Source organism: Streptomyces sp. NPDC102402, from assembly GCF_044765765.1.
In the GTDB taxonomy this organism is placed as follows: domain Bacteria; phylum Actinomycetota; class Actinomycetes; order Streptomycetales; family Streptomycetaceae; genus Streptomyces.
This window is the reverse complement of record NZ_JBIWKR010000004.1, coordinates 1-56,174: the sequence shown is the minus strand read 5'-3', so window position 1 is coordinate 56,174 and position 56,174 is coordinate 1. Positions and strand designations below refer to the sequence as shown.

49 protein-coding genes and 8 pseudogenes (1 of these 57 running past the window's edge) are annotated in these 56,174 nt (G+C 68.7%); 32 read left to right on the top strand and 25 right to left on the bottom strand.

The features are described from left to right. Positions 1-342, bottom strand: the 5' portion of a protein-coding gene (locus ACIRJR_RS14055; RefSeq protein ID WP_403778884.1) for an isochorismatase family protein. It extends 186 nt beyond the left edge of the window; only the first 342 of its 528 coding nucleotides appear in the window; the start codon lies at positions 340-342; the stop codon falls past the left edge of the window. Positions 343-409: 67 nt separating this feature from the next. Between ACIRJR_RS14055 and ACIRJR_RS14050 the strand changes: the two genes are divergently transcribed. Further along, positions 410-862 (top strand): MarR family winged helix-turn-helix transcriptional regulator, encoded by a 453-nt coding sequence (locus ACIRJR_RS14050; RefSeq protein ID WP_403778881.1) that lies wholly within the window; start codon positions 410-412, stop codon positions 860-862. Positions 863-1,179: 317 nt separating this feature from the next. Beyond that, positions 1,180-1,689 (top strand): hypothetical protein, encoded by a 510-nt coding sequence (locus ACIRJR_RS14045; RefSeq protein WP_403778878.1) that lies wholly within the window; start codon positions 1,180-1,182, stop codon positions 1,687-1,689. 558 nt (positions 1,690-2,247) lie between these two features. On the opposite strand, the gene ACIRJR_RS14040 is transcribed toward ACIRJR_RS14045, so the two are convergent. From ACIRJR_RS14040 to ACIRJR_RS14025, 4 genes are all read right to left on the bottom strand, one after another. Beyond that, on the bottom strand, positions 2,248-2,601 hold the full coding sequence (locus tag ACIRJR_RS14040) for an STAS domain-containing protein (protein WP_403778875.1): 354 nt from the start codon (positions 2,599-2,601) through the stop codon (positions 2,248-2,250). Then, on the bottom strand, positions 2,598-3,905 hold the full coding sequence (locus tag ACIRJR_RS14035) for a PP2C family protein-serine/threonine phosphatase (protein ID WP_403780301.1): 1,308 nt from the start codon (positions 3,903-3,905) through the stop codon (positions 2,598-2,600). Before ACIRJR_RS14035 ends, ACIRJR_RS14040 begins: the two co-directional genes overlap by 4 nt. A gap of 2 nt (positions 3,906-3,907) precedes the next feature. Next, positions 3,908-4,708 carry an alpha/beta fold hydrolase gene (locus ACIRJR_RS14030; RefSeq protein ID WP_403778872.1) on the bottom strand — a complete coding sequence of 267 codons (801 nt, stop codon included), beginning with the start codon at positions 4,706-4,708 and terminating at the stop codon, positions 3,908-3,910. 341 nt (positions 4,709-5,049) lie between these two features. Continuing rightward, on the bottom strand, positions 5,050-5,439 hold the full coding sequence (locus tag ACIRJR_RS14025) for an ATP-binding protein (RefSeq protein ID WP_403778869.1): 390 nt from the start codon (positions 5,437-5,439) through the stop codon (positions 5,050-5,052). Positions 5,440-6,268: 829 nt separating this feature from the next. Here ACIRJR_RS14025 and ACIRJR_RS14020 point away from each other — a divergent pair. From ACIRJR_RS14020 to ACIRJR_RS14000, 5 genes are all read left to right on the top strand, one after another. After that, positions 6,269-6,607, top strand: coding sequence for a MerR family transcriptional regulator (locus tag ACIRJR_RS14020; RefSeq protein WP_403778866.1), 339 nt, complete (start codon positions 6,269-6,271; stop codon positions 6,605-6,607). A 773-nt stretch (positions 6,608-7,380) separates the two neighbouring features. Then, positions 7,381-7,584 carry a cold-shock protein gene (locus ACIRJR_RS14015; RefSeq protein WP_056786685.1) on the top strand — a complete coding sequence of 68 codons (204 nt, stop codon included), beginning with the start codon at positions 7,381-7,383 and terminating at the stop codon, positions 7,582-7,584. 323 nt (positions 7,585-7,907) lie between these two features. Beyond that, complete coding sequence (locus ACIRJR_RS14010; protein ID WP_403778862.1) at positions 7,908-9,413, top strand: DEAD/DEAH box helicase; 1,506 nt, start codon at positions 7,908-7,910, stop codon at positions 9,411-9,413. Between the two features lie 46 nt (positions 9,414-9,459). Next, entirely contained in the window at positions 9,460-9,864 is a 405-nt protein-coding gene (locus ACIRJR_RS14005; RefSeq protein ID WP_403778859.1) for a CBS domain-containing protein, read from the top strand. A 57-nt stretch (positions 9,865-9,921) separates the two neighbouring features. After that, on the top strand, positions 9,922-10,233 hold the full coding sequence (locus ACIRJR_RS14000; RefSeq protein WP_403778856.1) for an SCO5918 family protein: 312 nt from the start codon (positions 9,922-9,924) through the stop codon (positions 10,231-10,233). Between the two features lie 104 nt (positions 10,234-10,337). Here ACIRJR_RS14000 and ACIRJR_RS13995 read toward each other — a convergent pair whose 3' ends face one another. Then, on the bottom strand, positions 10,338-10,697 hold the full coding sequence (locus ACIRJR_RS13995; RefSeq protein ID WP_403778853.1) for a hypothetical protein: 360 nt from the start codon (positions 10,695-10,697) through the stop codon (positions 10,338-10,340). 445 nt (positions 10,698-11,142) lie between these two features. Here ACIRJR_RS13995 and mihF point away from each other — a divergent pair, with 445 nt between their 5' ends. After that, positions 11,143-11,343: an integration host factor, actinobacterial type gene (gene mihF, locus ACIRJR_RS13990; RefSeq protein WP_403780298.1), complete on the top strand. Its 201-nt coding sequence runs from the start codon at positions 11,143-11,145 to the stop codon at positions 11,341-11,343. Positions 11,344-12,047: 704 nt separating this feature from the next. Here mihF and ACIRJR_RS13985 read toward each other — a convergent pair. The 5 genes and pseudogenes from ACIRJR_RS13985 to ACIRJR_RS13965 all read right to left on the bottom strand — a co-directional run bounded on the left by ACIRJR_RS13985 (position 12,048) and on the right by ACIRJR_RS13965 (position 16,870). Then, positions 12,048-13,274, bottom strand: coding sequence for a PP2C family protein-serine/threonine phosphatase (locus tag ACIRJR_RS13985; protein ID WP_403778850.1), 1,227 nt, complete (start codon positions 13,272-13,274; stop codon positions 12,048-12,050). A gap of 608 nt (positions 13,275-13,882) precedes the next feature. After that, a pseudogene (locus ACIRJR_RS13980) lies at positions 13,883-14,302 on the bottom strand (transposase family protein); the annotation flags it as partial. 188 nt (positions 14,303-14,490) lie between these two features. Further along, positions 14,491-14,955 (bottom strand): Ig-like domain repeat protein, encoded by a 465-nt coding sequence (locus ACIRJR_RS13975; protein WP_403778847.1) that lies wholly within the window; start codon positions 14,953-14,955, stop codon positions 14,491-14,493. A gap of 214 nt (positions 14,956-15,169) precedes the next feature. Beyond that, complete coding sequence (locus ACIRJR_RS13970) at positions 15,170-15,928, bottom strand: IPT/TIG domain-containing protein (RefSeq protein ID WP_403778844.1); 759 nt, start codon at positions 15,926-15,928, stop codon at positions 15,170-15,172. A gap of 162 nt (positions 15,929-16,090) precedes the next feature. After that, positions 16,091-16,870 carry an IPT/TIG domain-containing protein gene (locus ACIRJR_RS13965; protein ID WP_403780295.1) on the bottom strand — a complete coding sequence of 260 codons (780 nt, stop codon included), beginning with the start codon at positions 16,868-16,870 and terminating at the stop codon, positions 16,091-16,093. Between the two features lie 1,461 nt (positions 16,871-18,331). On the opposite strand from ACIRJR_RS13965, the gene ACIRJR_RS13960 reads away from it, so the two are divergent. Beyond that, positions 18,332-19,255 carry an alpha/beta fold hydrolase gene (locus ACIRJR_RS13960; protein ID WP_403778841.1) on the top strand — a complete coding sequence of 308 codons (924 nt, stop codon included), beginning with the start codon at positions 18,332-18,334 and terminating at the stop codon, positions 19,253-19,255. 204 nt (positions 19,256-19,459) lie between these two features. On the opposite strand, the gene ACIRJR_RS13955 is transcribed toward ACIRJR_RS13960, so the two are convergent. The 3 genes and pseudogenes from ACIRJR_RS13955 to ACIRJR_RS13945 all read right to left on the bottom strand — a co-directional run bounded on the left by ACIRJR_RS13955 (position 19,460) and on the right by ACIRJR_RS13945 (position 23,345). Continuing rightward, positions 19,460-20,863 carry a cytochrome P450 gene (locus ACIRJR_RS13955; RefSeq protein WP_403780292.1) on the bottom strand — a complete coding sequence of 468 codons (1,404 nt, stop codon included), beginning with the start codon at positions 20,861-20,863 and terminating at the stop codon, positions 19,460-19,462. Between the two features lie 303 nt (positions 20,864-21,166). Further along, positions 21,167-21,790 (bottom strand): annotated as a pseudogene (locus ACIRJR_RS13950) (ABC transporter ATP-binding protein); the annotation flags it as partial. A gap of 607 nt (positions 21,791-22,397) precedes the next feature. Next, the gene (locus ACIRJR_RS13945; RefSeq protein ID WP_403778838.1) at positions 22,398-23,345 is read right to left on the bottom strand and encodes a hypothetical protein; all 948 of its coding nucleotides are present in this window, start codon (positions 23,343-23,345) and stop codon (positions 22,398-22,400) included. 1,764 nt (positions 23,346-25,109) lie between these two features. On the opposite strand from ACIRJR_RS13945, the gene ACIRJR_RS13940 reads away from it, so the two are divergent. Then, positions 25,110-25,430, top strand: coding sequence for a hypothetical protein (locus ACIRJR_RS13940; protein ID WP_403780379.1), 321 nt, complete (start codon positions 25,110-25,112; stop codon positions 25,428-25,430). 141 nt (positions 25,431-25,571) lie between these two features. Here the strand turns inward: ACIRJR_RS13940 and ACIRJR_RS13935 are convergent, their stop codons facing one another. Further along, on the bottom strand, positions 25,572-26,024 hold the full coding sequence (locus tag ACIRJR_RS13935) for an iron chaperone (protein ID WP_403778836.1): 453 nt from the start codon (positions 26,022-26,024) through the stop codon (positions 25,572-25,574). 162 nt (positions 26,025-26,186) lie between these two features. Between ACIRJR_RS13935 and ACIRJR_RS13930 the strand changes: the two genes are divergently transcribed. From ACIRJR_RS13930 to ACIRJR_RS13920, 3 genes are all read left to right on the top strand, one after another. Continuing rightward, positions 26,187-26,777 carry a TetR/AcrR family transcriptional regulator gene (locus ACIRJR_RS13930; RefSeq protein WP_403778833.1) on the top strand — a complete coding sequence of 197 codons (591 nt, stop codon included), beginning with the start codon at positions 26,187-26,189 and terminating at the stop codon, positions 26,775-26,777. Between the two features lie 327 nt (positions 26,778-27,104). After that, positions 27,105-28,208 carry a phage tail sheath family protein gene (locus tag ACIRJR_RS13925; protein ID WP_403778830.1) on the top strand — a complete coding sequence of 368 codons (1,104 nt, stop codon included), beginning with the start codon at positions 27,105-27,107 and terminating at the stop codon, positions 28,206-28,208. A gap of 1,348 nt (positions 28,209-29,556) precedes the next feature. Then, positions 29,557-31,347, top strand: a complete 1,791-nt coding sequence (locus tag ACIRJR_RS13920) for a beta-propeller fold lactonase family protein (protein WP_403778827.1) — start codon at positions 29,557-29,559, stop codon at positions 31,345-31,347. A 343-nt stretch (positions 31,348-31,690) separates the two neighbouring features. Here the strand turns inward: ACIRJR_RS13920 and ACIRJR_RS13915 are convergent, their stop codons facing one another. After that, entirely contained in the window at positions 31,691-31,948 is a 258-nt protein-coding gene (locus ACIRJR_RS13915) for a DUF6221 family protein (protein WP_403778824.1), read from the bottom strand. Here ACIRJR_RS13915 and ACIRJR_RS13910 point away from each other — a divergent pair. Continuing rightward, positions 31,911-32,423 (top strand): transposase, encoded by a 513-nt coding sequence (locus tag ACIRJR_RS13910; protein WP_403778821.1) that lies wholly within the window; start codon positions 31,911-31,913, stop codon positions 32,421-32,423. The two genes, ACIRJR_RS13915 and ACIRJR_RS13910, sit on opposite strands and share 38 nt — an antisense overlap. Positions 32,424-32,827: 404 nt before the next feature. Here ACIRJR_RS13910 and ACIRJR_RS13905 read toward each other — a convergent pair whose 3' ends face one another. After that, positions 32,828-33,511 carry a TetR/AcrR family transcriptional regulator C-terminal domain-containing protein gene (locus tag ACIRJR_RS13905; protein ID WP_403778818.1) on the bottom strand — a complete coding sequence of 228 codons (684 nt, stop codon included), beginning with the start codon at positions 33,509-33,511 and terminating at the stop codon, positions 32,828-32,830. A 116-nt stretch (positions 33,512-33,627) separates the two neighbouring features. Here ACIRJR_RS13905 and ACIRJR_RS13900 point away from each other — a divergent pair, with 116 nt between their 5' ends. Then, a complete protein-coding gene (locus tag ACIRJR_RS13900; protein ID WP_403778815.1) occupies positions 33,628-34,284 on the top strand; it encodes a DUF4386 domain-containing protein in 657 nt (218 codons plus the stop codon). A 160-nt stretch (positions 34,285-34,444) separates the two neighbouring features. Further along, on the top strand, positions 34,445-35,131 hold the full coding sequence (locus ACIRJR_RS13895) for a DNA polymerase beta superfamily protein (RefSeq protein WP_403778812.1): 687 nt from the start codon (positions 34,445-34,447) through the stop codon (positions 35,129-35,131). Between the two features lie 69 nt (positions 35,132-35,200). Here ACIRJR_RS13895 and ACIRJR_RS13890 read toward each other — a convergent pair whose 3' ends face one another. Next, the gene (locus ACIRJR_RS13890; protein ID WP_403778809.1) at positions 35,201-35,446 is read right to left on the bottom strand and encodes a hypothetical protein; all 246 of its coding nucleotides are present in this window, start codon (positions 35,444-35,446) and stop codon (positions 35,201-35,203) included. 134 nt (positions 35,447-35,580) lie between these two features. On the opposite strand from ACIRJR_RS13890, the gene ACIRJR_RS13885 reads away from it, so the two are divergent. Then, positions 35,581-35,880: a hypothetical protein gene (locus ACIRJR_RS13885; protein WP_403778806.1), complete on the top strand. Its 300-nt coding sequence runs from the start codon at positions 35,581-35,583 to the stop codon at positions 35,878-35,880. Positions 35,881-36,449: 569 nt separating this feature from the next. Here the strand turns inward: ACIRJR_RS13885 and ACIRJR_RS13880 are convergent. After that, positions 36,450-37,097, bottom strand: coding sequence for a winged helix-turn-helix transcriptional regulator (locus ACIRJR_RS13880; RefSeq protein WP_403778803.1), 648 nt, complete (start codon positions 37,095-37,097; stop codon positions 36,450-36,452). 113 nt (positions 37,098-37,210) lie between these two features. Here ACIRJR_RS13880 and ACIRJR_RS13875 point away from each other — a divergent pair, with 113 nt between their 5' ends. The 4 genes and pseudogenes from ACIRJR_RS13875 (at position 37,211) to ACIRJR_RS13860 (ending at position 40,034) form a co-directional block, all read left to right on the top strand. Then, positions 37,211-37,771, top strand: a complete 561-nt coding sequence (locus ACIRJR_RS13875; RefSeq protein WP_403778800.1) for a dihydrofolate reductase family protein — start codon at positions 37,211-37,213, stop codon at positions 37,769-37,771. Positions 37,772-37,817: 46 nt separating this feature from the next. Then, entirely contained in the window at positions 37,818-38,471 is a 654-nt protein-coding gene (locus ACIRJR_RS13870) for a DUF998 domain-containing protein (RefSeq protein ID WP_403778797.1), read from the top strand. 158 nt (positions 38,472-38,629) lie between these two features. Beyond that, positions 38,630-38,782 (top strand): annotated as a pseudogene (locus tag ACIRJR_RS13865) (transposase); the annotation flags it as partial. A gap of 361 nt (positions 38,783-39,143) precedes the next feature. After that, complete coding sequence (locus ACIRJR_RS13860; protein WP_403778794.1) at positions 39,144-40,034, top strand: GNAT family N-acetyltransferase; 891 nt, start codon at positions 39,144-39,146, stop codon at positions 40,032-40,034. Positions 40,035-40,265: 231 nt separating this feature from the next. On the opposite strand, the pseudogene ACIRJR_RS13855 reads toward ACIRJR_RS13860, so the two are convergent. After that, positions 40,266-40,703, bottom strand: a pseudogene (locus ACIRJR_RS13855) (SAM-dependent methyltransferase); the annotation flags it as partial. An 811-nt stretch (positions 40,704-41,514) separates the two neighbouring features. Further along, positions 41,515-41,754 (bottom strand): hypothetical protein, encoded by a 240-nt coding sequence (locus tag ACIRJR_RS13850; protein WP_403778791.1) that lies wholly within the window; start codon positions 41,752-41,754, stop codon positions 41,515-41,517. Between the two features lie 2 nt (positions 41,755-41,756). Here ACIRJR_RS13850 and ACIRJR_RS13845 point away from each other — a divergent pair. Beyond that, a pseudogene (locus ACIRJR_RS13845) lies at positions 41,757-42,091 on the top strand (NADP-dependent oxidoreductase); the annotation flags it as partial. A 92-nt stretch (positions 42,092-42,183) separates the two neighbouring features. Here ACIRJR_RS13845 and ACIRJR_RS13840 read toward each other — a convergent pair. Continuing rightward, positions 42,184-42,774, bottom strand: a complete 591-nt coding sequence (locus ACIRJR_RS13840) for a helix-turn-helix domain-containing protein (protein ID WP_403778788.1) — start codon at positions 42,772-42,774, stop codon at positions 42,184-42,186. A 139-nt stretch (positions 42,775-42,913) separates the two neighbouring features. Here ACIRJR_RS13840 and ACIRJR_RS13835 point away from each other — a divergent pair, with 139 nt between their 5' ends. Next, positions 42,914-43,819 (top strand): alpha/beta hydrolase family protein, encoded by a 906-nt coding sequence (locus ACIRJR_RS13835; RefSeq protein WP_403778785.1) that lies wholly within the window; start codon positions 42,914-42,916, stop codon positions 43,817-43,819. A gap of 306 nt (positions 43,820-44,125) precedes the next feature. After that, positions 44,126-44,296, top strand: a pseudogene (locus ACIRJR_RS13830) (IS30 family transposase); the annotation flags it as partial. Between the two features lie 597 nt (positions 44,297-44,893). Here the strand turns inward: ACIRJR_RS13830 and ACIRJR_RS13825 are convergent. After that, the gene (locus ACIRJR_RS13825; RefSeq protein ID WP_403778782.1) at positions 44,894-46,057 is read right to left on the bottom strand and encodes a serine hydrolase domain-containing protein; all 1,164 of its coding nucleotides are present in this window, start codon (positions 46,055-46,057) and stop codon (positions 44,894-44,896) included. A gap of 219 nt (positions 46,058-46,276) precedes the next feature. Between ACIRJR_RS13825 and ACIRJR_RS13820 the strand changes: the two genes are divergently transcribed. Further along, positions 46,277-47,053, top strand: coding sequence for a MerR family transcriptional regulator (locus ACIRJR_RS13820; protein ID WP_403778779.1), 777 nt, complete (start codon positions 46,277-46,279; stop codon positions 47,051-47,053). Between the two features lie 272 nt (positions 47,054-47,325). Here ACIRJR_RS13820 and ACIRJR_RS13815 read toward each other — a convergent pair whose 3' ends face one another. Beyond that, positions 47,326-47,895: a hypothetical protein gene (locus tag ACIRJR_RS13815; RefSeq protein ID WP_403778776.1), complete on the bottom strand. Its 570-nt coding sequence runs from the start codon at positions 47,893-47,895 to the stop codon at positions 47,326-47,328. Positions 47,896-48,234: 339 nt separating this feature from the next. On the opposite strand from ACIRJR_RS13815, the pseudogene ACIRJR_RS13810 reads away from it, so the two are divergent. From ACIRJR_RS13810 to ACIRJR_RS13785, 6 genes and pseudogenes are all read left to right on the top strand, one after another. After that, positions 48,235-48,633 (top strand): annotated as a pseudogene (locus ACIRJR_RS13810) (HNH endonuclease); the annotation flags it as partial. A gap of 159 nt (positions 48,634-48,792) precedes the next feature. After that, positions 48,793-49,932 carry a tyrosine-type recombinase/integrase gene (locus ACIRJR_RS13805; protein ID WP_403778773.1) on the top strand — a complete coding sequence of 380 codons (1,140 nt, stop codon included), beginning with the start codon at positions 48,793-48,795 and terminating at the stop codon, positions 49,930-49,932. Continuing rightward, entirely contained in the window at positions 49,929-50,264 is a 336-nt protein-coding gene (locus ACIRJR_RS13800) for a helix-turn-helix domain-containing protein (RefSeq protein ID WP_403778770.1), read from the top strand. The genes ACIRJR_RS13805 and ACIRJR_RS13800 overlap by 4 nt, the downstream gene beginning before the upstream one ends. 1,257 nt (positions 50,265-51,521) lie before the next feature. Further along, on the top strand, positions 51,522-52,325 hold the full coding sequence (locus ACIRJR_RS13795; RefSeq protein WP_403778767.1) for a hypothetical protein: 804 nt from the start codon (positions 51,522-51,524) through the stop codon (positions 52,323-52,325). 9 nt (positions 52,326-52,334) lie between these two features. Next, entirely contained in the window at positions 52,335-53,756 is a 1,422-nt protein-coding gene (locus ACIRJR_RS13790) for a hypothetical protein (protein WP_403778764.1), read from the top strand. A 15-nt stretch (positions 53,757-53,771) separates the two neighbouring features. Continuing rightward, positions 53,772-54,059 (top strand): annotated as a pseudogene (locus ACIRJR_RS13785) (HNH endonuclease); the annotation flags it as partial. A gap of 25 nt (positions 54,060-54,084) precedes the next feature. Here ACIRJR_RS13785 and ACIRJR_RS13780 read toward each other — a convergent pair. Beyond that, complete coding sequence (locus tag ACIRJR_RS13780) at positions 54,085-54,411, bottom strand: hypothetical protein (RefSeq protein WP_403778761.1); 327 nt, start codon at positions 54,409-54,411, stop codon at positions 54,085-54,087. A gap of 102 nt (positions 54,412-54,513) precedes the next feature. On the opposite strand from ACIRJR_RS13780, the gene ACIRJR_RS13775 reads away from it, so the two are divergent. Beyond that, the gene (locus ACIRJR_RS13775) at positions 54,514-54,900 is read left to right on the top strand and encodes a hypothetical protein (protein WP_403778758.1); all 387 of its coding nucleotides are present in this window, start codon (positions 54,514-54,516) and stop codon (positions 54,898-54,900) included. Positions 54,901-56,174: the final 1,274 nt, after the last annotated feature.

The following is a 56,174-nucleotide window of genomic DNA, read 5'->3' as shown; positions in this document are numbered from 1 at the left end:
GTCGTAGCCGGCGGCCAGGGCGTCGAGTGCGGTGTGAAGGACCACGATCTCTGAGGTCACGCCGCAGATGACCAGCGTTCTGCGAGCGTGGGCGGCGATTGCCGCGCACCATGGCTGGTCATCCCAGCAGCATGGTCCGTCACGCACGAAGGCAGATGCGTCGGGAAGCTCGGCGATGACGCCGGGCCCGCCTGGGCGGGGTGCGACCGACACGGTGAACGGGATGTTCAGGGTCTGCGTGACCTGGCCGAGCACTCCGCTCGAGCGCCTGATGGTCGCGGGGCTGTTCGTGCCGCTCAGCGCCACGATGCTGTCCTGCAGGTCGGCGAAGACTATCTGCACAGTGCGATGATCAATCATGATTCTCGCCTCAAATCATTCAGTACGTGAATGGTTTGAGGAAGGTAGCATGCGATGTGTGAACCAAGTCAAGTGGACCGAGACCCTCAGCTTCCGGCTCGGCACCCTGGGCGCACTGGTCGCCGATCAATACGCCGAGGCACTGGACGCCCACGACCTGAAGCCCAAGCACGTCGGCCTCCTGGGAGTCCTCGACTCGGGACTGGCCGCCTCCCAGCTCGAGGTCGCGAAGCTGATGCGAGTGGCGCCCAGCCTCGTGGTGTCCCTTGCCGACCGCCTCGAGTCCATGGGTGCCATTGAGCGACTCCGCGACCCGACCGACCGCCGGCGCCAGATACTGAGCCTCACCGACAAGGGACGCGAACTCCTCGCGGACTGCACCGACAAAGCGCTCGTCCTCGACGCGAAACTCGCCGCCGAACTGAGCCCGCCCCAACAGGCCGCGCTCAGTGAGGCGCTCGGCCACTTGGCGGCGTCCTACGGGCTGCCCGTACGCGGATAGTCCCGGTCCGGCAACAGCGGCGCCAGTGCGCCCGGTCAACGCACAGTCCGCATGACCGCGGCGGAGCCACCGTTCCCCGCAGCCCCAAACCCTGCTCCTGAGCCACTCCGGCACCACCGGTCCCCTACGCCTGGCGGGGACGACCGCCCGCTGAAACCCAGCCCCGGGACCTCACCGCCCACCTCACCGTCGTCGCCGAGTATCGGGGGCGCCGCATCCACTGACAGCCGGAGCCGGGCGCGGCATAATCTGCTGTGCGGCAGACCGGTGGGGAGGCGGGTGTGCCGTGCCGGATTCGTCTCCCCGATGGAGGCCCCGTGCGACGCGTATTCCTTGCCGCAGCCGTTCTCGTTACCCTGGCGCTCGGGACGGCGCCCGCGTCCGCGTCGTCCGTGCCCGGCGGGTGGGAACCGGCCCCGACGCCCCCGTACGACGTGCCGGCCGGGGCCCGTTGCGACGTCCCGGTCCATACCGAGCCCGTGGTGGACGAGGTGGTGCAGCGGGTCCTGGAGCGGCGGCCGGACGGCTCTCCCTCCCGGGTCGCCTACCGTGGTGACCTCGTCGTCCGGGTCACCAACACGGACTCCGGCGCCTTCTACGACGCCGATGTCAGCGGCAGCGCGATCGTCGACCACCACGCGGACGGTTCGCAGAAGTGGTACGTCGTCGGCCCGGTGCTGGCGGGCGTCGGTGAGAACGCCGGCAACCTGGCACGTGGCCTGTACGTGCTCGACGGCGTGTACACCATGGACATCAGTGCCACCGGCTACAAGTCGGTGCACCTGGTCCGCGGGTCCGCCGACGACGTGTGCGCGCGGATCGGCTGACTGCGGACCACCGGCTGGTGGGCCGTTGGGAATGGTCGAGGTCTGGGCATCTCGGTGTCGGCCTCAGGACCCTGACCGCACCCTGTGAACTCTGCCCCTCTCAGCACTTCTGCTGGAGCACGGGCCACGATCGGGCTGGAAGCGGGTTGGGGGAGTGGGGGGTGCAGAGTTGCGGTCACAGCGCCCAAGCATCGCTCACAACTGACGAGCACAAAGGACGAACTGGCCTTTCCCATGATTCCTCTGAACGCAACACGGCGTCCCCCTGCCCCGGCAGCTCTTCGCTGCGGAGGCATCCACCGGCGGCCGTGTATCGGAGCTCTCTGGTACCACTCGGGCGGGGCGCAGGACTACGTCACCGCACGTGCGTCCAAGCGCCTGCTTCTTGAGTGAATCGGAGCCTTGCTGTTCGCCTGTCGAGGCACGGCCGGCCGCTCAGAGCACCGACCTCGCCTCCTGTCCCTCCGGCAGGCTGCTCCGGGTCCCCGTGGACGCTGCGCCCGGACGCGCACTCAGGCTCCTGATATTCCAGGAACCTGACCATCCGGGATGACAGGGTCAGCTGGCGGCGGAGCTGCGGGCGATGGCTGTTGTGGCGTCCGGGTGGATGGTGAGGACCTGGTCCAGGCCGGTGATGCGCAGGATGCGGGCGGTGTGGGAGGGGACGGCGGCCAGGGCGATGGTGCCGCCTTGTTCGCCGGCCAGGTTTCGGGCCGTCAGCAGAGCGCTGATTCCGCTGGAGTCGCAGAAGTCCAGGCCGGCCAGATCCAGGACCAGCAGGCGTCCTGTGGCTACGGTCAGGCCGTCCATGGCCTCGCGCAGTTCAGGCGCGGTCTCATGGTCGAGGTCGCCGGAGATCTTCAGGACGGGGCCGGTGGCGGCGTCTCGGACGGTGATCGTCAGTGGGCTCATGTCAGGTTGTCACTCGCGGTGGTGGGAAGCGGGGCGGGCACGCCGAGGGCGAGCAGCGCTGTGTCGTCGTCGAGTCCGTCGCCGAAGGAGGCGAGCAGCCCGCTCAGAGCGGCGATCAGGGCCTGCGGGCCCGCCGGCGGCTGAGCCGCGGCAAAAGAATGCAGGGCCTCCTCGCCGTACAGTGCGCGGTCTGGCCCGGTGCGTGCCTCGGTCAGACCGTCGGTGTAGAGGAGGAGGGTGTCGCCCGGCAGCAGCCGGGTGTGGGCGGCGGTGAAGGGGGCCTGCGGCAGGACGCCGATGAGCAACCCGCCGGGGGTGGGGAGGTAGTCGGCGTTGCCGTCGGCGCGCTGGATCAGCGCGGAGGGGTGGCCGCCGGAGGCCATGTGCACCCTGACGTGGCCGTCGTCGAGTTCCAGGACGCCGAAGATGGCGGTGCAGTAGCGGCCCTCGCCGCTGGAGTATCGGTCGTGCAGGACCGTGTTCAACGTGGTCAGCACGGTGACGGGGTCGGCGTCGTGCAGGGCGGCGGCGCGCAGGGTGTAGCGGGTCAGGGAGGTGACGGCGGCGGCTTGGGGGCCCTTGCCGCACACATCGCCGAGGAAGAATGCCCACCGGCCGGCGCCCAGGGGGAACAGGTCGTAGAAGTCTCCGCCCAGCAGGTCCGGGGAGGCCGTGTGGTAGTAGGAGGCGGCCTCCAGTCCTGGAACCGCGGGCAGCTGCGAGGGCAGCAGGCTCTGCTGGAGGACGGCGAGCGCCTCCTGGAGCCGGGCCCGGTCAGCCTCCGCGCGCTGGTGGGCCGCTTCAGCCTGCCGGTGGGCTTCCTCCGCCGCCTTGCGGCCTCGCAGCAGCTCCGCCTCGTAGACGCGGCGCTCGCGGGCGTCGAATACCGTGGTGCGGACCAGCAGCGGCTCGTCGTTTTCGCTGGTCTTCACCTTTGAGGTGACCAGTACCGGCATTCGCTGCTTTCCGGCGGCCTTGAGGTCCAGGGCGATGCCGTTGACCTCGCCTTTCATCTGCAGCAGCGGCGCGAAGTGCGTCTCGTGGTACAGCTTGCCGCCCACGGTGAGCAGGTCGGTGAACCGCATCCGCCCCACCACCCGGGACCGGTCCAGGCCCAGCCAGTCCAACAGGGTGGTGTTGATCTTCGCGATGGTGCCGTCCATCAGTGTCGACAGATAGCCGCACGGGGCCTGCTCGTAGAGCTCCTCGGCACTGTCCTCCAGCAGCGACGTGAACGCCGCGTCCGTGGCGTCCACGTCCTGCTCCTCACCCGGCTCGGGCACCGGCTGGTCGGTGCGGCACATCATTAGGCCGCTCCGAGGAAGTCGGTGATCGCCTCAGCGGTGGCTTGCGGAGCACTCAGCTGCGGGCAGTGCCCCGTCGCCCTCAGGGTCATCAGGCGGCTGCCGGGGATCGCCGCGTGGACGTAGGCGCCGACCTCGCGGGGAGCGATCACGTCCTGCGTGCATTCCAGGATCAGCGTCGCCGCCGTGACCGTCTCGAGGTCAGCGCGGCTGTCGGAGAGGAACGTCGTGCGGGCGAAGACGCGGGCCATGTCCGGGTCGGTCGCGCAGAACGAGGTCGCCAGCTCCTGTCCGAGTTCCGGCCGGTCCGCGTTGCCCATGATGACCGGGGCCATTGCCGCAGACCAGCCCAGATAGTTCGACTCCAGCGATTCCAGCAGCTCGTCGATGTCCTCGGCGCTGAATCCGCCCCGGTAGCCGTCGTCGTCGATGTAGCAGGGCGAGGGCGCGACCATCACCAGACGGGAAATGTGCTGCGGCGCCTTCGCCGCCGCGAGCACCCCGACCATCGCGCTGACCGAGTGCCCCACGAACGTCACATCCCGCAGGTCCAGCTCCCCACAGACCTCCAGCACATCCTGGGCGTAGCCCTCCAGCGAGCTGTAGCGCTCCTCATCCCAGGCCGACGGGTCTGCCCGGCCCGAGCCGACGTAGTCGAAGAGCACCACCCGGTAGCTCTCAGCCAGCGCGGGAACCACCAGGCGCCACATGTTCTGGTCACAGCCGAACCCATGCGCCAACAGGAGCACCGGCCCGTCCGTACGGCCGGTGACGGTGACGTTGTTCCTGCGACGGATATCCATACCCGTCAGTTTCGCACCACCCCACCCACCCGACGCAGGGGCCTGACACCCGGAGGCTCCCCAGGGCTATGACTGCCTCTCGGCCGGCCACGGTCTGCAATGCGGCTTTGTTCGCCTCTTGCGCTACGTCAGCGGGCTGCTGGGCGGCCGAGGGTTGGGCGGCTGGGTGGTCTGGGCGGCTTTGAACGCCGCTGATGGTGGCCCGTTGCTGTGGTGGGACCGGAGACAGCCCTTGGCTGAGCATCACCCGTTGTCTCGCCCGGAGCCCCACCTCCGGGGAGCTGTGCGCTGAGCATCTTCCAGCAAAGCGCCAAGCTCGGGCCGGCCTTGCCGGGCCTGCCTTATCGGGCGATGAGAGTGGTGAGGGTCTTGCCGCCGGACGGCCGACGGGTGACCGCTGTGGTGCGGGCGAGGCGGTTGACCATAGGCCAGCCGAAGCCTCCGGTGGCGCCGTCCACATCGGGGGCGCGCATGCGGGGGCTCTGAGGGCTGCGGTCGTGCACGGCCACCTCGATGTCGGCCGGGTGCGCGTTCAGGTCCAGTGTGAAGGTGCCGCCGCCGTGGCGCAGGGCGTTGGTGACGAGCTCCGAGACGACCAGGATCACGCTGTCGGCGGTCTCTGACGGGATCGGACGCAGGAGTCGCTGGAGGAAGGTCCGGGTGCTGTCGCGTGCTTCGGCGACGGATGCCGCTGCGTGGGCGGGTGTGACGGTGAGGCTCATCGCGCTCATCAGGCCACAGGCTCTCTGCTTCGGCGTAGTTGGTTCGGCCTGGACAGTGCTTCTGCCCAGCCCCTGGTCCGGCGAACGCTGCGGCGTCACTGGCCAAGGTCGGTTTCCTCCTTGCCGAGCACGCGAAAATCTATGACGGTCAGGGTAGACATTGGGTGGTGGTGTGGTTATGGTTTCTCTTGTAGCCAGAGGGACAGCAGAGCCGGGCAGGGAGGAACTGCCTGGCAGCAGCGCAGGTAGTTGCAGTTCGCAGGACGGTGCGGTGGCGGAGTTTCGAGGCCGGAGTTTGTGCAGGACGGCGACGGGACTGGCGACCGGACCGGGCGGTCCGCAGTGATCAGGGGCCGCCGTGAGCAGGACCGCGGTTAACGCAGTAGCAGTGCAGTACGTGAGTGGTACCTCGGTGAAGGCGTCGGCTGCGGGCGCGCGCATCGAGAGGTTCGGCAGTGGGGTTCCAAGCCAGAGCAGACGAAGGACGGGCAACGGGGCTGGCTGCCGGAGAATGCGGCGCTGTCGCAGGCCACTGAGTAGCGGGCATCACAGTTCGCAGTACCGGTAGTGATCCCAGAGGGATGAACGGAGGAACCAGGCGCCATCAGGATCGCCCGGACGCCACGCCGGTCCGGGTACCGCAGGACATCGATAGTGAGGTGGTCTCCGGTCAAGCAACCGCGATCCCCGCACCCCCGGCCACAGCGTTCAGGTCGGGTTCGCGGAAACAGAAGGCCGGCGCAGGACCAGAGCCGGCAGATGGTGTAGCAGTTCCTTCGGGGCCCCGGTGCCACTTGGCACCGGGGCCCCTCCAGCGTGTTCCACAAGAGAGGTGCAAGTGACAGCAGACGACTCCTTCAGCCGTCTCGACGACGACGACTACCCCGCCTACACCATGGGCCGGGCCGCCGACATGCTCCACACCACCCAAGGCTTCCTCCGCGCCATCGGCGAGGCCCGCCTCATCACACCCCTGCGTTCGCCGGGGGGCCACCGCCGCTACTCCCGCTACCAGCTGCGCATCGCCGCCCGCGCCCGCGAACTCGTCGACGCCGGGTCTCCGATCGAGGCGGCCTGCCGCATCGTCATCCTCGAAGACCAGCTCGAGGAAGCCCAGCGCATCAACGCCGAACACCACCGAGGGACCAAGCCGCCCGGCACGCCGACCTCGGCCTGAAGTCCTGCCCGTCCATCGGGAAACCGGCAGGTGTCGAACCTGCCTGCCGGAAGTGCCCTCGATGGTCGTTCCCCTGCCGTTGCCGTGCCCGGAAGGGCGCCCTCGTCCTCGGCGTGAGTACTCTGTCGTGCCGCAGCCTCTCCAGGCAAGAAGTCCATCGGTTGGCCGGGGCGGCGTCCGCGGGGAGGCTTCAACACAGTGAGGGCTTCGCCTGCAGAGCCAAGGGCAGCTTCCCGGACGCGTACCGCCCAGCTCGTGATGTGCCCTTCGGGCCACCGTGAGCTCCAGCCTGGTCAGGCCGTGCTGTGTGCCGAGATCGCGGGCCGCGCAGCCCCAGCCCACGACCGTCGGCCGTGCCACTGGGCTGTTGGGCAACAGGTGCGCCTTCCCTGACTCCCCGTTCTGACGGGCGGACCTGCATCCGTGGGGTCGGTATCCCGCGCTGTGAAGGTACGCGTCTTTCCTGCAACGCTGCGCTCGGGGATGGTCGATATCTATGGCCACGGCGTGAGGGTTCACTGCGCCGCGCCGGGAGTGTTCTTACCGCGGCGAAGAGAGTGGAATTATTTATCGTACGCGGACCATTACGGCATGCTACTGTCGATCTCGGTTGCAGTTGTGGTTCCCAAAACTTCAAGCTTCTGCGTGGTATCTTTGGCCAGCGGAAACTTCATTGTATTTCCGGTTTCTTCTCCGGGCGGGGCATCATCGCGGCGACGCGGAATCCGTGCATCACGGATTCCGACGTACCTGCCCCCCTAAGGAGATATGATATGGCGTCAGGCACTGTGAAGTGGTTCAACGCGGCCAAGGGTTTTGGCTTCATCGAGCAGGACGGTGGCGGCGCTGACGTGTTCGCCCACTTCTCAAACATCGCCGCTCAGGGTTTCCGCGAGTTGCTCGAAGGCCAAAAAGTCACCTTCGACATCGCACCGAGCCAGAAGGGCCCGACGGCCGAGAACATCGTCCCCGCCTGACGCTGACGCGCACGTCGTAGCTGAGGCCCGCATCCTTCGGGGTGCGGACCCACCTCCGGGCACCCTCCGCGAGTGGTTCCACCTGCGGTAAAAACCGCCGCCCGCAAGCCTTCTCGATCCCCACTCCTTCCGAGTTCCACTTATCGGTGGAACTGGATGCCTCGCCGATATGGCGTCACTCATTTCATGGTCTGCATCCCGCTTCAGGGGAAACGCAGGTCTCATTTTATTTCTCATTCCGCTCGGCTCGTTCTTGTGATTCCCCGCGCTGTTCTTCCGCTGCGAGAATTCCTTGATACGTGCCGTATCAAGGAAGGTTCTGAATGAACCCCACACGTACGAACAATCGCTCTTCCCGCAGCCGTGCCACCGACTCCGGCCGGGGCGGTAGCCGCTTCAGCTCGACCGCCTCGACCCGTTCCGCTGCCCCGGCGCGTTCCGGCGGTTCGGGCCGCTCGGCCGGCAATGGGCGGCGGCCTGCCGCGGTTCAGGGCGAGTTCGCTCTGCCGGTCACGGTCACTCCCGCCCTGCCTGCCGTCGAGGCGTTTGCCCACCTCGACATGCCGGGGCAGTTGATGGCGGCGCTGACCGCCCAGGGGGTGAGCGTTCCGTTCCCGATCCAGGGGGCGACCCTGCCCAACACCCTCGCGGGCCGCGACGCCCTGGGACGTGGGCGTACCGGCTCCGGCAAGACCCTCGCCTTCGGCCTGGCTCTGCTGGCCCGCACCGCCGGTCAGCGTGCCGAGCCCCGGCAGCCGTTGGCCCTGGTCCTCGTGCCGACGCGTGAGCTGGCCCAGCAGGTGACCGACGCCCTGGCGCCGTACGCCCGCTCGGTGAGGCTGCGCATGGCCACCGTCGTCGGCGGCATGTCCATCGGCCGGCAGGCCAACGCGCTGCGCGGTGGTGCCGAGGTCGTCGTGGCGACGCCTGGCCGGCTCAAGGACCTCATCGACCGGGGTGACTGTCAACTCGACCAGGTCGCGATCACTGTGCTGGACGAGGCCGACCAGATGGCTGACATGGGTTTCATGCCCCAGGTCACCGCGCTGCTGGACCAGGTCCGCCCCGAGGGCCAGCGGATGCTGTTCTCCGCCACCCTGGACCGTAACGTCGACCGCTTGGTCCGCCGCTACCTCACCGACCCGGTCGTCCACTCCGTCGACCCCTCCGCCGGTGCGGTCACCACGATGGAGCATCACGTGCTCCACGTCCACGGCGCGGACAAGAACCGTACGACCACCGAGATCGCAGCCCGCGACGGCCGGGTGATCATGTTCCTGGACACCAAGCGGGCCGTGGACAAGCTCACCGACCACCTGCTGGCCAGCGGTGTGAGGGCCGCCGCTCTGCACGGCGGGAAGGCGCAGTCGCAGCGCACCCGGACCCTGACCCAGTTCAAGACAGGGCACGTCACCGTTCTCGTGGCCACGAACGTCGCCGCCCGCGGCATCCACGTCGACAACCTCGACCTCGTCGTCAACGTGGACCCGCCGACCGATCACAAGGACTACCTCCACCGCGGTGGCCGCACCGCGCGGGCCGGGGAGTCCGGCAGCGTCGTCACCCTCGTCACCCCCAACCAGCGCCGAGACATGACCCGGCTCATGACCGCCGCCGGCATCGTGCCCCAGACCACCCAGGTCCGCTCCGGCGAAGAGGCACTCGGCCGCATCACCGGCGCCCAGGCCCCATCCGGCATTCCAGTGACGATCACCGCGCCGGTGGTCGAGCGGCGCCGGCGCAGCGCGCCCTCACGCGGTCGGCGCAGCCCCACCTCGGCGGCCCGGCGCGTGACCGCGCATCAGGCATCCTTCGACGCGGCTGCCTGAGAACGTCCTGATCCGGAAGCTGACCCAACTGTGCAGGAGGCACCTTTTGACGCTGGTTCAGATGCAGCCCGGCTCGACCGAAGTCACAGCGGCAGGCAGGACGGTGGCCGACGCGATGGAGACCGCCGGGCCGCAGGTCTGTGACGACATGACCGTCGAGGTGGCCCTGTCCGTCATGGCCAGTGCCCTCACCGGGCATCTACTGGTCTGCGACGACAGCGGCCTGTGCACCGGGCTGGTCACCCAGTCACGGCTCGCAGCAGTTCGTGACAGCTCCGCGTACTCGGACAGGGTCCAGCTGCGGGACATCCTCGGCGACCGAGGGCCGTTCACCTCGCCCGTGTCCACCATGGCCGAAGCCAGGCACATGATGCGCCACAGCGACGTCGATGCCCTGCCTGTGGTCGACGAACACGGCAGTGCCCTGGGCGTCCTCGCCCTCGTCCGCTGAGCCGTCCCGGCCCCGGGCAGAACCACTCCTTCTTCGTTCCTCTTCCTGTGAGGCATCATGCGCTGTGTCATCGCCCGCTTCCCGTTCGACCTGACCAGGAGCGGCGTCCTGGAATCGATGAAGGGCATCAAGCCCGAGCACGCTTCCGGCGAGTCCGTGATCATCGGCCGACGCACCTACCCCGTCAAACAGGTCGGACAGGTCATCACACGCCAGGACCGCCGCGACTTCAGCGCCGGAGAAGTCCTGCGGGCCATGACCCAGCTCGGCTTCACCTGCCGCGGTCCAGTCCCGGCCACCGCCCCCACCCGGATTCTCAGCCCGTTGCAGCGGGCTTCCGCGATGCTCGGCGCCCCTGTGGCTGCCTGACCGACGGACAGATGCGAGCCGCCGGTACGCGGCGGTGAGGGTCCGGGCGACGCACCCCGGCCGGACCCTCACCACGTATCGAGGTGTCCCGGCACGGCAGTGGGTCAGTGGTCGGAGTAGCTGAAGTCACCCATCGTCCAGGCACTGACGTCCTCGATCGCGACCCGGTACATCCCGCCCGTCTCGGGGATCCCCACCGTGCCCTGCAGAATCCGAGCCACGTGGAAGTGCAGATGCGTAGGCGGCCCTTCCTCGGATGCAGCGGCGGTGAACATGGAAGAAAAGTCACTCAGGCGGGCCGAGTCCGCAAGGACCTCCGACACCCGCTGCCTCCAGACGGCTTCGGGAGCCAGGCGGCCCGTGATGACAGCACCACCGGCAACCACGGTCAGAGGCATCTGATTGCTGCGCCCGGACTCCACCAGGGCGGCAACGTCAACAAGCAGCGCGTCATGCTTCGACATGAGCCCGATTGTATTCGTCTGTCATCGGCCTGCCTTCCTGCGGTGCCGCTCCGGGCAGGACGGCGCTGAGGCCCTGTCGTGGAAGGGGTGGAACCGGCCGTGAGCGGCACGGCAGTCGAAAATTCTCCCGCCTACGGCCGCCTGGTCAGAGGGGAGACGAGTCGGCTTACGCCGTGTCGAGTCGGTCCTTGCACTCGGCGCATGCTCCGTTATGGGGGACCCGGGTTTGGTCAAGCTGATGGGGCGGGTTGAGGGTCGTAGGGAGGTGCCGTCGCGGAGCATCGCGAAGTGCAGGTCGGTCTATCGTCTCGTGAGGCAGCGGAGGGCTTGGGTGTGGTGCTCGCCCTGGCTGATCTTCCTTGTCGTAGCAGGTGCGGGAGGCGGGGTCGGCCAGGGCGGCGAACGCGGAGGAAGAAGGCCCGTTTGAGCTGCTTGTCAGGTCACACTGCATGATGTCCTGAGGCGGGACGATCCCGTCGTAGCCGGGAGTCCCGTGCGCCGCCGCCTGGAGGCACTGCCCAGCATCGGGAAGATCCGTGCTAGCCAGATCCTCAGCGAGTTCGGCATCTCGGAGACCCGCCGCATTCAGGGTCTTGGAACCCGCCAGCGAGAGCGGCTCCTCGCGCACTTCCCGGCTGAGGCCTGATTGCTTCGTTCGGCGGCGGCTCGAGAAGCCGCGCCGGAACGGCTTCCTGGAAAGCTTGGCCGGTCAAGCGCCGCGCACGGCTTTCGGGACGTGATCGTCCGCCATATGTGGCCGCGGATGCAGGTCCCCACTGCCCCCGAGGGACACCTGCTGGCCCGCGCCACCGCGACCGAAACCAAACAGTGACGTCCCTGCACGAGCGGCGGCTCGCGCGCCTTCCCGCGGACACCAGGCCACAGCCCTCGGTGGCCCCTCATGACCAATTGCTCCGACGCCGTCGCATCAGCGACGGCGACCACCGTGAGGGAGACGCCCAGCGACCTGACCCTGCCCCGCCAGCGAGACGTGACCGAGCAGGCCGCCGATGCCGCCATCGATAGCTGCCGCCGCCCGGCACGGCTCCTGTCGGGCGACCACCCCGGACCGGTCATGGCACGCCCTGCTTCCTGCGCTGCCAGCACTGGTAGCTGCAGGGCGGTCGCAAGGGCCGGAATCGCGTAGAACGCCCGCTCCAGTGGGAGTTGACGGGCAAGCAGCACCGGCACGAGACCGGTGAGCATCAGAGTGTCTACGCCAGCTGATCACTTCGGGGTATCGTGCCTGCCACTCCACCCTCTCCGATGCCTGCCGTCCCTGAGGCCCGTCGCGCAAGGCCACGTCACCGGGTGTGCGGGCAGGTCCGGGACGCTGCCGCGCGCGCTCGGTCACAGGCGGACGACGACCAAGGCGGTGTCGTCCGTGTTGCCACCCGGGGGGATCAGTTCCGCCAGCAGGGCGTCCGCGAGGGTCTCCGCATCCGCCTCTCCGTGCCGACCGAGGCAGTCGGCGAGCCGGTTCATGCCGGTGTCGATGTCCTCGTGGCGGCGTTCGATCAGGCCGTCGGTGTAGAGAACGAGGGCTGCGCCCTCGGAGAAGGCCGCTTCGGCCTGGACTCTCGGAACGTGCTCGAAGCGGGCGCCGAGCGGCGGGTCGGTGGCCCGGTCGAGGAACTCGACTGCCCCGTCGGCGTGCAGCAGGGCGGGCGGGGGGTGGCCGGCGCTGCTGTAGGTCACGGTGCGGTTGTCACAGTCGATCACCGTCTGCAAAGCGGTGGTGGACTCGGCACCCTCCACCGAGCGGGCGTAGAGGCCGAGCGCGTCGAGGGCCGCCGCGGGGCCGTCGGCCACACGGACGGCTGCGCTGAGCGCACTGCGGAGCTGACCCATGACGCCTGCCGCGGTCAGGCCGTGGCCGACGACGTCGCCCACCGCGACCGCGAAACAGCCGCCGGGCAGTTCGGCCAGATCGAACCAGTCGCCGCACACGTTCAGCGACCCGACTGCGGGCTGGTAGCGCACAGCGCCGCGGCGGCCCAGCGGCCCGGGCGCGGGGAGCATCGCGGACTGCAGGCTCAGGGCGACCTCGCGTTCGCGGGCGTGGGCCCGGCGCAGCCGCTCGTTGACCTCCTGGAGCTCCCGGGCGCGGGTGTACAGCTCGGCCTCCAGGGCCCTGGTCCGGTCCCCGCCGAAGCGCCCGCTACGGGCGTGGAGCAGTTCGGTGACCTCCTCCACCCGGTGCAGCACCAGCGTCACCCGCCCGTCCGCGTCGACGACCGGGGCGTTGACCGGGCTCCAGTACCGCTCCTCCCACCGGCCGGGACGATCGGGGTCCTCGACGTCGTAGCGCTGCAGAGCCATGGCGTCGCGCTCCCCGGTGGCCGCCACCCGTAGCAGCGACGCCTGCAGGTTGCGCGTGCCGGTAGCGGCATGATCGTTGGGGTTGTCCGGGAATACATCGAACATGTAGCGGCCGACGATCTGGCCACGGGTGCGCCCCGACGCGCGCAGATACGCCTCGTTGACGTCTGCGTACACCAGGTCGGTGGTGAGCAGGGCCGCCGCGGCCGGCAGGGCCTGGAAAACCGCCTCGTAGTCGATCCCGGAGTGTTTCACGACGCCCTTCGCCTCTTGTGCAACAGCGGTCCGGCGAAACCTGCCGCACCGGACACCCGCGGGATCCCGACGTGACAGCGGCCGAACGCCCACAGCGTGACCCAGCCCGGCAGCCCACGGCTCCATTGCGCCATCGGCGGCATGTCACCTGCCGTCGGTCACCCAGGTGAGCTCATGGACCTGCGTGCGGCGGGCGTCCGTGGGGGCCGCCGACCCGAAGCGTGGGCCCCGACAGGGACGCTGACCCGGCCGACGAGCCGACGCCGATTTCTCGCACGGCCGCAGACGGGCCGTTTCAGGTTGAGATGTCTTCGAGTGTCCGGATGAGCGAGCCGTCCACGGCACAGTCGTCCAGGCCCAACGGTCCACGTGGCGCAGTTCGGCCGACAGGGCGGCATGCAGGCGTGGCCGGACACCGCACTCGGTCCGCAGCACGCACATGATGTCGGTGGCGTCGGCCGGGAGAGGGTGGCAGCAGCGGCCGCACGCTCCCGCGGGTCGTCAGGAACAAGATCAACATGCGTCCCGACACCCTGCCGACCAAGATTGGCGATTGCGAGACCGGCAGCTCAACTCGCTTTGAAACGATCAGTAAGCCGCACATGAGCCGCTGGGAGCGTGCTCCAGCGGCCCCGGTAAGGCACCCGGATCGTCCCCCGAGCTCCCTGATGTCCCTTGTCGGCCCACGTCCGGATGCCGGCTCGGGTGGGAGCATCGATGATGCCGTGGGTGCGTGTGGCCCCACTGTCGTGGACGGCACCCGGCAGGGCAGGTGAGGCCCAGAGCAGGCGTCCGAACGACGCCGACACCCCCACCCCGGTGATCATCCCGTTGGTCTGCTGTCTCTCAAAGGCCAGCAGGCATCGCTCCACCTCGGGGACGGGACCCGGCTTTCCGGCGTCTACGCCGGCGCCACCACGGAGACGTTCCACTGCCAGTACGGCCTGAACCCGGACTTCGCCGATACCATCGAGCGCAGCGACCTGGTCATCAGCGGCTGGGGACTCCGAGGGCGCTCCGCGGGCCATCAAGCCCGCCGACCACCCCTTCTTCATCACCACGCTCTTCCAGCCTGAGCTGTCCACGGAGCCCGGGGATACACCCGCTCATCGAGGCGTACACCGACGCCGTACACAAGCACGTGGAAGCCCGGCCCCGCGCACTCGCCAGCACTTCCCGACACAGCCACCACTGCGGCGTCCAGGGCGGGCGGGGATTACTTGCGGATGCGCGTCACATTGTGGCTGTTGACGTTGACCTCGTTGCGGACGTCCCCGACGTGGAAGTCGATCAGCCCGCACAGCAGGCAGCCCGGATTGTCGGCCGGGGGAGACGGGGCCTGGGACACGGTGACAGTGGTGGTGCCGTTCGAAGCGTCGCAACTGTCGTCGCCGTTGTAGGCGGCGGTGATGGTGTGGGTTCCGGTGGTCGTGAAACCGGTGGTCAGTGAGGAGCGTCCGTCTGCGGAGACGGGTGCGGTCGCCAGGAGGTCCGGGCCGTCGAAGAACGACACGCCGAGGCCACCGCTCGGGTCCGAGCTGCAGGTCACCGTCGCGTCGAGGGCCACCAGCTGTCCGGTCGCGGCCGAGGAGGGCGTGGCCTGGACGGTGGTCGACGACGGATCGGCGGCTGCAGCCGACGGAGCGAGGGGCAGCACTGTGGCCGCCGCTACGGCAACCACAAGTCCGACCTTACGTGCAAGACACGCTTTCACTGAAGGGCCTCCTCGGTCTGGTCGTCAGGCGGGTTCGCCTGACCGTTCGGAGCGTGACCTTAGGCCGGTTTTGATGACACGTGCGGTAGGCGCGGGTCCCGGTGGCCCCACCCGAGTCATCGGCTCGCTCGAATGCGCTGGAGTGAGCCGTGGAGCGGGCCGATGACGCCGATGCGACCAGCTAGATCGCGGGAGGTGCGACGCGCTGGTAGGCGAGCGAGTTGCTGGTGCCGCCCGACGTCGTGACGCTCACCAGCACCGAACCCGCCGGACCTGCCGGGGCGATCGCGATCGCAGTCGTGTCCGACACCACGGTGAAGGCCGCCGGTGCGGTGCCGAAGCGGACCGCGGATGTCGTGGTCAGCCCGGTGCCTGTCAGGGTCACTGCGGTGCCTGCGCCCGTGGGCCCCTGCGCGGGCGAGAGAGCGGTGAGAGCCGGCGCCGTCAGATAGGTGTAGATGACGGAGTTGCTGGTGCCGCCGGGACCGGTGACGGTGCACGCGACGGATTCGGTGCCGGCCGGTGTGACTGCGGTGATCTGGGTGGCGGAGTTGACTGTGTACGAGGTCGCCGGAGTACTGCCGAACGTGACGGCGGTGGTCCCGGTCAGGCCGCTACCCGTGAGGACCACGCTGGTCCCGCCGGACGTCGGGCCCTGGTTCGGTGTGATCGCGCTGAGAGCCGGAGTGGGTGCGTAGGCGTAGATGATCGTGTTGCTGAGGCCGCCGGGTGTGCGCACGGTGACGTTGACCGTTCCGGTTCCGGGCGGGACCGTCGCCGTGATCGTCGAGGGTGTGTTGACCGTGTACGACAGGGCGGCCGCGGATCCGAACGTGACGGCGATGGCGCCGGTGAACTGGCTGCCGTTCAGGGTCACGGGATTGGTGCCCGCCGCCGGACCCGTGTTGGGTAGGACCGAGGTGAGGACGGGAGGGGCCACGGTGACTCCAGGGAGTAGTGTGGTCGGCCTGGCTTGGCCGCGAGCTGGGGGCACGGAAGAGGTGCGGGCGGGCGTGCGTGAGCCCGCACCGCTTCCGCTGGGCACGGCCCCGGTGGACAGGAGCTCACCGGGGCCGTGCGCGGCTGTATGTCCGGGAGGCCGTCAGATGCCGGGGCCGGACACGTAGGTGAAGCCGCCGCTGGCGGTGGCGCTCCCGCCCTCGGTGGTCACGACGACATCGACGGAACCTGCGGTGCCGGGCGGTGTGATGGCCACCAGCGTGGTGCTGTTCAGCACTGCGAAGGACGCGGTGATGCCGTCGAAGGTGACGGCCGTGGTGGATGACAGGCCGGTGCCGTTGACGGTCACAGAGGTGCCGCCGGACGCCGCCCCGGAGGTGGGTGTGAGCGAGATCAGAGTCGGCGCGTCGGCATACGCGTAGGTGAGCGGAGCGGTCGTGCCCCCGGTGGTGGTGACGGTGACGTCGATGGAACCGCTGGAGCTGCCGGCCGGAACGACCACCGACAGCTGGCTGTCCGAGACGACCGTCGGGGTTGCGCTGTTGGAGCCGAAAGACACGGTGGTGGCTGTGGAGAGGCCGAAGCCGTTGATGGCGACTGTGTTGCCGCCCGAGGCCGGACCGGAGTCCGGGGCGATGGATGCCACGATGGGTGGGCTGATGTAGAAGAAGGACAGCGAGTTGCTCGTCCCTCCCGCGGTCGTCACGTTCACGTCGACGACGCCGCAGCCCGCAGGGGCGATGACGGAGATCGATGTCGGGGTGTTCGAGGTGATCGTGGCCGTCCGGGTTCCGAAGTGGACCGCCACGGCGCCGGACAGGTTCACGCCTGTGATGGTGACGGTTGTTCCGCCGCTGGTGGAGCCTTGGTTGGGACTGATAGGCGTGAGGGTTCCTCTCGCTCGGAAGCCTTCTCCGAGCAGCGACTGAGTGTGGCGATCCACGAACGCCCCGAACCGGCTTACGCCGACACGTTCGGCCGCCGGCGGATGGGGATGTGCGGAAGCCCGTCCGGACGGGCTGAGTCCAGTCCCAGGAGGGAGACGTGCCCGAATGAACTCGATGGGCCGTCACCCATTGCTGCAGACAACCGAATTGACCCATCAGAGCGATTCGTATGCCAAGGGAATTGACGCGGTATTAACCGTGTGGCGGAGCGTGCCGGGCGTGTGACGGCGCGTTTCGGTGGTACGCAGTCACCTGCCGGGCCATCGGGTGTGCTGAGCAACGACCGCCCAACGGCGTTGTGTGCGACTGAGGTCGGGGCGGTTGGCGCGTCTTTCCCCGAGATCAACGCGCGCCGTCCTGGCCCGTTCGCCCCGGGGCGGCGACCCCGCGCCTCGGTGCCGTCCAGGCTCAGTTCCACGCTTTCGGTCGACGTGTGGGGAAAAACGTCCTCCACCGTGCGAAGTCGCAGGGCGAAGCAGAGTGCCGCCTCCATGGGGCCTGATGTGCCCAAGTAGGCCAGCAGGCTGTCTCATCGCGGAACCGACGACGCCGGGCCCGGTTCGTCGTGATTGCGCCACGACGGGCCGGTCCCGGTCTCGTTCATTCTTCTGCTCTGTGCGTTTTCCGCTCAGGCGGCTGTCGATGTGCGAGCCGTGATATCCGGGTGCTCGAGCCGAACCGTGCGGCAGCAGAGCCGCTCCAACCTGCGCGGGATCGTGTGTGGGACGAGCAGAAAGGTGCGGCTGCCGCGGAGGCGGCGACCGATTCCTCCACCGTGTCCCGGCCGCGCTCCTCCAGGGCGCTGGTGGGTTCGTCCAGGCGGGACGCGCGCACGAGGTGGCGGAGGCCGAAGACGGCGTTGGTCAGGATGCTTCCGCCAAAGACGACGGGCTTTTGGGTTACCAGGACGACCTTGCTGCGTAGGCCGGAGTATCTTCTTCAGGGTGCCGTGGGGCGGGAGGGAAGCCAGTCGGAGGTCCCACTGGTCAGCGATGTGAAGCAGCGCTGGGTCGTCCAACCTGACCTCCACGACGTACTGGTAGATGTCAGCCCTGTCGTCACCCTTTTGCCGCGGAGGTGCCGCTCCTCCAGGGAGACGGAGGAACGCGAATCACCGCAGTCCCACCTGCGACTCGATGGGTGGGGCTGAAAGCCACGGCCGGCTCGACGAACCACGTGTCCGGCGGCAGCTCACCTTCTGCATCAGGTTCGGTGACGTCCACTGTCCCCGCGGCCACCGCGCGCAGCCAAGCGGACACGCGGCAGGCTTCATCGGTGAGCAGACACGGGTCGACGAAGGACCAGGGGGGTAACCCCACCACCGTCGCTGGTACCACCAGCACCACAACAGACGTGCCAGCCGGATTCCGTGGGCAGCCAGGTTCCCGAATGATCGGACAGGTACCACAGCGCCTCAAGCCGTCGAAGGATCACTCGTGTCCCGCACCCCCCGTATGAGCCGTTCCACGTCCCGTGTTCTGTCCTCCCTCGCCTTGCTGGCTCTGGGGGCCGGTGGCATCACTGCCTGCAGCGACAATGGTTCCGCCTCCAGCTCCACGGCCACCTCGTCCGCCTCCCCGGGATCCGCCAAGGCGGCCGAAGCGGAGCTGCACATGGTCGACAACGGGGGTCACCGTTTGGCCTTCTATGTCACGCAGGGTAACGACTCTGTCATCGTCCTGGATTCGGGCGGCGGTGAGTACTCCTCGCAGTGGAAGGACATCGCCCCCAAGCTTCACGCGGCCACCGGTGCCACCGTCATCACGTATGACCGGGCCGGTCTCGGCAAGAGCGAGGTGGTGCCTGGCGCGTGGAAGGTTCGGAGCGCCGTCAGCGACCTCAAGGCGGGACTCAAGCAACTGGGCGTCGCCAAGGACGTGACCTTGGTATCTCACTCCCAGGCAGGGGAGATCGCGAACTACCTGGCCCAGGACAACCCGGAGATGCTCTCCGGTGCGGTCCTGGTCGACGCCAATCTCCCGCAGTTCTTCACGGACGAGGAGATTCCCCGTCTCGTAGCCGGGACGCAGCCGGACGTCGATGCGGCTAAGAAGGACCCCGAGAAGCCGGAGAACCGCCAGTTGATCTCCACAGCAGAGGGCTTCGCCGCAGCGCACAAGGCATTCCACAAGGTGACGTGGCCGGCTTCGGTGCCGGCAACGGTCTTGGTTTCGGAGAGGACTCCGTTCGCCGAGTCTCCTGAGGACGCCCAGCGCTGGCGTGACGCCGCCGCCTCGTTCGTCCAGCAGGCGCCGAACCGGACGCTCGTCACTGCCAAGGGAACTTCCCACGAGGTGCCGACGGACCGTCCCGACCTCGTGCTCAAGGAGATCGAAGCCATGTTCGCCGCACAACACTGATCTCCGGGACGCGATGTCCCCAACCTGGCCACCAGTCACACCAAACGCCGTTGCAGTATTAAGCCAGGATCTGAGATAGAGCAGCTGTCCCGAATACACGACCGGCCGCCAGGCACCAAGCATCCCGCGCCGCTGACGTCCATCGGCTGTCACCAGCAGCTCCACTTACACAGACACAAGCGGCGGGGCGCAGGAGGGCGTGGGTCACGAGAGTCCACTCTCGGTGGAAGCTACCCCGGAACGGGAAACGATGTTCGTGTCGGGCGCTGGCCTGGTGCCGGCGAGCCGAGGTTCGCATGGTGTGGCGTACATGGTCAGGCCCTTGGGCGTCGGTGTGAGTTCCAGGCTCACGCCGATCTTTCGGCCCGGCCGCGCCGGGCGCAGCGTGCGCGAGCTGGCCAGGGTCGCCAGGGCGACGGGCAGCATGACATCGGCCGCGGCTGCGCCGGGACAGTATCGGGGACCCAGGCCGTAGGCGAGCAGCGCGGCGGGGGCAGGTGGCGGATCGGCGTGAGGGAGCCAGCGCTGCGGGTCGAACACTTCCGGGTCGGGGTAGCGGTTCCTGTCGCGGCGTAGGGCCCCCAGGGGCAGGGTGATCACGGCTCCGGCTGGGATCCGTACACCGCCCTGGCAGGTCTGGTGGCGGGTGCGGCGGACCAGGAACGGGATGCCGTGGAGTCGGGTGACTTCTTGGATGAAGGCGGTCGCGAGCGGTAGGTGGTGTGCTTGGAGGCGGCTCGTATCGGGCGCGGCGTTGGCTTCGTCCTGGAGCGCTTGCTGGTAGTGCGGGTGGCGGCCAAGTTCGTAGCAGGTCCAGGCGAGGGTGGAGGCGCTGGTCTCCAAGCCGGCGATCAGCAGAGCGCGAACGTCGCGCTGCACCACGTGAGGGTTCCCGGGAGCGGCAGCTGTGAGCAAGGAGATCAGGTCCTTACCGTCCGGGTCGGGCCGGTGGCGGGCTTGCACCTGGTAGACGGCCTCGTCCAGTTCGGCGAGCGCCCGGCGGCAGGCGCGGCGCCGGGGGACGGGAACCCAGGGCCAGGGTGCGAGGGCGTAGCGCCAGAAGATGCCGCTGGACAGTGTGGAGCGGGCGGCCGCGATCTTGGACAGGGTGTCGGGAGTGAGCTCGCTGTTGAGGACACAGCTGACGAGGAGGCCGCCGGCGAGCCGACTCATCTCCGCTTGCATGTCGAGCGGTCGGTCCGAGGGCAGGTCAGCGAGAAGCCGCCGGGTACGGGCCTGGACGCTGGGCCCGAGAGCGGTGAGCCGGGACGCGGTGAACGCGGGCCTCATCACGGCGCGCCGCTTCCGGTGGGCGGCTCCCTCGAGGCCTACCACCCCGTTCTCGGCGAAGTCGCGCAGGCTCGGGTCCGGGCCCCAGAACCGGAAGGTGTCCTCATCACTGCCTACCTTGCGTAGCAGTGCCGGGTCGTTGACCTGGAAGGCGGTCGCCGGGCCGGTCCTGGTCCGGACGACCGGGCCTGCCTGGTCGAGACGGGTGGCGAGGTTGGCCGGGTTCAGCCAGAACCGAAGGGCGCGGGAGTGGGCGAGTACTCCTGGGCCAGGCGGCACGGGCGGTTGTCCGGGGCAGGCTGTCCTGTCCATACTCATCAGCTTCGCTGTCCTGTCCACGTTCGTTGGCCTCCGCGGCTCAGGCCGCCGTACGCGTGGGCAACGAACAGCTGCGGCGGCGGTCACGGGTGGGCCGGTCCTCTCCGTCGCGGAGTTCGCTCCGGCGATGATGTGCCCGCACGGTGCCAGCACCGGCTGGGCTTGGCCGGCCTGATCTTCCTCGCGTGGGCGGTGCTGGATGTCGCGCTGCCCGAGCGGCCCCTGGAGTTCCTCGTCGCCCTCGTCGTGGGCTGTGCGGCACTGCTCGGGCTCGGCATGATGTCCGCGGCCGTGGTCCGCACGATCCACTGCGGCGACCCGGCCACCGTCGATGACGGCGATCCGGTCGCTGAGGCGCTCCGCTTCATCCATGAAGTGCGTGACAAGGAGGATCGTGACGCCCGTGTCACGAACCCGCTCAATGAGGCTCCAGGTGTCGCGCCTCGCCTGCGGGTCCGGCCCCGTCGTGAGCTCGTCGAGAATCGCGACCTTCGGGTTACCGACCAGGGCCAGCGCGATCGAAAGCCGCTGCTTCTGCCCGCCCGAGAGAGCCTTGTACTGCGTGTTGCGCTTCTGGGTGAGACCTACGCGCTCCATGAGCTCGCGCCAGTCGGCAGGGTCCCCGTAGAAGGCGCTGTAGAGCTCGAGGGCTTCGGCGACCTTGATCGCGTCCGGGAAGCTGCTCTCCTGCAGTTGCACGCCGAGTCGCTCACGCACCTCCGCCCGGTCCTTGGCCGAGTCGGTCCCCAGCACAGAGATCGAGCCTGAGCCCGGCTTTCGCAGCCCGGCGATGCACTCGACAGTTGTCGTCTTGCCGGCGCCGTTGGGCCCGATGATCGCCCCCTCTTCAACGGCGAAAGAAACGTCATTGACGGCAACGTGGTGCCCGCAACGCTTGTGCAGATTTCGCACTTCCAATGCGGTCATACCGCGAAGCTACGGACGCACCGCACCCCACCACATCGACCGTAGCGTCTGAGCTTGGTTGATTTACGCCTCCACCGTTCGGTGGATCCACAGCACCTTGCGGAGCGCCCGAAGTCCTCTTGATTGTCGAGGTATCTGTTACCGCAGCACACGGCTGACCTGGGGGTGGAGATGGGCCGATATGCTCGCATCGCGTGGCGACAGCGCGGTGTCTCTCCCCGCCCGGCTACTGCCGTCGCCGCTCCTGCCCGAGAAGCCGACCGAGAGAAGTGGCCGACGATCTGCGCCCTGCTCTCGTCGAGAATGCTGGCGTTACAGAACTTTAGCGGCACTTGGGCCGGCTGGAGAGCGCCGTTCACAGCGGCGCCACCCTGGAAGAGACCGAACTGATGCGCCACGTCCATGGCGTGCGTGCTGATGCGCCTGCGCCGCGGTGTCGGAGCCTCCGTGCCCCGGAGGCGGAAGGAGAAGGCCACCCGACCCAACAGCCCGTCCCTGCCGCTGGCACAGGTACATGGAGACCACCTGGTACAGGCCGGGGCTGGAGCATCTGTTCCGAACATGCAGTGCCTTGGACGGAGGGCCAGACCCCGAGCCGGCCGGCCGCTCAGGAGCGGCAGGTCGCCTTCATCTGCGCGGCCGCGTGATGGGCCTTGCCCCAACCGCTGGACGAGTCGTCACCCCGGTCGAGGAGCTTCACGCCGATGGTGGAGCCCTTCACCGGGAACGTGCCGGCGTTGACCCACTGACCGCGCAGACCGGCCTGGTTGACGGTGAAGCTGCTGTACTTCGTCGTCCGGTCGTTGGCGTCGACCAGCACGTGATAAGTGGAGGGGTGCCCTCCTACGTACAGGGTTGTGTTGCTGTGCGGGATGAACACGGAGATCTGGCACGTACGCGCTCCGGTGCCTGGCCGCCACCACCACATCACCCTGCTCTTGGCGTCCGTGGCCGTGGAGCCGGACATGGGTACCGCAGCGTAGCTGCCGTTGCACCCGTCACCTGTCCAGGATCCGGTCGTGCGGGTGTACCAGCCCGCTGTGCCATCGCTGAAGTAGTTGACCTGCTTGTAGCCGCCACCGGACGGGAGGGGGCAACCGTGGCCCACGACCCCCGTGTATACGACGGTGGAGGCGGTCTGCGCCTTCGGTGCCTGGGCGGAGGTGCCGGATTCCGGAGTGGGCTTGTCTGCGGTGGAGGCGGGTGCGGTGCCCGTTCCGGCCTTGCCGGCCCCGGCCTTCGTGTCGTTCTCCGGGATGCCTTCTCCCGCCGGTGAGTCGGCTTCGTCCGAGTCCGGGCCGGACACCTCCGGGCCGCTGCCCGGGACCGTGGCCCCGCCGGCCTTGGTCCTCCCGTCCTGCTGGGCATCGGGTGAGGCCGCAGTGAAGGATCCGGGTGCGTCCGTGCCGCCCCCGAGTACCGTGCCGGGGACCTGGCTCGCACCGGGGCCCCTACCGTCGCCGTCGTCCCCGGCGGCGATCAGAAAGGGGACACTGACAAGCAGGACACCGACGATCGCCGCGGCTGCCAGTAGCGCCTTACTGGGGCGGCCCACTTCCTTGGGAGCGGGTGCGCCGCCGTCCGCAGCTGTTGTTGCGGGGCGGGATTGCGGCCCGTCACCCTTGGTGCCGGTGGCTGCCGTGGCCGTCCGTTCAACGTCCTCGGAGGCCAGGGACGTCCCGACCGGCGCGGCCCCGGCAGCAACTCCGGCCCCTCCGGCATCCCTGTCCCCTCCGGCATTCACGGCTATTTCGGGCTGCCCTGCTTCCTCTGATTCCACGGGCTTCCCGGTCTTCGCGGTGCCCTCGGCCGCCACGGGCTTCTTCGGCTGCACAGGTGCTTCGGTGCTGCCGGTACCGGCAGTCGAGACCTCGGTTCCGGCCACTCCGCCCCTCGGTTCCGGAGCGGAGGCGGGCATGGATCCGGCCGCGGGATCCCGCTCACTCGACTCCGGCGCAGGAACCCGGTCCGGAAGGCCGGCGCCACACTTCTGAGGGGTCGGGTCTTTCCGCTCGGCCGCCGCCTCTTCGTGCTGGGGCATGGTGATGGGCTCCTCTGGGTGACAACTGGCGTGGACGGCATCGCGCGGCAGGCAGAGCCACGGAGTGTTGTCCGCGCCAGTCCTCGCCCTCGAACGTCACAGCGGGCGCAGCAGAGAACAGCACGCCGGTGGCGCCATAGGCACCCGTCCCCCCGGGGGCACGGTGAATGATGCCTTCAAGTCCTGCGGCCGATGGATGCGAGGCAAACCGTATCGTGTGCCTGTTCGAGGAGCATCGCGCGGCCTCCCGAAGGCGCAACGTAGGTCAACAGAGGACTCAGGAAACACACCTGACGGTGCCTCTGGAAGAAGACCGCCGGTCAGCCCGGCCCGCAGAAGTGACGAATCCTTGGGGGCTGCCGTGACGCCCAGCCGACACCCTGCCAGGATTACGGCGTCAGTTGACGCTTTGCGCGTCCGCCTGCCCCCACGGAGAAGCAGATCCCTATCCGCTTTCGAAGCATGCGGTGTGCGCGCGGAACGAGGTGTTGGCGCGAATGCCTGTGTCCGGGCCCGGCGGCGACCCCGGTAGCCCGCTCGATGGTCCGCTTGTCTCCCGTGCGGGTGGACAGGGGCAGGAAGGGCTCCGGTGCGGACGGGTGTGTCAGCTGGTTCGCCGCCCGGCATCGGCAGGGTGAAAGTCACCGTCCTGCGCCAGCCCATGGCCACATCCTCGTCCCGGGCAGGGTGCCTCAGGCACAACAGGGAACTTGCCTGTCGGACACTGTCGTGCGCGGCCATGAGACTGGCAGCGACGTCGCCGAGAGTGTCATCGGGAAGTCTCTGCAGCGCTGTCGCTGCGGCAAAAAGGTCGTCGGTGTCCTGGGTACGGAGCAGGCTAGATCGCCTGTTCGCGCACTCAGGCACGGCCTTCCGCGCTGCTTGCCGCAGCGAATGCCAGGAGCAGTCCCTTGCGGCGCAGTCAAGCCGAGCCCGTGGACAGCCTGAACGAGCTGAGGTGATGGGGGGTGCGGGCCACTTCGTCATCCAGGTAGCTGGGCGCTGCTCCCCAGCCCTGGAGCTCGGCGGGCCTGATTGTCGGTGTCCTACGCCATGATCGGACGGATGAACGAGACCATTGCAGCAGCCCCCGAGCTTCTGAAAGCTCTCGTCCCGGACTGGCACCACTGGCCTGCGGTTACGGGGTCCAGAAACAGGCACTCCAGCCCGGATACAGGGCGCAGCGGGGAGGGGGGTGCAGCCGGGCCTGACGGCCCGGAGTTCTCTGGAGTCACCGGGCCGGGGCGTTGACGTGCTGCCGCGTGCGCCGATCGCGTCATGACGGAGCCCCTGCCGACCCGCAGGGCGGCCGCTGCCGTGCAACGGGCCCTGGATGGCCGCCACGACGCGACCGCCCAACCCCCGCCGCCCGGCTGGCACGCCGGTGAACGCGTCCTGCAGTTGGGCACGCTGGCCGTCGTCGCGTTGGCCGCCGCGCTGGTCACCACCGACCCGATTCCCCTGCGGATGATCTGGAGCAGCCGTCTGCCCTCGGCGTCATCGATCTCGCGGACCCGCACTCGCTCTGCCATCGGCCCAGCCTGGCGCACGCGCGCCGTCCGAAGCGGCACTCGGACGGCGCGTCACATCTGCGACTGAGCAGCAGGATTTGCCACCTGCTCTGGTCAGCCTGGCGCCTCGACGTCGTCAGTGAAGGCGCGCAGGAGATGCTGTGCCAGCAGCGCCAGGCCGCCGAGCTCGCCAAGGTGCCACAGGCCCAGCCCGTTCACCGGGCGCGCCTTAGCTCACCGCCTGCTTCACGAGCGCACCGATCCGCGCCTCCACCTCGGCCGTCACCTCGGTCAGCGCGAAACCGGCCGCCCACATCGTGCCCTCGTCCAGCTTCGCCTGGTCGCTGAACCCGAGCGTCGCGTAGCGCGCCTTGAACTTCTCCGCGCTCTGGAAGAAGCACACGACCTTGCCGTCCAGTGCGTAGGCGGGCATCCCGTACCAGAGCTTCGGCGCGAGGGCCGGGGCGCTGGCTGTGATGACTGCATGGACCCGCTCAGCCATGATCCGGTCCGAGTCCTGCATATCGGCGATCTTCGCGAGCACGTCCCGCTCCGCCTCCGCGGCCTTGTCCGCGCGCGAGCTGCGGCGGGCTGCCGTCTTCAGCTCTTGGGCGTGGTCCTTCATCGCGGCCCGCTCCTCGGTCGTGAATCCCTCGTGCGTGCTGCTTTCGGTGCTGCTCATGGCAGATCTCCCTTTAAGGGTCTGAGGTGCTGGATCTTGGGCGCGTGGCCGACGACGTGCCGCCACATCCGACATCGGCACGCGGCGTGCCGATCGAGTTCGAATACTGCGTGCAGCTCTCGACATTGTCAACGGCACGCCATGTGCCGTTAGGATGGCGGTATGACCGACACGCCCGCCACGCCGAGGCGCCGAGGCGCCGCGCGCACCGAAGCGCTGCTGCAGGTAACCCTTGATCTGGCTGCGGAGGTCGGATACGCGGGCCTGAGCATCGAGGCGGTCGGCCGAAAGGCCGGGGTCGGAAAACACACGATCTACCGGCGCTGGCCGTCCATGTCGGCGCTGCTGCTCGACGCGCTCAGTCGCGTGTGGACCAGCGACCTGGACTACCGCGACACCGGGGACGTCCGCGCGGATTTGCGCGAACAGTTCCTACGCTCGGGCCTTGCCCTCTCCAGCCCGCCGATCGGCCCCGTCTACCGCGCGGTCATCGCCGAGGCGCAGGCCGATTCAATGCTGCGGGCGACCCTTCACGAGCGATTCCTGGTCACCGTCGAGCAGAGCACCCTCGACCGAATCACCCGCGCCCAGCGCACCGGTGAACTGACCGCGGAAGCGAATCTGGAATTCGCCGCCGAGGTGCTTTGCGGCACGCTGTACTACCGCAGCCTGCTGTCAACCCGCCCCATCGACGAGCACGTGGTCGACGGATTGCTGGACATGTTCATGGCCGCCTACGGAACCAGCAGTTAGGACTCGACCGCACAAGTCGGACCTACTCTCCCGATCCGAGGACCGTACAGGTCACAACGCAAAACAGGGCGAAGGCAGTCTGATGCGGCACCAGCCAGCCCAGGGCTGACGTATGTGCCGGTAGGGCATCGGGCTCGCGGCGCTACTTCGTCTGGGTGATCTCGTTACATCAACTGGTCCACAGCCCAGGCAGAGATGCGGAAGCTTGATCACCGAAGGTGGCGGCCGCACTACCCTCCGTAAGGCGGTGCGTCCTCGGTCATGTCTCGTGCATGACGGCCCTGAGGCGCATGCCCTTGTCCTGTCGTGGTCTGGATGGAGTGTTCGATGGCGAATTCAGTGAACTTCCACGGTGTCTACATCGAGGAGAACACCTCGTTCGGCATGCCGGTGTACCCCGGCGCGACTGCGGTGCCGTTGTTCATCGCCGACTTCGGTACAGCGTTCGCGGGTGTGGCCCGGGTCAACAGCTGGTCCGACTTTTCCCGTGCCGCCGGTGAAGGGGCGACCTCCGGGGTGACCGGCGGGGTGCTGCGTCAGTACTTCGAGAACGGGGGCGTTCGCTGCTACCTGGCCAACACCGCCGGCAAGACCCTTCAGCAGGCGCTGGTCTCGGCCGAAGGCTTCGACGATGTGACGATCCTGGTGCCGCTCGGCCTGTGGGACGGCGGTGCCGATGCGGCCGGCGAGACGGCGAGGGCCGTGACCGCCTACGCGGCGGTTCACCGGGCGATGGCCATCCTGCACGCAGGCCGGGACCACACCGCCCAGCAGGCACGTGACGTGGCGAGGGCGTTCAAGCTGGACGCCGGCCAGAGCGCGCACGCTGCCCTCTACCACCCGTGGCTGATCCCGTCCGAAGACGGCGCCCAGCCGGTTCCCCCGGTAGGCGCGGTCGCCGGGATCTACTGCCGCGTCGACAGTGAGCGCGGTGTGTGGAAGGCCCCGGTGAACGTCACGGTGAACGGCGGTGTGCGCCCGGCCCAGGCGGTGACCGACGCGGAGCAGGGCGAGGCGAAGCCGGTCAACATCGTGCGCGAGTTCACGGACAAGGGCACGCTCGTCTGGGGCGCCCGCACCCTCAACGAGACCGAGGGGGACTGGAAGTACGTTCATGTGCGGCGGCTGGCCGACACGGTGCAGCGCGACCTGCAGAAGGTTCTCAACTCTGCGGCGTCCGAGCCGAACAGCCAGCCGACATGGGACACACTGCGAGCAACGGCGGACACCTACCTGCGCGACACCTGGCAGCAGGGCGGGCTGGTGGGGAACACGGCGGATACGGCGTACTACGTCCTGATCGGCCAGGGCGCCACCATGACCGAGGAGGACGTCAAGGCCGGCAAAGTCGTCCTGCAGGCCGGTTTCGCCCCGGTACGCCCGTCCGAGTTCATCACCGTGACCGTAACCGGGACCGCGGGCCCGGCCTGACCGCCGAGCCGCCAAGGACGGCGGCGATGTGCGGCAGAGTGCCAGCGCCGCGCCGCCGTCGTGGTCAGAGCCGTTCGCCCTGGCGCTGGTTCAGCGCCAGGGTCAGGCCAGTTGGCCGACCGTGCGGCGTCCAGGTCGGCGCGGGCCTCCTCCATCCTCCAGTTGGACGCTCAGTTCCACTGAGATTCGATGACCTCGTTCCGGGGCCGGGCGAGATCCCGTCTTCCCACTGGTCGGTGTGGTGCAGGCACGCCGTGCGCACGTCACCGGTCTTTGTTGCCGCCACGGCCGGGCGGTGCCCGCCCTTGCTTTCCTTGACCTCGGCTGCACGCAGTCCGTCGTAGCAGACGCACGGCGCGGTCAGCCTGGAGATCACGGGCCAGTCCACCGGCGCGGAGCGCGACGCCGCCACCCTGTTCGACTCGATCGGCGCAGCGCCCTCAGTGCCGCAGGAGCACCACCGAAGCACTCATCGGCGCCGTCACCGGCACTCTGCTCCGCCCCCTGGTCCTGCTGCTGGGCCGCTACGACACCACCGGCCGCCTACGCCTGGTGGGGAAGACCGTCCCGCTCAGGCCCGGCTCGGCCCGCGACCTCGCCAACCACCTCACTGCGGCCGGCCCGGACCACCGTGGACCGGTGTCCGCTTCACCGCGTCCCGGAACAGCCGCACCCCCTTGGAGCCGGTCCTCGTCGCCCCCGTCCTGGTCGCGGAGTTCAGCGCCGACGTGTCCCGTGACCACGGCGTGTGGCGTCACCCGCTGCGCTGCGCACGGCTTCGCACCGACGCCACCCAAGCCGATGTCCTGCCGTTCGGCGAGACGCAGTGGCTGCACAGCTGCCCGGATGTCCCCCTAGTCGACGCGCGGGCGAACTCGATTGCGCAATCTGCGCAATGGACACCGCTGACCTGCGGTGGTGAGAGGAGCAGACCCACGGCCGAAGGCCCATCTGTACACCGGCGAGCAGGTGAGGACCCCTCGGGTCTGCCGTGGCTGTATCCCGCAGGGACTGGAACTCCGACAAGCGAGGCGACGACCCGAGCTGCAGGCGCGGCTGCGCGGAGGCCCACCGCCGGACCCTGTGGTCCAGGCGCGTGGGGTAGGGCAGGCCGTTTGCGCGGGGTGGGGAGAGAGGGTATGTGCCCGTTCCGACCTGACGCGGGAGCCCGGGGTGTCATGCTGGGCGAGTCGAAGGGGCCAACGCCGTTGGCCGCCAGGGATGTTCGCTCCGTTGCGGGTACGTCCCGGTGGCGGTGACCGGGGGCCGGTGAACACGCGGCCCCTGCGGGTCGCCCCCTCCGACATCCTGACGCGGGGCGGGCCTCGAAGAAGGGTTGAGGCACCTGATGTCCTCACGTTCCGCGTTACGCCCGTCGCGTCTGCGACGAAGATTCTCCGCACTGGTTGCCGCCGGCGCGCTCGCCATCGCCGGGCTGGTCGCGCTGCCCGCCCCCGCCGCGCAGGCAGCGGCGCCCGCCCCGGTGGCGTACGTCGCCGACCTGGGCGACAACACCGTGAGGGCGCTCGATACGGCCACCAACACGGTGGTCGCGACCATCCCCGTCGGTTCCTCCCCGATCGGGGTGGCGGTGTCCCCGGACGGTGCGTCCGTCTACGCCGCCAACAACGGCTCGTCCTCGGTGTCGGTGATCGACACCGCCACCAATACCGTCACCGCGACCATCGCTGTCGGCGCCGGTCCCGTCAAGCTCGCGGTGTCCCCGGACGGCGGCACCCTCTACACCGCCGACTCCGGCGCGAACACCGTCTCCGTTGTCGACACCACGACCAACACGGTCACCGGAACCGTCGCGGTCGGCGCCCTTCCGTTCGGCATCGCCCTGTCCCCGGACGGAACCCGCGCCTACGTCTCCAACAACAACGGCAACACGGTCTCGGTGATCGACACCACCAGCAACACCGTCACCGCGACCGTCGGAGTCGGCCAGAAGCCGAACGTCATCAAGGTGACCCCGGACGGCACCCGCGCCTATGTCGGCAACCAGAACTCGCACACCGTCTCGGTGATCGACACCGCCACCGACACCGTCACCGCGACCGTCCCCGTCGGGATCGGCCCGTTCGGTCTCTCCCTGTCCCCGGACGGCACCCGCGCCTACGCCAGCAACAACAGCGCGTCCTCAGTCTCGGTGATCGACACCACCAGCAACACCGTCGTCGCCACCGTCGGCGTCGGCAACGGCCCGTTCGAGTCCGCGGTCACCCCCGACGGCGCCTCGGTGTACGTCCCCAACGGCTACGCCGGCACCATGTCGGTCATCGACACCGCCACCAACACCGTCACCGCGTCCTTTGCGCTCGGCTCCTTTCCCTATGCGGTCGCCTTCGCCCCCGCCGTCACCGCGGTACCCGAGGCGGACCTGACCGTGGCCGTCGCCGACTCCGCCGACCCGGTCAACGCCGGCGACCCGATCACCTATACCGCCACCGTCGGCAACAACGGCTCGGACCCTGCCACGGGCACCAGTGCCACGGTCACCCTCTCCGGCACCGCCCGCACCATCACCTCCGCGAGCGCCTCTCAGGGCTCCTGCGCCGTCACCGCGCCGACTATCACGTGCGCCCTGGGCACGGTCGCCGACGGCGCGTCGGCCACCATCACTGTGCACGCGACCCCGACCGCGGCCGGCACCCTGACCGCCACCACCACCGCCAACGCCACCGAGACCGACCCGGCCCCCGGCAACAACACCGCGGCCCAGTCCACCACCGTCGCCACCCCGCCGACCGCGGACATCGACGTCGACCTCACCGCCCAGCCGCGCCTGGGCATCCTGGCCCCCTACATCACCTACACCCTCACCGCCCACAACACCGGCCCCGACGCGGTCACCTCCGCGACCGTGAAGGCGACCCTCCCGCCGGGCGCCGCAGCCACCAACCTCTCCACCGGCTGCACCACCGCCGCCTCCACCGTGACCTGCACCTACGGAACCATCGCCGACAATGCGAGCGTCAACAAGACCTTCCGCGTCCCCCTCGGCCTGCTGAGCCTCGGCCCGGTCACCGTCACCGGCCAGCGCACCGCCTCCGCACCCACCGACACCAACCCCGCCAACGACACCGCCGCCGTCACCTGCAACGCACTGTCCATCATCCTGGTCACCTGCCCCTAACCCCCTCTCTCGAGAAACCTCGAGTCCGCGCCCGCACACCGCGGCACTCGGCCGTCCGATGCCGAGCGCCCGGCTGGTCTAAGGCGCCCGCCCCGGACTTTTTCCGGGCGGGCGCCGTCCCCACATCGAGTGCCCCGCACCTGAAGGTGCGGGGCACTCGGAGGGCCTGCCGCTTGCGGGGGACGAGGGGGCAGGCACGTGTGGTGACGTATGCGTCCTTCGCCCTGCTGACGGCGTTCATCGCCGGCCTGGAAGCCGATCCGGGCCCCAGCATCTGGAAGATGCTGCTCGCGGGCGGGACCGCCGGTGCGGTGGCCGGCCTGGGATCTGTTTCCGTGAAGGGCTATGGGCGCCATTCTTGGCGGTAGGCGGAGTGCTCAGCGTATGACTGGGCGATGACTCGAAGGGCGTATGCCAGCCCTGCCGCGCGGGAGTCCGAGGGATCCATGGCCTTGTAGTCGTGAGCCAGTTGCTCGGCGAGATCGAGCATGGGGAGATGGCTGTCGAGAAGGGCCTCTCCGCCCATGGTCTCGGCCACGTAGGCATACGCGTGGTTGTCGTCCATGATGCGTGCGACGAGGAACTTCAGAAGATCGTCCATGTGGCCATCTTCGCGGGCAGACGGCCTTGCCACCGGTTCGGCCCCGGCCGGACGCGGCAGCTTCCACGCGACGAACGTTTGCGCGGAGTCCTGCACCACAGCGACGCCCGCTCCCGGCCACTCCGGCAGTGCCGGGAAGAGCGGAGCGACCAACCGACCGGTGGCACGGCGGCCCGGACCTGGCACATGCGGGGCGTCAGGTGCCCGAAGTGCCAGGCCCCGCCGGAGGCCCGCTGCACGTCCAACGGGCCGCACCGCGAACGATCGTCCCGTACCGCAGAAGAGCCGGACGCCCACTCCTGCGCGGCCAGAGGAGGGCGACGCCGAACACCGACGCGTCCGCGCCCGCGTCGAGCACACCTTCGCCCGCATGAAGAACTGGAAAATCCTCCGCGACTGCCGCCAGAGAGGAGACGGACTCCACCACGCCGTCCAAGCCGTCGCCACCATGCACAACCTCGCCATGACAGGCTGAACCAGCAGGTCAAACGCCATACCGGCCTGCCCACACCCACCCTTCTGCAACAACCTTTAGGTCGTGTACCGAAAGTTGATCTTGAGTGATGAGTGATCTGAGGGCATGGGGCGGGGAGATCTCACGGACGAGCAGCGGGCGGTGCTGGAGCCGCCGAACGGGGCGAAGGTGGGGCGGCCGCCGGTCTGACCTCGGCGGCAGTTGATCGACGGCATACGGTTTCGGGTCCGGACCGGTGTTCCGTTGCGGGACGTGTCTGTCGAGTACGGGCCGTGGGGCAGGATCTACGACCTGGCGAGACCATCGGGCTGCGCCTGTCGGCCCCGACGGCCGCTCCAGAGAGGGGCTGACCAGCAAGGTTCACCTGGTCTGCGATGTAACACTGGATCAGCCCTCCGCACCCGCTACGCCTTCCGCGCGGACGTCCAGCCTTGGCAGCGGAGGCTTTCGAAGCCGTCCAGGAGCAGGTCGAGGGCGAATTCGAACTCGAACTGGTCATCACAGCCGCCACCGACCGGGGAACCTCCGCCGTGTGCGGCCGTCGCGGCCAGCTCCGCGATGTGCGGGTAGTGCGCCGCCAGCTCGGGGCTCGGCGGGCCGGAGGGGGCCGGGGCGTCGAACAGTTCCTGGCTGAAGCCCAGCAGGCGGCTGCCCATCGCGTGCATGACGTGGTGCGTAAGGTCGGCGGAGAGGCCGCCCTCCCGGAAGCTCCCGGCCATGGAGTCCAGATACGCCAGCACGGCCGGGGTGGGGCCGGTCCGCGACTCGATGACCCGGGCCGCCCAGGGGTGGCGCAACAGGACCCGTCGGGCCGAGAGGATCCGCCCGCGGACCGCGCTCTGCCAGTCGGGGCTTGCAGTCGGCGGGGCGATCTCGCCGACCACTGTGTCGACCATGCCGTCGAGCAGCTCCTCCTTGTTGGCCACGTGCTTGTAGAGGGCCATCGGTACGACGGCCAGCTCCTGCGCGAGCCTGCGCATGCTGAGCGCGTCGATGCCGGTGGCGTCGGCGAGCGCGACGGCGGCGCGCAGGACGCGGTCCTTGTTTAGGGGGGTCCGATGCGGGTGTGTGGCCTCCTGCTGGGTCATTCCGGTCGGCCTCTTCCCTCCTCGACAACGCCCTCTCCTTGACGAGTGTACGCCGTACACTTAAACTCCGCCAGGTGTACGGCGTACACCACCACCGAGCGAGAGGTACCGAGAAGATGAGTCCGGATCGAAGAACTGCGGTGGCCACCGGGTCGCTGTTCCTGCTGACCGAGGCCGCCGCGATAGCCGGGGCCGTTCTGTACCGCCCCCTGCTCGGAGCGGCGGAGGGCCGGCTCGCGCAAGGCGCCGACATGCGGGCGCTGCTCGGGGTGCTCTGCGAGGTGGTGCTGGTGGTGGCAGTGGCCGGTACCGGGGCGGCACTGTTCCCCGTCCTGCGGCGCCACGGCGAGGGGCTCGCGCTCGGGTACGCCTTCGGGCGGCTGCTGGAGGCTGTCGTCATCACCCTCGGGATCGTCGCCGTCCTGGCGCTTGTCACTCTGCGGCGGGATACGGAGGCGACGGCAGGCGCCGACGTCGCGCTGGTGGCCGTGCATGACTGGACGTTCCTGCTCGGACCCAACATCGCCCTTGGCCTGAACAGCGTCCTGCTTGCCTACCTTGCGTACCGCACACGGCTCGTGCCGCGCTTCATCGCGGTGCTCGGCCTGGTTGGCGGGCCGCTGATCTGCGCCTCGGCCATAGCCGTGATGTTCGGGGCCTACCAGCAGCTCTCCGTGGCGGGGGCGGCCGCCGCACTCCCGGTGTTCGCGTGGGAGCTGGGGCTGGCCGGGTGGCTGATCGCCAAGGGGTTCGGGCCCCGAGAGGCGACGTGAAAAGCACCGTGGCGTCACCGACCGGCCCGCATTCAGCGGGCGTTCCCGACTTGCCATCGGTCGAATATCGGCTCGACCGCACGTCGTGCTTCTGCTGCCATGGGGACCCCGCCCGCATCTGCTAGTGGAACCGGCCGGCCGAACCAGCAAAGGATCATCAGTGAACGTCCTGCTCTCAGGGATTGTCGGCTCGACCGCCTACGGCCTGGCCCGCCCCGGATCCGACATTGACCGGCTAGGCCTGTTCGCTGCCAACACCGCCGACTTCCACGGCCTGCACCGGCCAACGGAATCCCACGTCACCAACCACCCCGACCGGACGCTCCACGAGGCCGCAAAGTGGTGCCGGCTCGCCCTCGGCGGAAACCCGACCGTCATGGAACTCGTCTGGCTACCAGAGGACCTCTATGAAGTCCGGACCCCGCTCGGCGACGAACTCATAGGGATCCGCTCGACACTGCTCTCCGCGAAACGGGTCCGCGACGCCTACCTCGGCTACGCCACCCAGCAGTTCAAGCGGCTGTACGACCGCGGCGACGGATCGTTCTCTGCCGACACGAGGAAGCGCACCGAGAAGCACGCCCGCCACCTGCGACGCCTTTGTCACCAGGGCTTCGAGCTGTACTCCACTGGTCACCTACGAATTCGTGTCGAAAACCCCGACGAGTATCACGCGTTCGGGGAGCAGGTCGCAGCCGACGCAACGGTCGCCCTGCCCATGCTCCAGCAGTACGAAGCCCTCTTCGATTCCACTACCAGCGTGCTACCCGACAAGCCGGATGAAGGACCGGCCGAAGCGTGGCTTCGGCGGGTACGGGCCGCCCACTACGCACCGTCGACGCACTAGCGACCAGCCGCCCCGCAGAACATCGCGGCCCCCGCCACCCGGCGGGGGCCGTTCGTCGTCGAGCCTTGGTTATGGGGCCACGGAGTGCAGCGGGGTTTCCTCGTGCTCATAATGCGCCAGGGCCAAACCCAGCCCGAAGAACGTGGGCGCCCACTCGCCGACGAAGATGCCCCACCGGTCGGCCCGCGCCACCCCCCTTGGCTCCATCTTCATCGACCCGCACCACGAAGTGATCGACAGGCCGATCGAGACGAACGCTGCGGCGTAGGCGTGCTCAGACCGCAAGCCCTTGTCATGCAACATCTTGACGATCATGGTGCTCCCAGACGAGTCGAGGACGAAACTTCGTCCAGGCTCACCCGGAACACAGACCGCCGCATCTTGGACCCCACGCCACGGGCCGGCCGCGCGCTCAACGAGCGCACTACCGATCCCGATGGGGGAAGACCATGAGCACCGCTTCGAACCTGACCCAGCCCGCCGCCGCATCTGTCCCGCCTGCTGCCCCGGCCGCCCCTGTGGCTACCGCTCCGTGGGTGGTGGCGCTGCTGGGTGTCCTGTCCGGTGTGGTGGGTATGACGCTGTGCGTGGGCGTCGGCGTTCTCCTCTGGGTCCGGCCCGGCGTCATGAATCCGCTGACGGCCGCTCTGACCATGGGCGGCTTCCTGGTCGGCGGGCGGCCCTGTTCGTCTCCGTGGTCGCCGTCCGCCGCCGGTGACCTGGCGGGCAGCGCCTTGTTGGCCCGGTGATCGATACCGACACCCGGGCCCGGCGGGTGGGAACCGGCCCCGACTTGCCGGCCGGGGCCCGTTGCGACGTCCCGGTCCATACCGAGCCCGTGGTGGACGAGGTGGTGCAGCGGGTCCTGGAGCGGCGGCCGGACGGCTCTCCCTCCCGGGTCGCCTACCGTGGTGACCTCGTCGTCCGGGTCACCAACACGGACTCCGGCGCCTTCTACGACGCCGATGTCAGTGGCAGCGCGATCGTCGACCACCACGCGGACGGTTCGCAGAAGTGGTACGTCGTCGGCCCGGTGCTCGCGGGCGTAGGATACGTCCAGACCCACCGTCAGCCCCTGCCGCCACCATCGGCGCCGTCCGCTGGCCCTCCTCGAGGCTCGCCGCGGATTCGCCCGCCCTCCGGCCGCGCCTTTTCCGGCACCGACGGTTGCGCGAGCACCGGCTGCTCCGGCGCCGGCACCAATGTTGCGAGTGCCCGCTGGAGATACGCGATGTGCTCGCCCCTGGCCACAGCTACTCCCGCAGGTGCTCGGCCTGGGCCTCGGCCAGAGCGTGTTCCTGCCGGAAGGGGTTGTTGGTCAGAAGCGGAACATCTCGGCGAACCGACCGAGAAGGGCGGGGTCACCTTCTGCGCGCACGCTGCCGTCAGCAAGTACTTCGCCAGGGGTCTTGCTGCCGCTCATCAGCTCGCGGATCGGGTGGCCGGACAGGCGCTCGACGATGAGGTCGGGGGCAGGATGTGCGCCGAAGCCGACGTTCAGTGCACCGTTGGTGATGTGGAGGCGGATGGTGAACTCGCCCATGCGGACCTCGTAACCGGCGGTGGTGCCCTGTGCCGTTTCGGGCCGGAAGGCGGTGCGGAAGGACATGGCCACCGCGTCGGCGGTGATGGCTTCGCCGGGACGGGGCTCGGCCATCGTGTGGGCTCCCCAGCGGCCCAGCGCGATGAGGGCCGGTTCGAGGTCCCGCCCGTAGTCGGTGAGTTCGTAGACGACCGCGCGCTCGGGGTGCGGCAGTGCACGGCGGGTGGCCAGGCCTGCCTCTTCGAGTTGCTTGAGACGGGTCGACAGGATGTTGGTGGGGATGGCAGGCAGGCCCTTGCGTAGGTCCGTGTAGCGCTGGGGTCCGCTGAGCAGGTTGCGGACGATCAGCACGGCCCATCGTTCGCCGATCATCTCCATCGCGCGGGCCAGGCCGCAGAACTGTCCGTACTCGCGAGTCGCCATGATGCAAATTCTAGCCCACGATTCGGTTGACAAAGTACGCTTGCAAAAGACAAGCTCACTTCTCATTCGACTGCGGCCGAGTTTCGCAGGCAACTCTTCCGAGGAGTGATCGCATGACCGCTGGACGCAGGATCGTGGCAGGGCTGTTCGTCTCGATGGACGGCGTGGTGGAGGCTCCGGAGAAGTGGGGCATGCCCTACAACACCGGCGAGACGGCCGAGGCCCTGACCCGGCTATTCGACGACGCCGACACCGCACTGCTGGGCCGCAGCACCTATCAGATGTGGAGCTCGTTCTTCCCGCACATGACCAACGACCAGATACCCACCGCCGACTGGCTGAACGCCGCACCCAAGTACGTCGTCTCCTCCACCCTCACCGAAGTCGGCCAGTGGAAGGGCAGCCACCTGATCACAGGCGACGACATCGCCGACCAGATCCGGGCCCTCAAGCAGCAGCCCGGCGACAACATCAACGTCGGCGGCAGCATCACCCTCGTCCAGTGGCTCATGCAGAACAGCCTGCTGGACGACCTCTACCTGCAGATCGCCCCCGTCATCGCCGGCACCGGCCGCACCCTCGCCGACGGCGACCAGATCCCCATGAACCTGGCCGCCACGCGCGCCTTCGCCAACGGCGTCATCGAAACCCACTACACCCCCGCCTCGCGCTGACCCCGCCTGCCCGCCCCCTCTGCCCACGACCAGGAGAGACCTCCACATGTCCAAGACGCTCGCTCTCGACGTGCCCCCGGCCCGTCCCGTGTCACGGCTCCTGTCGGCCGCCGGCATCGCGGCAGGCCCGCTCTTCCTCGCAGCGGGCCTGACCCAGGGCCTGACCCGGGACGGGTTCGACTTCACCCGCAACGCCCTCAGCCAGCTCAGCCTCGGCGCCCTCGGCTGGATCCAGGTCACCGTCTTCCTGCTCACCGGCCTGCTCGTCATCACCGGTGCGATCGCGATACGGCAGGCCCTGCGCGATGCGCCAGGCAGCACCTGGGCGCCCCGGCTGCTCTGCGCGTTCGGCGCCTCGTTCCTACTCGCCGGGATCTTCCCCGCCGACCCCGGGGCCGGGTTCCCCGCTGGTGCCCCCGAGGACCGGGTCACCTCGCTGAGCGCACACGGCACCATCCACATGCTCAGCGGCGCGGTCGGCTACCTCGCGCTGTGCGCCGCATTCCTCGTGCTCGCCCGGCACTTCGCCGCCCTCCGACAGCGTGGCTGGACACTCTTTGCCCGCCTCACGCCCGTGGGTGTCCTCACCGGATTCGCCGCCTCCGCCACCACCGTGATGGCCTTTACCGCCGGAGCAGGGCTCGGCCTGCTCGGGCTCAGCGCCGTCACCGCCCGCCTGACCTACCCGGCACGGCAATAGCAGCCCTGCTCTGGCGCTCGCAGTACCCGCACCCATCCCACCTATCGCATGGCGTGATGCTCGGGGCCGGAATCAGAGATGGCCTCACGCACCGTCAGCCTGCCTTGCACAGTCGCGCACGAATCACGCCGACAATCATAGAAGCGGGCCGGTCCCTGGACGGTGCGGTCGGGACGCTGGTCGACCTGGCTCTGGCACCTGAGCACCGACGCGGACACGGCGCGCTGTACGGAGGACCCAACCAGGGACGAATCGAGGTCGTCCGGCTCCGCCGGGCCCTGGCCTCGGTGCCACTGCCGAGGCCAGCGGACGCCGACTGCTCCTGGAACACGGACTCGATCAGGGCCCATTCGTCATCCCAGGTGTCAGAGGCATAGCAGCGTTGCCGTGGCAACGTCGAGCTAACGCCATTGCCCTGCCCGTATGCGTTTGGCAAGATCACCCGGGGCCGGTGACCATATGCGCCGGCCATGACGCACGACCGGCGGCCCCTGGCGCCCCGGCCGTCCCCCCAAACCATCGGTTGCCCCGCCAACGCGTCGCCGACCGGTGCCCTCACGCCTGAAAGCTGTGTGAATGACCTCTCCTAGCAGCACTGCTCCTCGCTTGTCCGCCGTCTCGGACTCCGTCTCGGAGCTCGATCAAGTTCTTGCCCTCACCTCTCGTGAACCAGTGTGGCGCCTGCCTGCCGACGCCTACCGGGAGGAGGCCGCCCGGCAGCAGTACCGTCCGGAGTGGACCTGGGCCGCCTGGAGCCCCGACGGCCGCGTGCTGGCCCGTGCCCTGTGGTGGGGGCAGAGCGACAGCGCCCACCCGGTCGCACTCGACTGCCTCGCGATAGCCGACGACGTACCCAGTGCCGAGAGGGCCGCCCTGGGCGCCACGCTCCTGGACGCAGGGCATCGGGCTTTCCGCGAGGTGGACGCCCAGGCCCCGCCGCTGTACAACCTCATGCGACTGCCCGGCGCGTGGCGGGACGATCCTGAATACATCGCCGCCGTGACCTGGCGCCAGGAAGCCGCCCGCCGGGCCGGACTGACAGTTGAGGTGGAACGCCTGCAATTCGAGTGGACACCCGAGGCGCCGCTGCCCGCCGAACCCGAGCGACTCGTGTTCTCCCCGGAACCCGACGACGACGTCTTCCTCGCTGCGATGCTGCGAGTGGCGGAGGGCACACTCGACGCCCACACCCTGGAGGGCGAGGCGGCCAATGGCCGTGAGGCCACCGCACGCGAGAGCCTGCAGTTCTACCTCGACCGGCCCGGCAAGCGGGAATGGTGGCGTCTCGCGCACACTCCGGACGGCACCCTGGCCGGCCTCGCGATCCCGTCGGCCACCCCGTACAACCGCAACGTCGGCTATCTCGGCGTCGTCCCCGAACTGCGCGGCCGCGGCTACGTGTCCGAGATCCTCGCGGCCATCACCCGCTTCCAGGCCGCGGACGGTGCCGAACGCATCACCGCCACGACGGACCTCGGCAACCAACCGATGGCAGCGGCGTTCACCCGCGCCGGATACCGCAACACGGAAACCCGGCTCATCTTCTCCGCACCGATGGACTAGACGTCCGCCCGCCGTCCGTGAGCCATTTGCTTCGCCTCTGAGAAGACTGGCTGCGGACACTCCTTTCGGTGGCAAGGTGTTCCACGTCGGACGTGACTTCCTCCGCTCGATCCGCAGAGGAAGCTCACGTCCGACATGGCGGGTGTCTTTCAGATGGAAGCCGAAGTAGGGCTGGTCGGACCAGAATCCGTCCATGAGGGACGGCGCGTAGGTCGCCTGCTCGCGCACGTCGGCCAGCGCGGACTTCGAGTCGACGTCGAAGACGAAGGAGCCACCGCTGTCGAGATGTGCGCGGACCGTGCGCAGGAGGGCACGTCGCCCGTCCGGGGTCAGCGCGCAGTAGTCGCGCATCACCATGATGATCAGGTCGTACCGTGCGTCGTCCTGATACGAAAGGTAGTCCTGCTTCAGGTAGCGGACGGACAGTTCCTCCGTGCGGGCGAGTGACCTGGCGTGATCGAGCGAGCGCGAGGACAGATCCAGCCCGGTGACGTCCGCCCCGGTGCTGGCGAGGCGGGTGGTGTAGAGGCCCGGGCCGCACCCGAAATCGGCGACGCGTAGACCCGCCCGGACATCGAAGCGGCTGATGATCCAGGCGACGACCTTTTCGAGGTACTCCTCCCGGTAGGAAGAGAGGTCGACGCGCGGGTCCAGGTGCGCGGCGAGCATGCGCGCGGAGATGTGGGCGTCGGTCCACAGGTCCGGGGTCGTGACCTGCGAGTAGACGGCGGGACGGGCGTTGAGTGACGACAGCTCTTCGAACAGGGGTGTACTTCCACAGTTCTCTCGAAGTGATGGGAGACCGCCATCTCAAGCGCACGGCAGCGACGACGCCCGTACCGGTTCGGAGGGGTCGAGAACGTTCGCTGAAGGAGCTCGTCATCAAGAACGGTGAGAGCGCCCTGCCTGGCACCAGACATGCCGATCCATGCAGTCCGGGCCTGCAGATGCCGGTGTCGGACATCGCGAAGGGGCCGACGAACGGCTGTGGCATGAGGGACTTCAGGCTTACTGGCGCATGCCGGTAACGCTAGACACGACCCTGCCGCCGCGCAAACGACATTCGGCACCCCCACCCCGGGCCGCCGTCCACACCCGGCATCTCCCGGCCTAACCAGGGCCGTTATCGGCGGGACAGCCCCGGGGCGCCAGCTTGGTCCGCCTCGCGTCGCATACACGTCTACGTTCGTGATTCGTCCCCGCTGACCTACGAATACCGCAGCCTCGGAATACGTACCTGGTACCAGCTCTCCGTATCGACGCCACCGACGCCGACGTTCCGCGGTTCGGCGAGTCGTGAACGCCGGTGGTTACAGCCGCACGCGCCGCCCATGACCGGTTCTTGGGCGTGGCAACTGCCAATCTCACGGGCAGCTGACCCGCCCACTCAGTTCCCCGGTGCGGGCCCGCAGCCACCACCGGCTGCTGGCCCGCACTCATGCCCGACCTGGCAGACGGCGACGCCAAGGGCGGACCGGGGTCAGGGGGCGGTGGTGGTGGGGAGGTGGGGTAGGGCTTCGGACCAGGTGGTGCGCAGGTGGTCGATGTCGGCATCGGTGAGCTGGCCGTTGGCCTGTCCGACGCGTTCGGCGGCCTCTTCGTAGGCGGCGACGGCCTTCAGGGAGTCGATCTGGTCCGAGGAGAGCTTGCTGCTGGTGGCGAGCATCGTGTGCTCGGCGACGGCTGAACCGAAGCCGGGTACGTGGACGGGGGCGAGCATGCGGCGAACAACTGGCCGCTGCGGTGGGCGCACTGCGTGAGTTCGGGCGCGTCGTCCGGATCGCACCATCAGCCGCTGCAACACCCCGGACGCGCTCCCGCCGCACTTCAACTACTCGGACATCGTGGAGAAGAGCCTCTGCATGGAGGGCTTCCTGGTCAGCAACTACCGCGACCTGCAGGACGAGCTGTTCGAGTTCGCGGTTCCCCATCTGCAGAGCGGCCCGCTAGCGCTGGACCAGACGGTGGTGGACGGGTTCGAGCACATCGTGGACGCATTCCTGGGCATGTTGCACGGCAAGAACACCGGAAAGATCATCGTGCGGGACCACACGTAGGCTGGTCCGGTCGTTGCACGCGTGCCGCATCGATGGGTCGTGCGGCTTGGGCGTCGGAGCAATCCGGGCACGGGGGCAGTTGTCGACCTGGCTCAGATGCCGGGCCCCGGGCTCCGGCTGCCCCCGGCGGTGTTATCGGTGCCGGTCTCCGTCGGTGGCGCTTCGACGGGGAAGAGGATCGGGCTGATCAGGTACTGCGTGCGCTCGGGTGATGGCTCGTTGGCCATGTGGGGGGCGATAGCCTCCCGCATTCCGTCGATCATCCCGTGCAGTTCCCCAGGGCTGAGCCAGACGGCATGCTGCCGGTAGCCGACCAGGTCGGCTACCGGGTCGGCCGTGTCGCGGTCTAGATACGCGGTGAATTCGGCAGTCAGGACCGCCAGAGCGGCGGCGAATGCACTGCGATGGTCGTCGAGCGAGAGCGAATTGACCGTGTCCGTATTGATCCCCGCGCGGTCGCGGCGCAGCCGGTAGCGGCGCTCGACGGCGCCGCGCACGCGCCGCTCCAGGGCGACTTCCAGGACTCCGCCGGCTGCGAGCAGGTCGACGTGCCGGTAGACCGTGGCCTTCGAGACGTCCCGGATGCGGTCGCACAGGTCGGCAGTGGTCAGCTCCCTGCCGCCGCGCATCGCATGAACCACTCGCAACCGCACCGGATGGGCCAAGAGTTCGAAGGAATCCATCCCGCAATGATCTCACATCATGCTACCTTTCGCATTCATTGAGAAAGGTTGTGATGGGATGCCCGACGGCGCTGCGACAGAGGCCACGGCCGGCTCAGAACTCGCTTGGATGCCACCGGCCTATGCCGAGCCCGGCCGCTTGAGCGAGCACGGGGTCACCGTCGGCACCGGCCCACTCGCGGTGTCAGGCACGGTGAGCGTCCCCCGCGGGCAGGCTCCCGGCCCCGGCGTGGTGCTGCTCGCCGGTGGTGGACCGTTCGACCGCGACGAGACCAGCGGGCCGAACAAACCGCTCAAGGACCTGGCCTGGGGGCTCGCCAGCCGCGGGGCAACGGTGCTGCGCTTTGACAAGGCGACCTACGCACACCCCGAGGCTGCCGCGGCATCGAACCTGACGATGACGCAGGAATACGTGCCGCATGCCGTCGACGCGGTCGGCCTGCTGCGTAGCCACCGCTCGGTGGACCCCGAGCGGGTCTTCGTCCTCGGCCACAGCATGGGTGGCAAGGTCGCCCCCGCCGTCGCCGTCGCCGCACCCACGGTGGCGGGCCTGGTGATCATGGCCGGTGACACGCAGCCTATGCACCACGCCGCTGTCCGCGTCGTCAGCTACCTCGCCACCGTGCTCCCCGACCAGGTCCCACCCGCGGTCATCGAGACCTTCCAGCGGCAGGCTGCCCTGGTCGACAGTGCGGAGCTCACGCCTTCGACCCCCGCAGCGGATCTGCCGTTCGGCCTGTCCGCGCCGTACTGGCTCGAACTGCGTGACTACGACCCGGTCGCGATCGCAGCCAAACTCAGCAAGCCGATGCTCATCCTCCAAGGAGGACGCGACTACCAGGTCACCGTCGCCAACGACCTCGTGCGATGGCGGACGGGCCTGGCCGGCCGCCCGGAAGCCGACATCCGGGTCTACGGAGCCGACAACCACCTGTTCTTCCCCGGCGCAGGACCATCCACCCCCGCCGAATACGGCACTCCACAGCACGTCGACCCCGCCGTCATCGCCGACATCGCCCATTGGCTCAATCACGGCCGGAGATGAGCGTTCGCGCCGCCTGTGCGCCAGTGGTGTGCGGAGGCGATGCCCTGAACTCGGCGACAAGGTCACCTCGGCGCGGAGGGACCGGTGACCAGGCCGACGGCTAGACCGCGGGCAGCCCTGCTCCGGCTGCGAGACCCCCACCTCCGGCGCCCCGACGACGGCTACCGTGGCGATACGACCACTGGAGGATCTAATGCTTGGGTTCTAACGATCCTCGCAACACCCGCGATCTGTGGGAGTTGCGAGGGCCGTGGTCGTTGGACGCGATGATGTTGCGAGGCTGAGGGAGCGTTTCCTTGCCCGGCTCTCTACTTCTGCGACCCCGCCTCGCCCTGGCAGCGCGGCTCGAGCGAGAACACGAACGAGCTGCTGCGGCAGTACTTCCCGAAGGGCACCGACCTGAGCGTCCACAGTCCCGAAGACCTTGAACACGTCGCCCAGGAACTCAACGGCCGCCCACGCAAGACGCTCGGCTAGGATACCCCAGCCGAGCGTCCACGTGATCTACTCACCACCTAGAACAGACGGTGCTGCGACGCCCCCTTAAACCCAAGATCGGTGAGAGCCTCCTGCTGCGTCACGGCAGGCCCGACGGCCATCCAGGCCCGGTATGGGCGGCCGCTTGCCATCGAGGCGGCGTCATTCGCCGTCACCTGCAACGCACTCTCCATCGTCCTGGTCACCTGCCCCTGACCCTCACTACGGGCCCTGCCGTCCCGCACACCCTTGTGCCGCCACACCCGGCCGGCTTCAAGCCCGGCGGGTGCGGCAGTCCACCGGTTCGAGCCGGGCGCCAGCCGGTCCATGTGACAGAGGGCTGCCCAGCCAGTCGGCTGGGCAGCCCTCCGGCGGGAAGAGCGTGATCAGTTCGCCCGGACCCTGCCGTGGCCGACCGAGCCAGTACCCGGGTGGAAGGCGGACAATCAGCTGAACCGCGACCAAGGAAGTGCTGCGAGAGCACTTCGCGGGAAGCCGCGAGCGACGGAGCACCCGCCGGCGCCCAGCTCCCAACTCCACGAATGCCAATGGGCGCCAATCAGAATGCCGCGTCACGAACCTCTGTGGGGAGAACACCTAGTCCATCGGCTGCGTCGGCTCGGCCACCTCGTCAGCCGAGCCGGCCTGTTCGCCGCCGAACACCTCATTGACGAGCCTCTCCATCGCCTTCAGGAACGCCCCGGCCAGGGACATCGAGGCGTCGTCCACATAGTTGAGCGAGGCGGTGAGAGTCTTGCTGCCGTCGGTCGTGCTGTACATCAGCGCCGCGTGGCCCGCGGTGCCGCCGTTGTGGAAGAGGAGGGTGCCGCCGTTGGGGCCCGTGTCCTGCACGCGCAGCCCCAGGCCGAAGCCGCTCTTGGGATGCGGCGTGCGCATCTCGGCCAGCAGCCCGGCCGGCAGGAGCTTGCCGCCCGCCAGTGCGGAGATGAAGGTGTGGAGGTCCTGGGTGGTGGAGATCATGTCTCCGCCGGCGGAGATCCAGGAGGGGTTCTGGCGGGTGATGTCGACCGTCTTCTGCTGCCCGGCTTCCTCGTACCGGTAGTAGGCATGGGCGTGCGGCTCGGGGATCTCCGGCGAGGTGTACGGCGTCACGGTGTCCGACATTCCGAGCGGCCCCAGGATCCGCTCCTGCGTCTCCTCGGCACACGAGCGGCCGGTGACCTTCTCGATCAGCAGCCTGGCCAGAACGTAGTTGGTGTTGGAGTAGCTCCAGTCCGTCCCCGGCTCGAATCGGGCCGGCTTGGACAACGCCAGCCGTACCAGCTCTTCCGGCGGGTAGGTCTTGAACCGGTTGTCCACCCACTCCTGGCCCGAGATGGTGGAGGGGATCCCTGCTACGACCGCCCCGTCCTCGAAGAGCTCGCCGGTGAAGTTGAACACCCCGCTGGTGTGCTGCAACAGCATCCGCACCGTTATCCGCTGATCAAGCCCGAACTCGGGGAGGTAGTCGGCCGCCGCAGTGTCCAGTTCGATCTTGCCTTCGGCCACCAGTTGCAGCACCAGGGTCGCGGTGAAGGTCTTGGTGTTGCTACCGATCCGGACGTACCCGTTGACCGGCGGCTTGGCAACCTCGTCTAGCTCGGCCACCCCCGCACTGCCGACCCACTCGCCCCGCTCATCGTTCACGCGCAGCGACACCCCGGCAATACCGGAATCCACGATCTCCTGGATGGCCTTCTGCAGCTCCGGGCGATCCTGTCCGGCAGCGGAGTTCTCTGTGGTGTGGAGGGACTCGCTCATGGTCATTCCTCAATCTCGCGACAGTTGGCCTGGCGGCTACCGGCCCCTTCGAGGCGGCCTTGCGATGAGCGTGCACCCTGACCCAAGGTCAAGGTCAACCTCCATCGCGACCATGGGCTGACCGGCACCGGTCATTGCGCGCTACCCTCGCCCCTGTGATCGCCTGCAACCCGCCCCCCGAGACCGCGGCCGGCCACGATCTGGAGGTGTGCTGAACCGATGACGAACGGGCTCACGATCGGTCAGGCGGCGGCGTTCGTCAGCGTCACGATCAAGACGGTGCGGCACTATCACCGGCTCGGCCTGGTCGCCGAGCCGGACCGTGACGGTTCCGGCTACCGGCGGTACGGGTCGGCCGACCTGCTCCGGCTGATCCAGGTCAGGACCCTGGCCGGGGCCGGCGTACCGCTCGCCGAGATCGGCGACCTGCTCGACGCCGATCCCGAGCGGTTCGCCGCTGCCCTGGACGACGTCCATCGCCGACTCACCGAACGGATCGAGGACCTGACCGCACGCCGCGACACGCTGCACCGGCTCGACCACAGCGACCGGGCCCTGCTGCCCGACCGGGCCTGCGCGATCTTGGACCGACTCACCCAGCTCGGCTTCAGCACCGACTACATGGCCGTGCAACGCGAGGGACTGGTGCTGGCCCGGGCACTGATTCCGGAGATCTTCGACAGCTTCCTGACACACCTCGAGCACTCGCTCGGCGACCCCGAGTTCATCGCGCTGACCAAGCGCAGCTGGGACGCCAGATCCTGGGATCCCGACGACCCACGGATCGACGGGCTCGCCTCCGAGGTGGCCGCCAATCTGCTGACCAACCGTGCGCTGCAGACGATGCCGACCGGGTTTCAGAGCCAGTCAGACGCCGCCGCCCGGTACGGACTGGTCAACCACCACCGGGAAGACCAGGGGCCCTCCATCGCCCGGTTGAACGCCCTGGTCGAAAGGAACCTGCGCGCGGCCGGCATCCACATCCCTCATCAGTAACGCCCTCTCAGGAGAAAGCCGCGGCCGCAGACTGGACGTGTGCCTCCGATGCCGCCCTGCAACGCCGCGCGACCGCCGACCGCAACGCCCGGGTTCGGGCGCGAAGCCGAAGTCCGGGGTCTTCGTCGTAACGCGGTGGGCTCAGCCGTGGTGTCACCGCGCGGCGGGGCCTTCCTGCTGAACGGACCGCACCCGCCCTGGTCGGTGAGGGCCGGGGCGGGCGCGGTGTGGTGTCGGATGGGCGGCAGGTGGTGTGCGGCGCCGGTGCCGGGTTACGCGCGGTGGAGTTTCCAGTCCGCGACGTTCTGGGCCCGGTTGTAGTAGGCGTTGGTGCACACGTCGTACTTCCCGCCGGAAGGTCCGCCTCCGTTCGTCTCCAGGAAGCCGCCGTTGTCGCCGTAGGTGTTCCACAGGTGGATCACGTCGCCGGTGCGGACCTGCTGGTCACCGGGAGCGGACGCCTGGGCGAAAAGGCGCCAGCGGCCGGTGCCGGGGGCGCGGTCCTGGTCCTTGGACGTCGCGACGTTGTACTTGCCGCCGACGTTCTTCTGGTCGGCGCTCGCGTGCCCGTTGGTGTCGAGGTAGCCGCCGTCGCCGCCGTACAGGTTCCGCAGGTAGACCAGGTCCCCGCTGACCACGTTGACACCCACGGCCTTGCCGGCGGCGGAGAGGACCTCCCAGGTTCCCGTGCCCTGGCCCCGCGTGGGCGAGTCCGCTGTGGACACCGCGTACTTCGCCCCGCCGTCGGTGCTGTGGCCGTTGGTGTCCAGGTATCCGCCCGCCCAGCTGTTGTAGCCGTTCTGCAGGTGGACCTTGTCCCCGTACTTCAGCTCGTTCGCCACGCTTCTCCCTTGGTCGACGGAAGGCATGCGGACGGCTCCCGCCCCCGATGGCCAGGTCATTCCCTCCGCAGCGATCCGAGTGTCACAGGCCCTCCACCTGCCTTGACCTGCTCTGGAGGCCAAACCGCCCGGGCGGGGGGCGCGCAAAGCGCGACCGGCCTCACAAGCACCTTTGATGGAGCCGTCCTTGTTGAGCCGGAGCGCCCGCGGTTCTGATGTTTCGCGGGGCCCCGGCGAGTGGGACCGCGAATCGTTCCTGCGGTGAATGTCGACGCCCGTGCGGGTGAGAGATCGCTCCCGGGCAACCCGCAGGAGTGGCACGGCCGGTAGAACGCGGGGGTGATCAAGAACTTGTTGCGCGGCTTCGGCGCGCTCTCCCTCGCTCTCGTTCCGCTGGTCGTTTCCGCTCCGGCACAGGCCGCCCAGGCTCCTCAGGGCCTTCGGGCTGCTGAGGTGACCACGCTCGCCGACGCCGTCGGCCTGGTCACGGTCGTCGATGAGGACCGCACCGGGTAAACCCGTTCGTCCTTCAAGCACTGGAACTCCGGGGATCTGGCCGATGGGTGCAACACCCGTAACGAGGGCCTGCTCACGGAAGGGACCACGGCGCCGACCGTGGCTTCCGGGTGCAAGCTGACCGGCGGCAGCTGGCTGTCGTACTACGACGGCCAGGAGGTCACCGACCCCGGCGCCCTGGACATCCACCACATGGTTCCGCTCGCAGAGGCATGGGACTCCAAATAGGCGGAGTTGCTTCGGGTGCATCAAAGTGGGGCCAGCTGGGCACGGTCCTGACCTGGTCGAAGACCTGCGGGCAGTAGCTCGTTCAGGTGACGCCGAGGCGTCTGGCCTCGTGTGATGGACAGTAAAAGCCACGATGTTGCATCGAGTGCAACCGTGGGGGTGGCCGTGCGGACTATCGATGTGCCGGGTGCGATTCAGCTGGTCGTGCCAGGAAATGTGCGGGCGTTGGATCCGGGCCCGGCGATGTTCGGGGCGATGCTGCGGGGCTGGGAGCAACAGCAACAGAGCCGGCTGCTGGCCAGGAAGACGATCGATGACTGGCTGAGCCTGGTGCGCCGGTTCGCACTGTTCACCGCGACGTATCCATGGGAGTGGACGCCGGAGGACGTGGATGCCTACTTCTCGCACCAACTGTCGCTGGACCCGCCGTTGGCCCACTCCACGGTTCGCGGGCAGCAGGGCGACCTGCAGATGTTCTGCGCGTTTATCACTGACGGCCGCTACGGCTGGGCCAAGGCCTGCGAGGAGGCGTTCGGGCAGTTCCCGGTACAGGTCTGCCACGGCTGGAACACCGCCGACCACGTCGCCGAGTTCGAGGGCCGGCCCGGCCGGCGGGCGTTGACCTACGACGAGTTGCAGGCGCTCTTCGACGCCGCCGACGACCGGGTCGAGCAAAAGCGCAAGCGGCGCCGCAAGGGCGTGCTGGCCGCGTGGCGCGACGCGGTGATGCTCAAGCAGGTCTACGCGTACGGCACCAGGCGCCGTGAGACGTCAATGCTGGACCTGTCGGATCTGCGGCACAACCCGCGGGCGAAGGACTACGGCCGGTTCGGCGCACTGGAGGTGCGGTTCGGCAAGGCCTCTCGCGGCAGCCCGCCCAAGCGCCGGACAGTACTCACCGTGCCGGAGGCCGACTGGATCGTCTCGGTGCTTGAGGAGTGGGTGGACGAAGTCCGGCCCGGCTTCTCACCGGGCGGGCACCCAGCGCTGTGGGTGACCGAACGGTGTGGGCGGCTTGGAGTGCGGCGTCTGGACGAGGTGTTCACGATCGTCCGCGAGCACGCTGCCCTGCCGCCGGAGCTGGACCTGCACTGCCTACGGCACACGTACATCACGCACCTGATCGAGTTCGGCTACCCGGAGCGGTTCGTCCAGGAGCAGGTCGGCCACGCCTATGCGTCGACGACGGCGTTGTACACGTGGGTGTCGGACGAGTACCGCAACCGGCTGCTGGAGGAGTCGCTGCGGCGTCGGACGGAGCGCGCGGGTGGAAAGGGACTGGGGTCGCGGTGATGAAGAGGATGGGATTCGAGTGGAACCTGCGCCGGCTGATGGCCGGGCGGGACATGTACCAGACGACGGACCTGGTGCCGCTGCTCGCGGAGTACGGAGTTCACCTGTCGCGCGAGCAGGTGTTCCGGCTGGTCACGCAGCCACCGCAGCGGCTGTCGATGGACACGCTCGCCGCGCTGTGCGGGATCCTGGACTGCTCGCCAGCGGATCTCATCCAGATCCGGGAGGTCCGCCGGCAGGTCGCGAAACCTACAGCGTCGGGCGACACGGACGGTTCGGCCGTCGCCCCGCCAGCGAGGCGGGTGCACGTCCGGCGCCCGGACGGCCTGTGACCGGCCGGTCGGCCCCGCCACCGGAGTGGACGGAACTCGCCGGCCGCATCACCGCGTTCCTCCCCGAGCTACCGGCCCCGGAGGCGGCCCGGATCGTCGCCGGCATGACACCGGCCGCCCGGACCCGGATCCGCGACCACCTTCGCCTGCATCCCGATGCCCTGGTCAGCGGGGCCTCCGACGCGCCGCGTTCGACCCAGGCACTGATCACGTCCCTTGCGGGTGCCGGAATCACCGGGGTGAAGGCGCCGTCCTGCCTGCGCTGTGGACGTGTGCGGCCGCTGCGACGGGCGGTGCCGGGCGGGCGGGTCTGCCTCGGGTGCGAGGGCGTGCTCGCCGCCCGCGGCAACACCGGTCCCTGCTGCGTGTGCGGAGAGACCCGGCCCCGGCCCTCCAACCAGCGGTGCGCGAGCTGCCAGCGCGCCCACATCTCCGCCACCAGGTCGTGCTCGACGTGCGGCAAGCCAGCGGCCCTGGACCCGTGTACGAGTTGCCGACCGCGCCCACCCGCCCGGTGCGCGTTGTGCGAGACGAATGCTCCCGTCTGCGCGCGTTGGCCGCTCGGCCCGGTCTGCAAGCCCTGCTACCGCGAGGCCCGCACTCACCCCGGCACATGCCCGGTCTGCCAAAACGAGCGGGTGCTGATCGCCTTCACGGACGGCCGCCGCCGGGTCTGCGGCCCGTGCACGGGCCACGGCGACCCGTACGCGTGCCCGCGGTGCGCGAGCCCGCGTTCCTACACGGTCCGAGGGCTGTGCGACCGCTGCACCCTCCAGGACGAACTCGACGCCGTTCTCGGCCCGGCGGCCGAAGCACCGGACGGCCAGTACGCACGGATGCGCACGGCGCTCGCCGAGTGCGATCAACCGCGGACGGCGCTGAACTGGATCCGCAACTCCTACTCCGGCCGGCTCCTGGCCGGCCTCGCCTTCACCGGACGGCCGCTGACCCACGACGACCTGGAGACGCTGGCCCGCAGCGGGACACGCGGCGACGCACAGACCATCGACTACCTGCGCGAGGTCCTCGTCGCCTATCAGGCCCTGCCCGAACGCGACGAGCTTCCCGCCCGGATCGAGCGCCACCTTGCCCGGGTCGTGGAGCGCCGTCCCGAACACGCCCTGCTCCTTCGCCCCTACGTCCGCTGGTCACTGCTGCCCCGGGCGCGCAGGGCGCGCGCACCGTCGGGCCGGCCTCAAGCACCGCATTCGCTGGGCCTACACCCGGATCAACCTGGCCGCCGCGTTCCTTACCGCCATGCGGGAGCGGGGTCTGGCACTCGCCGACGTCACCCAGCACGAGGTCGATGCATGGCTCGCCAGCGGCCCCGGCACCCACTACGAGGTCCGCGACTTCGTGGTCTGGGCCGCCCGCCGCGGCCACAGCCGCGACCTGCTCGTCCCCCACCGCCCGAAGGCCGACCCCGAGGGCCTCGATGAGGACTCCCACTGGGAGCTCCTCCAGCAGTGCCTCACCGACACCGCGTTGCCCCTGGAGGTCCGCGCCGCCGGAACCGTCCTACTCCTGTTTGGCCAGCACGTCACCCGCATTGCCGCCTTGCCCGCCGACGCGCTGGCCACCGTCGACGGTCACACCGTCCTCATCCTGGACCGCACCCCCATCCGGCTGCCCGAACCCCTCGCCCTCCTTCTCACCAAGCTCACCCGGCAGGAGTTGCCCGGCGGCTGGGCCGCGAACATCCCACGCCGATGGCTCTTCCCCGGCACCCGGCCCGGCCGACACCTCTCGTCCACCGTTCTTGCCCGGCGCCTGACCGCTCACCACATCCCCGTTCGTCCGGCCCGCACCACCGCACTGGTCCAACTCGCCCAGGACCTGCCGCCCGCGATCCTCGCCCCCATGCTTGGCCTCCACGTCATCACTGCCCAGCAATGGCGCCGACGCGCCGCCACCGACTGGACCGCCTACCTTGAAGCCCGCCGAGGCGAGCCAGTCGGCCGACAGGCCACCCGGGAAGCAGATTCTCGCCGAGCCGCACTCGACGGAGGGCCACAGCAGAGCGAGGTTCCCGCACCAGGTGGTGTCAGTGACGTGCCCTAGCGTGTCCTCGTGAATGTAGATGATCTTCGGTGGCAGTTGAGCAACCACGGCGGTGTCCCGCCGCGGCTCGTGGACGAGATCCTCGAACGCGGCGGCCTGGAGGCCCTGGTGGAGGCGACACGGGTGCGCGAGGACTGGTTCTGCGTCGCGGGTGCGGTGCGGGGACTGTGCGCGGCAGGGGAGTTCGGGCAGGCCTGGGCGGTGGTGGAGCCCTTCGCAGCTACCGGATGGCAGCCGGCGGTGCGGACGGGCGCCGACGTCCTGTGGCGGTGGGGCCGCGTCGACCAGGCGCTGGAACTGGCACGCCCCGCGGAGCCGCAGGAGCATGCGTTCGACACTTGGCGGGACTACGCCGAGATGCTCGTGCGTGCTGGGCAACTGGACGATGCGATCGGTGTACTCGGCCCACACCTACGCGACCCGCGGGCGCTGGATGCCTTGGTGGAGATGACCGCCGGCCTCGGATGTGACGAGCGGGTGTTGGAGCTGCTGGATCCGATCGCCGAGGACTTCCGGCGTGACCCGGAGCAGGACGACCTCCGCGCCCTGTGGGCCGTCCTGCCCGCACAGGCCCGGGTCCTGGAGCGCGCAGGACGGACGGACCAGGCAATCCAGCTGCTCGGCGCGGACGTGGCCGCCCGCCGGTACGGGGTGCTGAACACCGTCGAGTTCTACGCTGAGCTGCTGGCCCGATGCGGCCGGATCGAGGAGCTCGGCAAGCTTGCCGACACCCACAGGCACTCCGCTGTACATCCATACGTGAGGGCCCTGGAGAGCCTGGGGCGAACCGAAGAGGCGGAGGCGTACCTACGCGGCCTGATCGCGGCCGGGCTTCCAGGCTGGTACGAGAGCATGCTGATGGAACTACTCATTCGCCAGGGCAGGTTCGACGACGCCATCAAGGCGGTAGAGCACACGTTCGACGACCTCTACGACAGCAACCTCCTCCAGGGGGCCCTGATCCTCCTTGCTGATCAGGCTCAACACGACAAGGCGATCGGACTCACGCAGGGACGCAGCCCCGAGTTCCTCGCGGAGAACGAGGCGTACTGGCTCCGCTCCAACCGGTGGTGGCTGATGGGAGAGGCGGGACGCGCCCGGGAAGCGATCGCGGAGATCGAGGCTCTACCGACCGATGAGGTCGAGGACCGCGAAGTGACCATCGCGTGGCTGCTCGCCCAGGACGCGCGCGTCGAGGAGGCCATCACCCTCCTGCACTCACTGCCCGGCAAAAGGGCCGCAACCGACCTGGCCGAACTGCTGATCCGCCAAGGTCGCTTCACGGAAGCCATTACCGCCATCCCCGATGTAGCCACCCAGCGGGAGGAGGAACGAGGACCCCGGGCAAAGCAGCACGAATCCGCCTCCCCCGACAACGGCCACGTGTACGACGACCCATGGGCAGCCCCGAATACCGCACCTCTGGAATGACGCTCCCCGCCAGTCGGTGCCTCGGCCTGGACCGCGGCCCGGCGTGAGGCGTACGCGAACGACCAGGGAGCGGCGACGTCGCTGGTCGCGGTGACCGCTCGCACGAACCGTCAGAAGTCGGATCAGGACCCGGCCGAGTGGATCCCGCCGGCGCCGGAGGCGCAGTGCCGGTACGTGGGGGAGTGGGTGTCCACCAAGCTCCGCTGGCAGCTGGCCGCCGATGCCGCGGAGCTCGAGGCGCTGAAGGCGTTCGCCGAGGGCCCCTGCGAGGACAGCATCGTCGCCTACACCCCCGCCCCGTAGCCAAGACTTGTGGATCGGCAGTTGCTCAGCTTCGATTTGATCGGAGCCTGGTGAGTCCTCCGGGCGCCGAGAGTTCGTCATTGAGGAGCTTGGCGGCGGTCGACGAGGTGACGAGCAGGAGTACCGACACGTCGGGGTGCTCGTCGTCGTAGAGATCGTCTTCCCCGTCGTCGCCGGGAATGGCGGTCGGCTGGACCTGGACGCGGGTCGTGTCGGCGAGGGTGGCCAGGAAGTAGACGCCGAGGTAGTCGCTCTCGCGTTCGGTGAAGGTCACGTCGAGTCGGTCGGTGAGCAGGCCGGCCAACTCCTTGGCTGTGTAGGAGTTCGTGCCGTAGGTGTCGGAGACGGTCATCTGGGCATTCTTCCTCAGGCTGCGTGGCTCTCGGTGCGTTCGACCAGGATGCTGTTCTCGAACCGGGCCCCGGCCCGGTCGAGTGGGACTAGGTGGGCTCCGGTGATCGCCCGCCAGCGGGTTTGGCCCCTGCTCGCCTACCGTATGGTCCACACCGCCAACAGCGCGGATGGCGATGCGGACCGGCGCGCCCGGCTGAGCACCCTGATCGACAGCCCCGTCTGGAGGCAGGGGCCCGTCTCCGAGGTCAGCGGCCGCCTGGTCGCTGCGACGCTCGCCGCCCTGACCTCCCCGCCCGCCGACGGCACCCCCGTGACCGGCCCCCGCGTCTTCCTGACCGCAGCCCCGCGCCCGCTCCACCACCACGACCACGGCGCCGAAGTGGGGAGCGGCTCCGGCCGTGCCGGCCGTGCCCACGCGCTGCCAGCAGTCCGCACCTGCCCGATGACAGCGATACGCCCGGTAACCGCCCGCCGCGCCTGGTCATGATCCACGCTGCGCGACTGTGGTTTCCGTGAACTGGGAGGGGCGGCGGCATCAGTTCTGACCGAGGGCAACGAATACGAGATGCGAAATCCGCATAGAGGTCTCAAGGTTCGCGAGCGGAGCTGAATTCTTCTTTCTTGCTGCACTGCTATTGGCTGAATTCGCATGGGAGAGTTTTTTTCCATGACCGGGAAGGCGATTGGACTGGTGAGCACGCCTGACTGTTTGTCAGGGTGTGTCTGGGGTTCAGGGTGGGAGGGGGGTGTCTGCTTTGAGGGGTTGGTGGGTGTGTAGTTCGTGGGTGTCTTTGCCTCGTCGGCCTCGGTATCGTCCGCGGTTGCTCAGCTGCTGCGGGAGAGTTGTGTGTGGTTTGCCGGGTAGGGGTGTGGGTGTGTTTTCTTTCGCGCGGGGCTGGGGCCGGGTGTTGGAGGATGTCTGGTCCGGCTGCAGCCTGGTTCGGCTGTAGGGGAGCGTGGAGGCCTGGCGGGCCTGGCTTGTCGGATGATCGTTGATGCGTTCCTGGCTGGTGGGTGTGACGGCTGAGACGGCGTCGTCTTGGACCACGCCGTGGGAGCCCGCCGGAGGGGCCTGCCGGCCCGGTGTTCCCACCTGTCTTCCCCGCAGGCCCTTCCCATTTTTCGATCCAGGCGACGCCCCTTGAGTCGAGGCGTACGTTCCGTCGCGGTCGGACAGCTCACGGCTGTTGAACCATCACACGCCGGCGGCGGTCTTCGCCCTTTGATTTTCTCGCCAGAAGGACGGACTGAAATCTACTGAGTGTCAATTATTTGTAGAGAGTGAATTTCCAGGTTGTGGGTCGGGGCATCTTTTTTGATGGGCTTTCAGGAATGATGGATAAGGCTCTGGTGGGGTTTCTCTGTCAGGGAGCCGGGTCGTGCTCGGCTCAAGCCGGCTGGATCCATGACCCAAAGTGGTCTAGTCCATGAGGTGGGGACGTGAGCCCGCGGGATCCCGACCGCCCGGACCACCCCGAGCCGTAGCCAGCCATTCGGCCGAAGGCCGAATCATCGGGCCGAAGGCCCGACTCCATCATCGAAGATGATGGACCACCAAGGACCGAAGGCCCCCAAAAAAGCGCGTAGCGCCCGTAGTTCAGACCCAAGAAGGGAAGGCCGAAGGCCGCCCCTTCGGGTCCGCTTCGACACCGAAGGTGACGAAGCCTCAGGGCCGAAGGCCCCACCAGGGGAGCGAAGCTCCCCGCAACCTGACGGCCCGTAGGGCCGTCGCGTCGTGTCTCCGGAGGAGACCGCGCGCAC

What these genes read in the sequence shown, in the direction of transcription:
- ACIRJR_RS13880 (WP_403778803.1), bottom strand. Translation starts at nt 37,097, where the DNA reads ATGGCGACTCGCGAGTACGGACAGTTCTGCGGCCTGGCCCGCGCGATG.
- ACIRJR_RS13920 (WP_403778827.1), top strand. Translation starts at nt 29,557, where the DNA reads ATGTCCTCACGTTCCGCGTTACGCCCGTCGCGTCTGCGACGAAGATTC.
- ACIRJR_RS14015 (WP_056786685.1), top strand. Translation starts at nt 7,381, where the DNA reads ATGGCGTCAGGCACTGTGAAGTGGTTCAACGCGGCCAAGGGTTTTGGC.
- ACIRJR_RS13820 (WP_403778779.1), top strand. Translation starts at nt 46,277, where the DNA reads ATGACGAACGGGCTCACGATCGGTCAGGCGGCGGCGTTCGTCAGCGTC.
- ACIRJR_RS13795 (WP_403778767.1), top strand. Translation starts at nt 51,522, where the DNA reads ATGCGGGAGCGGGGTCTGGCACTCGCCGACGTCACCCAGCACGAGGTC.
- ACIRJR_RS13995 (WP_403778853.1), bottom strand. Translation starts at nt 10,697, where the DNA reads ATGTCGAAGCATGACGCGCTGCTTGTTGACGTTGCCGCCCTGGTGGAG.
- ACIRJR_RS14025 (WP_403778869.1), bottom strand. Translation starts at nt 5,439, where the DNA reads ATGAGCGCGATGAGCCTCACCGTCACACCCGCCCACGCAGCGGCATCC.
- ACIRJR_RS14000 (WP_403778856.1), top strand. Translation starts at nt 9,922, where the DNA reads ATGCGCTGTGTCATCGCCCGCTTCCCGTTCGACCTGACCAGGAGCGGC.
- ACIRJR_RS13870 (WP_403778797.1), top strand. Translation starts at nt 37,818, where the DNA reads ATGTCCAAGACGCTCGCTCTCGACGTGCCCCCGGCCCGTCCCGTGTCA.
- ACIRJR_RS13935 (WP_403778836.1), bottom strand. Translation starts at nt 26,024, where the DNA reads ATGAGCAGCACCGAAAGCAGCACGCACGAGGGATTCACGACCGAGGAG.
- ACIRJR_RS14040 (WP_403778875.1), bottom strand. Translation starts at nt 2,601, where the DNA reads ATGAGCCCACTGACGATCACCGTCCGAGACGCCGCCACCGGCCCCGTC.
- ACIRJR_RS13850 (WP_403778791.1), bottom strand. Translation starts at nt 41,754, where the DNA reads ATGCTCGCCCCCGTCCACGTACCCGGCTTCGGTTCAGCCGTCGCCGAG.
- ACIRJR_RS14010 (WP_403778862.1), top strand. Translation starts at nt 7,908, where the DNA reads ATGAACCCCACACGTACGAACAATCGCTCTTCCCGCAGCCGTGCCACC.
- ACIRJR_RS13940 (WP_403780379.1), top strand. Translation starts at nt 25,110, where the DNA reads ATGACGGAGCCCCTGCCGACCCGCAGGGCGGCCGCTGCCGTGCAACGG.
- ACIRJR_RS13955 (WP_403780292.1), bottom strand. Translation starts at nt 20,863, where the DNA reads ATGAGTATGGACAGGACAGCCTGCCCCGGACAACCGCCCGTGCCGCCT.
- ACIRJR_RS13890 (WP_403778809.1), bottom strand. Translation starts at nt 35,446, where the DNA reads ATGATCGTCAAGATGTTGCATGACAAGGGCTTGCGGTCTGAGCACGCC.
- ACIRJR_RS13930 (WP_403778833.1), top strand. Translation starts at nt 26,187, where the DNA reads ATGACCGACACGCCCGCCACGCCGAGGCGCCGAGGCGCCGCGCGCACC.
- ACIRJR_RS13915 (WP_403778824.1), bottom strand. Translation starts at nt 31,948, where the DNA reads ATGGACGATCTTCTGAAGTTCCTCGTCGCACGCATCATGGACGACAAC.
- ACIRJR_RS13900 (WP_403778815.1), top strand. Translation starts at nt 33,628, where the DNA reads ATGAGTCCGGATCGAAGAACTGCGGTGGCCACCGGGTCGCTGTTCCTG.
- ACIRJR_RS13825 (WP_403778782.1), bottom strand. Translation starts at nt 46,057, where the DNA reads ATGAGCGAGTCCCTCCACACCACAGAGAACTCCGCTGCCGGACAGGAT.
- ACIRJR_RS13875 (WP_403778800.1), top strand. Translation starts at nt 37,211, where the DNA reads ATGACCGCTGGACGCAGGATCGTGGCAGGGCTGTTCGTCTCGATGGAC.
- ACIRJR_RS14035 (WP_403780301.1), bottom strand. Translation starts at nt 3,905, where the DNA reads ATGTGCCGCACCGACCAGCCGGTGCCCGAGCCGGGTGAGGAGCAGGAC.
- ACIRJR_RS13925 (WP_403778830.1), top strand. Translation starts at nt 27,105, where the DNA reads ATGGCGAATTCAGTGAACTTCCACGGTGTCTACATCGAGGAGAACACC.
- ACIRJR_RS14050 (WP_403778881.1), top strand. Translation starts at nt 410, where the DNA reads ATGCGATGTGTGAACCAAGTCAAGTGGACCGAGACCCTCAGCTTCCGG.
- ACIRJR_RS13905 (WP_403778818.1), bottom strand. Translation starts at nt 33,511, where the DNA reads ATGACCCAGCAGGAGGCCACACACCCGCATCGGACCCCCCTAAACAAG.
- ACIRJR_RS13840 (WP_403778788.1), bottom strand. Translation starts at nt 42,774, where the DNA reads ATGGATTCCTTCGAACTCTTGGCCCATCCGGTGCGGTTGCGAGTGGTT.
- ACIRJR_RS13780 (WP_403778761.1), bottom strand. Translation starts at nt 54,411, where the DNA reads ATGACCGTCTCCGACACCTACGGCACGAACTCCTACACAGCCAAGGAG.
- ACIRJR_RS14030 (WP_403778872.1), bottom strand. Translation starts at nt 4,708, where the DNA reads ATGGATATCCGTCGCAGGAACAACGTCACCGTCACCGGCCGTACGGAC.
- ACIRJR_RS13885 (WP_403778806.1), top strand. Translation starts at nt 35,581, where the DNA reads ATGAGCACCGCTTCGAACCTGACCCAGCCCGCCGCCGCATCTGTCCCG.
- ACIRJR_RS13910 (WP_403778821.1), top strand. Translation starts at nt 31,911, where the DNA reads ATGATGCGTGCGACGAGGAACTTCAGAAGATCGTCCATGTGGCCATCT.